Annotated in this window: 51 protein-coding genes (2 of these 51 cut by a window edge); 25 read left to right on the top strand and 26 right to left on the bottom strand. The window is 47.2% G+C overall.

Annotated features, from left to right (window positions below; translation table 11 throughout):
* Window positions 1-12, top strand: the 3' portion of a protein-coding gene (locus KO518_RS15635) for a VacJ family lipoprotein (protein ID WP_216026718.1). It extends 843 nt beyond the left edge of the window; the window shows 12 of its 855 coding nt (coding positions 844-855); the start codon falls outside the window, past its left edge; it ends in the stop codon at window positions 10-12.
* Window positions 1-2419: the 3' portion of an RND family transporter gene (locus KO518_RS15630; RefSeq protein ID WP_371742340.1), read on the top strand. The gene continues 20 nt to the left of window position 1, outside the view; the window shows 2419 of its 2439 coding nt (coding positions 21-2439); the start codon falls outside the window, past its left edge; its stop codon occupies window positions 2417-2419. The genes KO518_RS15635 and KO518_RS15630 overlap by 32 nt, the downstream gene beginning before the upstream one ends.
* A 22-nt stretch (window positions 2420-2441) precedes the next feature.
* Complete coding sequence (locus KO518_RS15625; protein ID WP_216026716.1) at window positions 2442-2993, top strand: hypothetical protein; 552 nt, start codon at window positions 2442-2444, stop codon at window positions 2991-2993.
* An 83-nt stretch (window positions 2994-3076) separates the two neighbouring features.
* Here the strand turns inward: KO518_RS15625 and KO518_RS15620 are convergent, their stop codons facing one another.
* Both KO518_RS15620 and KO518_RS15615 read right to left on the bottom strand, forming a co-directional pair.
* Window positions 3077-3271: a hypothetical protein gene (locus KO518_RS15620; RefSeq protein WP_216026715.1), complete on the bottom strand. Its 195-nt coding sequence runs from the start codon at window positions 3269-3271 to the stop codon at window positions 3077-3079.
* Between the two features lie 27 nt (window positions 3272-3298).
* On the bottom strand, window positions 3299-3475 hold the full coding sequence (locus tag KO518_RS15615) for a DUF1328 domain-containing protein (RefSeq protein WP_216026714.1): 177 nt from the start codon (window positions 3473-3475) through the stop codon (window positions 3299-3301).
* 237 nt (window positions 3476-3712) lie between these two features.
* Here KO518_RS15615 and yfbR point away from each other — a divergent pair, with 237 nt between their 5' ends.
* Window positions 3713-4363 carry a 5'-deoxynucleotidase gene (gene yfbR, locus KO518_RS15610; RefSeq protein ID WP_216026713.1) on the top strand — a complete coding sequence of 217 codons (651 nt, stop codon included), beginning with the start codon at window positions 3713-3715 and terminating at the stop codon, window positions 4361-4363.
* Between the two features lie 9 nt (window positions 4364-4372).
* Here yfbR and KO518_RS15605 read toward each other — a convergent pair whose 3' ends face one another.
* The 12 genes from KO518_RS15605 to KO518_RS15550 form a co-directional block, all read right to left on the bottom strand.
* Window positions 4373-4825: a DUF2383 domain-containing protein gene (locus KO518_RS15605; protein WP_216026712.1), complete on the bottom strand. Its 453-nt coding sequence runs from the start codon at window positions 4823-4825 to the stop codon at window positions 4373-4375.
* A 236-nt stretch (window positions 4826-5061) separates the two neighbouring features.
* Entirely contained in the window at window positions 5062-5634 is a 573-nt protein-coding gene (locus tag KO518_RS15600) for a hypothetical protein (RefSeq protein WP_216026711.1), read from the bottom strand.
* A 69-nt stretch (window positions 5635-5703) separates the two neighbouring features.
* Entirely contained in the window at window positions 5704-5961 is a 258-nt protein-coding gene (locus KO518_RS15595; RefSeq protein WP_216026710.1) for a hypothetical protein, read from the bottom strand.
* Window position 5962: 1 nt separating this feature from the next.
* Window positions 5963-6439 (bottom strand): phage holin family protein, encoded by a 477-nt coding sequence (locus KO518_RS15590; RefSeq protein WP_216026709.1) that lies wholly within the window; start codon window positions 6437-6439, stop codon window positions 5963-5965.
* Entirely contained in the window at window positions 6439-6771 is a 333-nt protein-coding gene (locus KO518_RS15585) for a DUF883 domain-containing protein (RefSeq protein ID WP_216026708.1), read from the bottom strand. Before KO518_RS15585 ends, KO518_RS15590 begins: the two co-directional genes overlap by 1 nt.
* A gap of 181 nt (window positions 6772-6952) precedes the next feature.
* Window positions 6953-8929 (bottom strand): response regulator, encoded by a 1977-nt coding sequence (locus tag KO518_RS15580; protein WP_216026707.1) that lies wholly within the window; start codon window positions 8927-8929, stop codon window positions 6953-6955.
* An 18-nt stretch (window positions 8930-8947) separates the two neighbouring features.
* Window positions 8948-9400, bottom strand: coding sequence for a response regulator (locus KO518_RS15575; protein ID WP_216026706.1), 453 nt, complete (start codon window positions 9398-9400; stop codon window positions 8948-8950).
* A complete protein-coding gene (locus KO518_RS15570; RefSeq protein WP_216026705.1) occupies window positions 9401-10900 on the bottom strand; it encodes a sensor histidine kinase in 1500 nt (499 codons plus the stop codon).
* A gap of 5 nt (window positions 10901-10905) precedes the next feature.
* Window positions 10906-11130, bottom strand: coding sequence for a histidine kinase dimerization/phospho-acceptor domain-containing protein (locus KO518_RS15565; protein ID WP_216026933.1), 225 nt, complete (start codon window positions 11128-11130; stop codon window positions 10906-10908).
* 13 nt (window positions 11131-11143) lie between these two features.
* Window positions 11144-12478, bottom strand: a complete 1335-nt coding sequence (locus KO518_RS15560; protein ID WP_216026704.1) for a sigma-54 dependent transcriptional regulator — start codon at window positions 12476-12478, stop codon at window positions 11144-11146.
* A gap of 130 nt (window positions 12479-12608) precedes the next feature.
* Entirely contained in the window at window positions 12609-14477 is a 1869-nt protein-coding gene (locus KO518_RS15555) for a bifunctional diguanylate cyclase/phosphodiesterase (protein ID WP_216026703.1), read from the bottom strand.
* A gap of 212 nt (window positions 14478-14689) precedes the next feature.
* Entirely contained in the window at window positions 14690-15604 is a 915-nt protein-coding gene (locus KO518_RS15550; RefSeq protein ID WP_216026702.1) for a LysR family transcriptional regulator, read from the bottom strand.
* A gap of 304 nt (window positions 15605-15908) precedes the next feature.
* On the opposite strand from KO518_RS15550, the gene KO518_RS15545 reads away from it, so the two are divergent.
* Window positions 15909-16220 carry a metalloregulator ArsR/SmtB family transcription factor gene (locus KO518_RS15545; protein WP_216026701.1) on the top strand — a complete coding sequence of 104 codons (312 nt, stop codon included), beginning with the start codon at window positions 15909-15911 and terminating at the stop codon, window positions 16218-16220.
* Between the two features lie 15 nt (window positions 16221-16235).
* On the opposite strand, the gene KO518_RS15540 is transcribed toward KO518_RS15545, so the two are convergent.
* Together KO518_RS15540 and maoP are read right to left on the bottom strand one after the other, a co-directional pair.
* Window positions 16236-16970, bottom strand: coding sequence for a PRC-barrel domain containing protein (locus KO518_RS15540; RefSeq protein ID WP_216026700.1), 735 nt, complete (start codon window positions 16968-16970; stop codon window positions 16236-16238).
* A gap of 163 nt (window positions 16971-17133) precedes the next feature.
* Window positions 17134-17490: a DUF413 domain-containing protein gene (gene maoP, locus KO518_RS15535; protein WP_216026699.1), complete on the bottom strand. Its 357-nt coding sequence runs from the start codon at window positions 17488-17490 to the stop codon at window positions 17134-17136.
* 316 nt (window positions 17491-17806) lie between these two features.
* Between maoP and KO518_RS15530 the strand changes: the two genes are divergently transcribed.
* The 6 genes from KO518_RS15530 to KO518_RS15500 all read left to right on the top strand — a co-directional run bounded on the left by KO518_RS15530 (window position 17807) and on the right by KO518_RS15500 (window position 27966).
* The gene (locus tag KO518_RS15530; RefSeq protein WP_216026698.1) at window positions 17807-17971 is read left to right on the top strand and encodes a hypothetical protein; all 165 of its coding nucleotides are present in this window, start codon (window positions 17807-17809) and stop codon (window positions 17969-17971) included.
* Between the two features lie 121 nt (window positions 17972-18092).
* Window positions 18093-18917, top strand: a complete 825-nt coding sequence (locus tag KO518_RS15525; RefSeq protein WP_216026697.1) for a LysR family transcriptional regulator — start codon at window positions 18093-18095, stop codon at window positions 18915-18917.
* A 219-nt stretch (window positions 18918-19136) separates the two neighbouring features.
* Window positions 19137-19499, top strand: coding sequence for a DUF2750 domain-containing protein (locus tag KO518_RS15520; RefSeq protein WP_216026696.1), 363 nt, complete (start codon window positions 19137-19139; stop codon window positions 19497-19499).
* A gap of 392 nt (window positions 19500-19891) precedes the next feature.
* Window positions 19892-22057, top strand: coding sequence for a S46 family peptidase (locus tag KO518_RS15510; RefSeq protein ID WP_216026694.1), 2166 nt, complete (start codon window positions 19892-19894; stop codon window positions 22055-22057).
* A gap of 240 nt (window positions 22058-22297) precedes the next feature.
* Complete coding sequence (locus KO518_RS15505) at window positions 22298-23584, top strand: ribonuclease J (RefSeq protein ID WP_216026693.1); 1287 nt, start codon at window positions 22298-22300, stop codon at window positions 23582-23584.
* 176 nt (window positions 23585-23760) lie between these two features.
* Window positions 23761-27966 (top strand): EAL domain-containing protein, encoded by a 4206-nt coding sequence (locus KO518_RS15500; protein ID WP_216026692.1) that lies wholly within the window; start codon window positions 23761-23763, stop codon window positions 27964-27966.
* 2 nt (window positions 27967-27968) lie between these two features.
* Here KO518_RS15500 and KO518_RS15495 read toward each other — a convergent pair whose 3' ends face one another.
* Window positions 27969-30227, bottom strand: coding sequence for a xanthine dehydrogenase family protein molybdopterin-binding subunit (locus KO518_RS15495; protein WP_216026691.1), 2259 nt, complete (start codon window positions 30225-30227; stop codon window positions 27969-27971).
* A complete protein-coding gene (locus tag KO518_RS15490; protein WP_216026690.1) occupies window positions 30224-30676 on the bottom strand; it encodes a (2Fe-2S)-binding protein in 453 nt (150 codons plus the stop codon). Before KO518_RS15490 ends, KO518_RS15495 begins: the two co-directional genes overlap by 4 nt.
* 281 nt (window positions 30677-30957) lie before the next feature.
* Between KO518_RS15490 and KO518_RS15485 the strand changes: the two genes are divergently transcribed.
* Window positions 30958-32631: an AMP-binding protein gene (locus tag KO518_RS15485; RefSeq protein ID WP_216026689.1), complete on the top strand. Its 1674-nt coding sequence runs from the start codon at window positions 30958-30960 to the stop codon at window positions 32629-32631.
* Between the two features lie 93 nt (window positions 32632-32724).
* Complete coding sequence (locus KO518_RS15480; RefSeq protein ID WP_216026688.1) at window positions 32725-33111, top strand: hypothetical protein; 387 nt, start codon at window positions 32725-32727, stop codon at window positions 33109-33111.
* 22 nt (window positions 33112-33133) lie between these two features.
* Here the strand turns inward: KO518_RS15480 and KO518_RS15475 are convergent, their stop codons facing one another.
* Window positions 33134-33787: a dUTP diphosphatase gene (locus tag KO518_RS15475; RefSeq protein WP_216026687.1), complete on the bottom strand. Its 654-nt coding sequence runs from the start codon at window positions 33785-33787 to the stop codon at window positions 33134-33136.
* A 488-nt stretch (window positions 33788-34275) separates the two neighbouring features.
* Between KO518_RS15475 and recC the strand changes: the two genes are divergently transcribed.
* From recC to recD, 3 genes are read left to right on the top strand one after another with little or no spacing between them, the layout of a single operon-like run.
* Entirely contained in the window at window positions 34276-37581 is a 3306-nt protein-coding gene (recC, locus tag KO518_RS15470; RefSeq protein WP_216026686.1) for an exodeoxyribonuclease V subunit gamma, read from the top strand.
* Window positions 37578-41162, top strand: a complete 3585-nt coding sequence (recB, locus tag KO518_RS15465; RefSeq protein WP_216026685.1) for an exodeoxyribonuclease V subunit beta — start codon at window positions 37578-37580, stop codon at window positions 41160-41162. Before recC ends, recB begins: the two co-directional genes overlap by 4 nt.
* A complete protein-coding gene (gene recD / locus KO518_RS15460) occupies window positions 41159-43042 on the top strand; it encodes an exodeoxyribonuclease V subunit alpha (RefSeq protein ID WP_216026684.1) in 1884 nt (627 codons plus the stop codon). Before recB ends, recD begins: the two co-directional genes overlap by 4 nt.
* On the opposite strand, the gene KO518_RS15455 is transcribed toward recD, so the two are convergent.
* A complete protein-coding gene (locus KO518_RS15455; protein WP_216026683.1) occupies window positions 43024-44055 on the bottom strand; it encodes a hypothetical protein in 1032 nt (343 codons plus the stop codon). The genes recD and KO518_RS15455 overlap by 19 nt on opposite strands.
* A gap of 325 nt (window positions 44056-44380) precedes the next feature.
* Between KO518_RS15455 and KO518_RS15450 the strand changes: the two genes are divergently transcribed.
* Entirely contained in the window at window positions 44381-46729 is a 2349-nt protein-coding gene (locus tag KO518_RS15450; protein WP_216026932.1) for a zinc-dependent metalloprotease, read from the top strand.
* Between the two features lie 46 nt (window positions 46730-46775).
* On the opposite strand, the gene KO518_RS15445 is transcribed toward KO518_RS15450, so the two are convergent.
* Together KO518_RS15445 and KO518_RS15440 are read right to left on the bottom strand one after the other, a co-directional pair.
* Window positions 46776-47891, bottom strand: a complete 1116-nt coding sequence (locus tag KO518_RS15445; protein ID WP_216026682.1) for a succinylglutamate desuccinylase/aspartoacylase family protein — start codon at window positions 47889-47891, stop codon at window positions 46776-46778.
* Window positions 47888-48658: a molybdopterin-synthase adenylyltransferase MoeB gene (locus KO518_RS15440; RefSeq protein WP_216026681.1), complete on the bottom strand. Its 771-nt coding sequence runs from the start codon at window positions 48656-48658 to the stop codon at window positions 47888-47890. The genes KO518_RS15445 and KO518_RS15440 overlap by 4 nt, the downstream gene beginning before the upstream one ends.
* A gap of 120 nt (window positions 48659-48778) precedes the next feature.
* On the opposite strand from KO518_RS15440, the gene moaB reads away from it, so the two are divergent.
* From moaB to KO518_RS15405, 7 genes are read left to right on the top strand one after another with little or no spacing between them, the layout of a single operon-like run.
* A complete protein-coding gene (moaB, locus tag KO518_RS15435; RefSeq protein ID WP_216026680.1) occupies window positions 48779-49288 on the top strand; it encodes a molybdenum cofactor biosynthesis protein B in 510 nt (169 codons plus the stop codon).
* Complete coding sequence (gene moaC / locus KO518_RS15430; RefSeq protein ID WP_216026679.1) at window positions 49288-49773, top strand: cyclic pyranopterin monophosphate synthase MoaC; 486 nt, start codon at window positions 49288-49290, stop codon at window positions 49771-49773. Before moaB ends, moaC begins: the two co-directional genes overlap by 1 nt.
* Window positions 49770-50018 carry a MoaD/ThiS family protein gene (locus KO518_RS15425; RefSeq protein WP_216026678.1) on the top strand — a complete coding sequence of 83 codons (249 nt, stop codon included), beginning with the start codon at window positions 49770-49772 and terminating at the stop codon, window positions 50016-50018. The genes moaC and KO518_RS15425 overlap by 4 nt, the downstream gene beginning before the upstream one ends.
* Complete coding sequence (locus KO518_RS15420) at window positions 50019-50498, top strand: molybdenum cofactor biosynthesis protein MoaE (protein WP_216026677.1); 480 nt, start codon at window positions 50019-50021, stop codon at window positions 50496-50498.
* Window positions 50499-51281, top strand: a complete 783-nt coding sequence (gene modA, locus KO518_RS15415; protein ID WP_216026676.1) for a molybdate ABC transporter substrate-binding protein — start codon at window positions 50499-50501, stop codon at window positions 51279-51281.
* Window positions 51271-51948: a molybdate ABC transporter permease subunit gene (gene modB, locus KO518_RS15410; protein WP_371742339.1), complete on the top strand. Its 678-nt coding sequence runs from the start codon at window positions 51271-51273 to the stop codon at window positions 51946-51948. Before modA ends, modB begins: the two co-directional genes overlap by 11 nt.
* Window positions 51936-52949 (top strand): ATP-binding cassette domain-containing protein, encoded by a 1014-nt coding sequence (locus KO518_RS15405; RefSeq protein ID WP_216026674.1) that lies wholly within the window; start codon window positions 51936-51938, stop codon window positions 52947-52949. The genes modB and KO518_RS15405 overlap by 13 nt, the downstream gene beginning before the upstream one ends.
* Here KO518_RS15405 and hemN read toward each other — a convergent pair whose 3' ends face one another.
* The 4 genes from hemN to KO518_RS15385 form a co-directional block, all read right to left on the bottom strand.
* A complete protein-coding gene (hemN, locus tag KO518_RS15400) occupies window positions 52950-54320 on the bottom strand; it encodes an oxygen-independent coproporphyrinogen III oxidase (RefSeq protein ID WP_216026673.1) in 1371 nt (456 codons plus the stop codon).
* 286 nt (window positions 54321-54606) lie between these two features.
* On the bottom strand, window positions 54607-54882 hold the full coding sequence (locus KO518_RS15395) for a hypothetical protein (RefSeq protein WP_216026672.1): 276 nt from the start codon (window positions 54880-54882) through the stop codon (window positions 54607-54609).
* Window positions 54883-55322: 440 nt separating this feature from the next.
* Entirely contained in the window at window positions 55323-55718 is a 396-nt protein-coding gene (locus tag KO518_RS15390) for a DUF3718 domain-containing protein (RefSeq protein WP_216026671.1), read from the bottom strand.
* A gap of 229 nt (window positions 55719-55947) precedes the next feature.
* On the bottom strand, window positions 55948-56868 hold the full coding sequence (locus KO518_RS15385) for a mechanosensitive ion channel family protein (RefSeq protein ID WP_216026670.1): 921 nt from the start codon (window positions 56866-56868) through the stop codon (window positions 55948-55950).
* A 344-nt stretch (window positions 56869-57212) separates the two neighbouring features.
* Between KO518_RS15385 and KO518_RS15380 the strand changes: the two genes are divergently transcribed.
* Window positions 57213-57512 carry a 4a-hydroxytetrahydrobiopterin dehydratase gene (locus KO518_RS15380; RefSeq protein ID WP_216026669.1) on the top strand — a complete coding sequence of 100 codons (300 nt, stop codon included), beginning with the start codon at window positions 57213-57215 and terminating at the stop codon, window positions 57510-57512.
* Window positions 57513-57671 lie beyond the last annotated feature (159 nt).

Raw genomic sequence — 57671 nt, 5'->3', positions numbered from 1 at the left:
GGTGAGCAGTAACACGCGGGTAAGGCAGATTGCTGAACTAATCGTCAGGGGGCGCTGGGTTATAGTGACGCTTTTTGCCTTAGCCGCACTGGCGCTGGGCTTTTACATTTCACAGTTCAAAATCGATGCGTCAGCAGATACGCTGCTGGTTAAAAACAACCGGCTCTATGTTGAATCTCAGGTTGCCGACCAGACATTTTCGCCGGACGAGTTTATCCTCCTCGCTTACGAGCCCAAGCAACACGCCGTTTTCAGTAAGCAAACGTTTGATGACCTTAGGCAGTTGTCCGACGCGTTAAAACAAATGCCCCGCGTACGTGCAGTTACATCAATACTTACTGTACCTTTGATAGCGGACGTCAGTGCGTTGTCTGGTGATACGGACGTGAGCCGACTCACGTGGGAGCATCAGCGATACAGCCCTGAGCAAATGCGCTCTCTCATTGTCAATCATCCCATTTTCACTGATTTGCTTATAAATAGAGACAGTACGGCGACTGCGATTCAGATTGTATTTGAATCCTCGCCCGCATTGACGGCGCTGGAAAGACAGATAACGGCTATTCAGCGCAAAGTGTTGTCTGGGGAGTCACTAACAGAAAGTGATGAGAAAGCGATAGCGCGATTACAACGGCAAGCAGATCCGATACGAAAGCAGCTTACTTTGCAACGCAAAAAGGAAATTGCACATATTACTGCCATTAGCGAGACGGTCGGCAATCGCGCTAATACTTATCTCGGTGGAGCTTATGTTGTGGGCCAGCATCTTATTGACATTATAAAATCTGATCTTTTCCGCTTTGGTCTTGCCATTGCAGCAGTCATATTACTGCTTCTTTTACTGCTATATCGATCGGTGAAATGGATGATCTTTCCCGTCATGACCTGTGTCGTTAGTGTGGGGATGACGATGGGACTTTTTGGTTTTCTGGATATGCGAACCACAGTGATATCGGCAAACTTCATCGCATTGCAATTAATCCTTACTCTGGCAGTGATGATCCACCTTATTGGACAATATCGGGATGTGGCGAGAAGTGATCCACTTTTAACCCAAAATGAAAGAATTATCATTGCACTGGAAAAAAAGCTGGCTCCGTGTTTTTACGCCACCTTAACCACATCGGTGGGCTTTGGCGCGTTGATATTTTCAGGGCTACAGCCTGTGGTTTCCTTTGGATGGATGATGCTGTCGGCCATGACCATTACCATGCTGGTGAGCTTGTTGTTATTTCCTGCGGTACTTTCTTTTTTACCTGCCCAAAAGGAGACTCAAGACTACGTTTTTGTCACCGCTGGATTAACAAGACTACGCAAACTGACATTGAGCTCACCTATGGGCGTAGCAACGCTAGTGGTGGTAGTGTTTTTGGGGTTGGCTGTTGGTATTGGGAAGCTGAATGTTGAAAATTCCTTTATCAACTATTTTGCCAAGGATACCCGCGTTTATCAGGAGTTGGCATTTATCGACAAAGACTTTGGCGGTTCGACTTCGCTGGATATTATTGTAGACGCTGAGCCCACAACCTCTTCAGAATTGGTTCTAGGGGCCAGGCAAGTCGGGCAATTACAGCTCGTTCAGGCAGCCATAAAGGCGTTTGACGCCACTGGAAGTGTTACCTCAGTAGTGAATTTCACTGAGTTGGCCAAATCATTAAACAATGACAAGCCATTAACGGAGTACGAACTTACGACCCTTTACCATATACTGGATAAGCAAGTTGCTAACCAGTTGGTGGGTGCCTATTTTTCAGCTGACAGTGGAAAATATCGCATCGCTACCCGTGTTCAGGACACGACACAAGGTCTCGACCGACAACGTTTGATGGAACAAATTAATCACGACCTCAAGGCTGTTGGCTTGTCTGAGCAACAATACACGCTGACAAACTTGTTTGTGTTATATCAAGATATTCTCAGTCGGTTATTTGATTCCCAAATAAAAACCCTCGGCTTAGTGTACTTTGTTTTAGGTGGTGTGATGCTGCTGATCTTTCGGTCTGTAACAATCGCTGCTATTGCGTTAATCCCCAATATTCTCACTACATTGGGGATCCTCGGTGTTATTGGATGGCTGGGCATCTCGCTGGATATTATGACAATTACAATTGCTGCAATAGCAATGGGCATTGCTGTTGATGATACTATTCATTTTGTGGACAGTTACATAACCGGTATAAGGGACAGCAGCGATAAGATGACCATCGCACAATCTGGCAGTCGGGCTGCTTTCAGTCACTCTGGTCTGGCTATCTTATTTACCTCTGTGATCATTTCAGCGGGCTTTTCCCTGTTTGGTTTTTCCGATTTTATTCCCAGCGTTTATTTTGGATTACTGACTGCACTTGCTATGATGATGGCTTTGTTTAACGATCTGACGTTGCTACCTGCATTACTCAACCGGTTCGTTAAAAGCTAGGTCATTTCAGGTATACAACCCTATGCAAAACGAAAGTATTGCCGGTTTGGGTAACCCTCAGGGTCCTATCCATGTTTATATTCAACACCGTCCCAGTTTTTTATTACCGGGCGGAGACGGTGAGGTTGTGGGCATAAATGGTGATATCATTCAGCAGATAAATACGGCCTGCGGTAATGGCTGGCGAAAAGTCTTTAACGTTTACGCCAAATGGGTGTTTCAGTTAGACCAACAGTTGTCAGACCAACAAATCACTGTCAGCTCCCATTCCACGCTATCCTGGCAGCAGTATCGCGATAGCAATTTGTTGACTCATACAGGAGTAACCGCGTTGCTATTTACTCCTCCGGCGTCCCGGGCGGCTATAAATATCGTGATGGGAAAGACTTATGCGAAAAGTATGGGGCTTACTGATAAAGCTCAGTGGATACGCCGCGATTTCGGTATTATTGACTATCAGCAAATGATTATCACACCGTATTTTGACTATCGGCAGTTGACCAATGATAACATTACCTTTCTCACCAACTTGGTCTCAACGCGGTGGGACAAGTGGAATAATCTGTACAAATGAACCTTCGCAGCAGTCGGCAGGTGTAACAGACAAAAGAAAACCAGGGAAATCCTGGTTTTCTTGTCGGCTGTAAAAAGGAGGAGTTAGCAATCCTTGTCTTCTGCATTCACTCCATCTTTTACATCTTCACAGGCATCCTCTACGGCGTTACCTGCATCTGTCATTACTTCGTCTAGTTCTTCACCAGCGTTTTCGGCATCACCATCGCCACAGGCGGTGAGTGTAAATGCAAATCCCGCAACCAGCAGTGATTTAAGTAACAATTTATAATACTTCATGTTCCTCTCTCCTTTTTTCCAAAAAATTTATGCTCGTGGTGACTTACCGCGAAACGCATTCGCTAACAGCGAAATAACGAGTAGCGCGACAAACACGAAAAATAAGAACTGAGCAATGCCTGTTGCTGCACCGGCAATGCCTCCGAAGCCAAAAACTGCTGCGATAATGGCGATAATGAAAAATGTAACTGCCCAACCTAGCATAACGTTTTCCTCTTGCTCATTGTAAGTTCATAAATAATTATGCGTAATGTGTGCCATGATTTAACTGTATGATATTTATTGTTTTATTTTGTTTTTGAAGTGAGGGATGTTCCCAAGCTGGCACAGAGTTACAAGGTCTATGCATAAATTACACAGCTGCCACAATACAGTAATATTCGGCTCAATCAGGTAAATCCTGATACACTCACTCACTTATCAAGCAACGACTGGCGAACTATGTCAAAGAATCACTCTGCTTTTATTGGCTTAATGCAAAGGGCGCGAAACGTAAAGCGTTGGCCCCTGATGGCTCAATTTCAGGAAGAAATGCTGTCAACACATATCTATGAAGCCGCTGTGGTGGCCCATATGCTGGGTTCTATAGCAAAAGACGTATTTAATGAAAATGTGATGCCCGACCGTGTCGCAACCATGGCAATTTTTCACGAAGGCAGTGAAATTGCTGGCATGAGTGATATTCCCAGCCCGGTGAAATATCACGACCCGGACACCACGACAGCAATAAAAAAGCTGGAACGCCGCTTTGAAGCAATGCTCTTGCAAACGCTACCAGAGCCGCTTCAGGCACGCTACCAGCCGTTGATAGAGCAAGACAAAGAAGATATCCACGTGGCCTTGGCAAAGGCAGCGGATGTACTTTGCGCTTATTTAAAATGCGATTATGAATTGTCAAAATCCAACTCGGAATTTGCCAATGCCATGCATGAAATGGAAGTGCAATTAAAGACTTATCGCGAACGTTTTCAGTGCGTAAACTATTTTTGTCAGATGTTTCTGGAAGATGCAAAAGGCACATTGGATGAACAAACCCGGGATCTGGATTGGGTTGAACGGGCGAATACGCTAAATATCATGGACGAGCGATGATCGCGCGCGTTATATCGCTTTTGCCTGTTTAAGAGATAACATCTCTTCCTTGCACTGAATCATTCGGGCGCGAATTTTTCTCACTGTCTGGGCGCATTCCTGTGACTGCTCCGTATCCAATACGGCGTCAAGATTGTCTACGATCTGACTTTCAAGTTTTACCAGATGGGTAATAAACGATAAGTCATGTTGTTCAGATAGCTGGCTGGTAAAACTGGTATAACGCCGCTCAATATCTATCAACCAATCAGACTGTTTTTGATTTGCAGCAAGGTCTGGCTTTGCATGTGGCAATAGCTCAACTACAGCTTGTTGTTTTTCTTCCAGCATTCGAGTGTACATGGCTATGACATGTTCGCTACATGTAACGCGAATACCCTCTCGGTAAAATTCAGCACCACTGTTTAAAATTCGAATGATATCGGAAATAAACACAGATCTGTGAAAAGGTGAGGTTAGCATAGGACGATCTCCATATGGTAATTGTCAATACGCTATGAGGTTGCACAGGTTAAGCCAGTTTTTCTTTTCCTGTCTTAAGGGTTCATCTGTATGATATCAAAAGAAAAAATTACTTTTCTGTTCGAATTTATGCCTGCGTTGAAGAAGAATTGCTCAAGGTTTGGCTTTTCTTACATCACACTGTGTAAAAAAGAAAAGCCCGCGTAATGCGGGCAGTTGCTTGTTCCTGTTTTTCACTACTGGTTGCCAGGGGGATGTTGTAAAATTTCAGCAACAGAAAAGGAGGCGTCTTCTTCGTGCTGGCTCATGCGCACGACAACCGAATAATACACATCTCTCATCATGCTCGTTTCGACGGTCATACCTGTGGCGGAGGCAGGAAAAGGTTGTCCAACCTGACTACATCCTGACATGGTGCATTGTTGGTCAGTAAGTATGGGGGAAACTGCTTGTTTACTTGCTTCCGCTTTTACTGCACTTTTACCAAGAGTAGTCTTTCTATCCACATCTGTTTTAGTGATGGTCAGCCATGAATAGCCTTGCGCTTTGGCAATTTCTGCAGCCCGGTACAAAGTGTATTCTTGAACTGAGGCGGCGTCTGTGGCCTGGGTTGCTTTGAACATCACCCTGTACTGACCCTCAGCGAGTTGAACAGACGAAAACCCGTATTCGCTGGCAGACTTTGCAGCTTTATATGGGGTTGGTGCGGCATCAGGTAACGATGAACAAGCTGACAGAGTTAAGCAGCAAGTAAACAGTATACTATATGTGGAACGTGAATTTTTACTACGGAATACGCGCGTGATCATAACCATTCCTAGGTGATAAAAGAGGTAGCATAGATTCCATCAGAACCGGATAGTTGTTGATGTGGCAGGTCAACTGAGCATGTTCAGTAAAGCAGTTCTAAACAGTGTAAATACTGCTTTTTTACGCTTTGATGACGGGTTTTCACTCGTCGCTCCCTGATAGACACCTGCACCGAAAAAGGTCAACAGACCAGCTGGTTTTGCCATGAGTAATCTGGTGTTTAGTTTAACATCGTTAAGGGCATACTCGGCGTTTTTTTGCGCCGCTTTATAGTTCTCCTGCGCTGTATCCCGGGCGGCTAACTCATCTTTTAGAAAACAGTTCATGCTATTCCCCTTGTTGAGAACTCAGGCCCACAGCTGAAAGCAGAATGCGACAAGCAGGCATGAGCGAAATGCGGCGGTATGTCTTTTTCGCCATTGTGAATCCCAACACGGCGAAGAGAGCGTTTATGGAAAATACAATAAGTGAAATTAAAGCAAAATGCATGTCCAGCTTGTGCAGGCCAATAGCCATGAACAGGTTGATAACCAGCCAGCAAAAACAGCTAAACACAAACGCTGTCAGCGTGGCAAGAATAGTAACCAAGGCAGATTTTTTCGCCAGTCGGACTTCGGCACTGACGAGTTCGAGAAGCGACAGATACTCTTGCTGCTTCTCCATGGCCAGCCATCTTAGCGACGATAACGTTTCATCAACTGTGGTGTTTAGGTGGCGATAAGGTGAATCATCGCCAGCAGAAGGCCCGTCAGTCTTGTCACTGGCGGGCCGATCCGTTTTTTGCTGATGGGGGGCCGTTGCCATTATTTTTTGCGCAGTAATGACGTGACTAACATCCCTGCTGCAAACGCAATCCCCGCAGCAGCAACTGGATTTTCAACGGCGTATTTGCGCACACCAGATGCTTGCCATTTTGCATCCATTTGCGCCTTACGCGAGGCCATGTTCTCTGCTGAATCCGCAGCCGTATTTCGCAAATTCTCTTCTGCTTTAGCGGCAGTTTTCGCCAGTCTGTCAACTGAACTGTGAAGGGTATCCTGTGCAATGTCAGTATAGGGATGCGAAGATGCGCCAGTTTCAGCCGTGCTATTCGTCTTTTGTTGTGCTTTGGACACATTACTCGTTGCCGTAGCCATTGTTTTCTCCTTAGTCGGTGAATTCCCAATAACTGTTGCAATTGGGGTACCAAGAAGGTGATTATTTAAGTGCTTGAAAAGAAAGTGTATTTAATAATAATCATCATGCTGCAATATATATAATTCCCGCAGAATTACAGTTGCTTTGTAATTATTGCAGGGTTGGGCCGATATAGCGTGCTTAGCTGAAAATCAGGGTAAGGTCCTGTCGACTGACTGGTTTTAATAAGGTACCGGAAATTGACACCCGTTTAAGTTCGCTGGGGTCGGGCTCCCGGCCACTTACGATATACGTTTCCAGGCCCGTTTTGGTCATCTGCAACTTGGCGGCTAGTTCTATCCCGCTGGCATCGGGTAGCGTTAAATCCAGCAAGGCGACATCAAATTGAGTATTGCGCGCTGCGGCAAGTGCTGCTTGCCCTGAGTTTGCTACAGTTACCCGATGCCCCAAATGTGATACCAAGAGTTTCATTAATTCAGCGGCATCGCTGTCGTCTTCAACAATAAGCACTGATTTTGCTGCCGCTCCTTGGGGTTCAGGCGTGTGGAGATTAACTTGGTCCGGAGGAGAAGGAAGCACAGGTGTTGGCGTGCTAATGAGGTAGCGGTCGAGAACTTGCAGTAAATCGCCTTTATCAATGGGTTTCCCCAGTACGTCGTCAAAACCTTCATTTAGCAGAGATTCTTTCAAGCCTTTCCTACTTGCAGCAGTAATGGCCACTACTGCAACGTTGCAGCGGCGGGCGCGAATTGCTTTAAGCGCATCAATGCCGTTCATTACCGGCATGTGAATATCCATGAGTACGAGATGAAAAGGTGTGTTGTCTCTTTCCGCCTCCAGCACGGCATCCACAGCTTTTGCGCCATTTTCTGCATAGGATACACTCGCGTGACATCGGCTGACTAAATGGCCAGTGAGTCTGCGCAATTCGCGAAGATCATCAACAATCAGGACTCGCCCGGTAACGTGCAAATTTCGCGTTATATAGCTTGATGCAGTGGGAGCTGCCAGACTCAGGTAGTCTTGTGATTGAGAAGAAACATCTCCAGGGTCGATAGTAAACGAAAAAACACTGCCTTTGCCAAATTCAGACTCAACTTGAATTTCTCCCCCCATCTTACTCACCAGTTCGCGGCAGATGGCCAAACCCAGACCCGCTCCACCGTGATTGGCGCGCATGACATCTTCAATTTGCTCAAAGGGATGAAAAATATCATCCAGTTTGTCTGGCGGCATACCTATTCCGGTATCCTTCACCCTGAAGCGCAACAGGCTTTTATCATTTGCAGGAGGCAGGGTTTCTACGGAAACATCCACTGACCCGGCGTCGGTAAACTTGATAGCATTACTGATCAGGTTGATCAAAATTTGTCTGAGTCGGGTCGGGTCGACGCTAATCATCTCCGGAACAGGGGAGGTTGAACTAATGGTCATAGACAAGTCTTTGTCTTTTGCTGCGAGACTCATCAGAGAGTGAACGTCGGTCATAAAGGCAGTGAGGTTGACGTCTTTGTTCGTGAGTTCCAGTTTGTTAGCCATTATCCTTGACATATCAAGTAAATCGTTGAGCAAACTGAGCAAGTGTTTGCCGTTGGTGTGAATAATGGACAATTCCTGTTTCATGTGCGGGTTGTCCTCATCGAGGAGCAACTCGGTGTAACCAAGAATAGAAGTTAACGGCGTACGAAGTTCATGGCCAAGGTGGGCCAGGAATTTATCTTTTGCCTTATTTTGCTGTTCAACCTTGTGGCGTTCGATTCTCTCATTTTCCATTTCGCGGCGGACCATGGCATAGCGCATAGTTCGCATAAAGCGGGGCGTTTCAATTTCACTCTTAGTGAGATAATCGGCAGCGCCGGCGCGCATTACCATTTCGTCTACACGGGTGTCTGACTGGCCGGTAAGGATAACGACGGGAACACTGATGCCAGCTTTCTTAAAAGTTGCCAGTACGTCCAAAGCATTTTCGGCGCCTAAGATGTAGTCCAGCAGGCAAATGTCGAAGCTGGCCGTCTGCATGGCATCAATAGCGTTTTGTCCGTTTGTTACCCAAGTAACTGCAAACGACGGGGACTCACATTGAGACAAGTAGTCTGCAGTGAGGAAATAGTCGTCCTCGTCGTCTTCAACCAACAGTACTTTGATGACTTCACTCACTGCCAAACCTTCTATGCTTTAATCGTGGGGGAGTTCTACAAACTCTATCCAGTAACGCCCTAATGCGCGCATGAGATCGACAAGACCCTCAAAATTAACCGGTTTGGTTATGTATGACGCACAGCCTAAATCGTATCCTCTTAGCATATCCTCTTCTTCTTTGGACGTGGTTAAGATAACCACTGGGATGGCTCGCAGAGAAGGATCGGCTTTAATTTCCTGTAGTGCTTCCCGGCCGTCTTTTCTCGGCATGTTCAGATCGAGAAGGATCAGGCTCGGCCGCGGTGAATCCTTCGGATCGGCATATTTGCCTTCTCTTCGCAGGTAAGCAAGCAGTTCTACGCCGTCTTCAACACAATACAAATTGTTGAGTACCCGACTTTCTTTTAACGCGTCCAGTGTGAGCAGGCGATCATCTTCGTCATCGTCTGCCATCAAAATATTTATAGGGGTCGAATTTTTCAATGTCATTTAAGATGACTCCTTGTTCGTTGTGGCGAATGGTTCGCCATTGGTCGGTATGGTGATCACAAACCGGGTACCCTTTCCTGGCTCACTAAAAGCAGATATTTGGCCGTTGTGCCTTTCGACAATTCGTCTGCAAACTGCCAGGCCAATACCCGTGCCCTTGTATTCACTTCGTCCGTGTAAGCGCTGAAAAGGCGCGAATATTTTTTCTGCGAATGACTGGTCAAAGCCTATTCCGTTATCTTCGATGGTAAGCGTAATCCAGTCGTATAAATCACGGGTTAACAACCCACTGAGTTCTTCTTCATTCGGTGGTCGCACGGTAACATCTATTACAGGAGCGAGCTCTTCTTTTCTAAATTTGAGTGCATTGGATAGCAAATTCAACATCAGTTGTTCAATTTGTGATTTGTCGCCAAGAATAACCGGGCAGGGACTGATATTAATGGTGGCAGCGGATTCTTCAACGGCGATTTCAAGGTCGCTGGTGACGTTCTCAAAAATGTCGTTTAAGTCAACTTTTGTGAAATTTTTACCGCGGGTCGTGACCCGTGAAAAAGCAAGTAGGTCACTGATCAACATAGACATTCGTTCGGCGGCATTGAGCATGCGTTTAAGGAAATCTTTACCCCGATCATCCATGACAGACTCGTAGCCAGCTTCCAGGCGATTGCCAAAGGCGCGAATTTTTCTCAGTGGCTCCTGTAAGTCGTGGGATGCGACAAAAGCAAAATCTTCCAGCTCGCGATTACTTCGGGCAAGTTCGTCAGCAAACAAGCGCAATTCCTGTGTTCGCGAGGCAATTTTGTCTTCGAGTTCATCATTGTAGGCTTCCAGCTCAGATTGATGCCGGGCGTTTTCACGCATATTGAGCTTCAACAAGACTAAAATAGCACTAATTAACAGCCCGGTGGTGATGCCGGAAACAATTAGTGTGTTCACTGAATCACTGCGCAGACGCTTGAGATTGCGCAGGTGCTTTTCTTGTACGTCGCGCTCTGCACTGTCTATTTCGCGATAGCGATTTTCAAATTCATCATACAGGTTAAGGCCTACATCAGAATTGACGATTTTCATCGCTTCACCATGCTCCCCGTTTCTACTAAGCTCAACGGTATTGATTAGCCCGTTTAATTTGGATCGACTGAGTGACAGCAGGGCATTGATATTTCCCCACTGGTCAGGTTGTTCGGAGATGAGTGCCGCTTTTTCAACCTCTTCGAGTAAGGTGTTTACTTTCGAGAGGGTGGCAGTGTAGTCGCTAAGATAGGCTTCGTCCCGGGTAAGCAGATAGCCACGCTGTCCTGATTCAGCGCGCAGGACAGCCATGTGAAGCTGGTTTGTGGCGTTGATGACTTTATTAGTGGTAAACAATCTTGATTCGAGATCGGCAAGCTCATCGAGGGTACTGACAATGTAAAATGCGTTGCCTGTTATCACGATAAGCACTATCGCGACCAGGGTCATCCAACTATAGAATGACTGAAGGATTTTATTTAACACGAACCTTACTCTCTATCGATATCAGTCATGGCAGTCACCATGTCTGTAAGCAGGGCGCTGCAGTCTTTGGTACTTACAATGATCTTGTCCAGCGCCTCAGTGGCTTTTTCCACGGGTATATCACCGGCCAATGCCATTTTCACCAGCTCGGCCTGCATCGAGATCCTGTTGAGTGGCTTGCGGGCGTCATGTACCCATTTTGCCAACTCTGCTTGATGTTGTTCACTCATTCCACCGCTGTTATTACGCATCGTCTTTACTCAAATCGCCATAGGCATGTAAACGGTTGTAGAGGGTTTTGGTGCTAATTCCCAACATGTCAGCCGCTAGTGTTTTGTTGCCATTTACTTTTTCCAAGGTTGCATAAATCAGTTCTTTCTCGACGTCTTCAATGGTACGGCCGGCTTCGAGTGCCGGAGTAGTCGATTGCTTCTGCGCGAAGGGGGATTCGATGGTTTTCGGTAGTTCAATCGCGGGTTTGTCCGGATCGCTCATAATGGCAGCACGGTGTACAAAGTGGCGTAACTCTCTGACATTGCCCGGCCAGTCGTATGCGGTTAACGTATCGAGTTGGCTGCTTTCCCAGGTAAATCGGGTATCGTTGTCACGGTTAAATTCGTCAATAAAGTGGGTGGCCAACAGCGGAATGTCCTCCTTGCGGTTGCGCAAGGGCGGTATAGTGATAGGAAACACAGCCAATCTAAAGTAAATGTCTTCCCGGAGTACTTTGCTCTGCGCTATTTCTTCCATACGACGGTTAGTCGCGGACACTACACGGCAGTTCACGGGAATCGTTTTTGTTCCTCCGACGCGAATAACGACCTTATTTTCCAGTACCCGAAGCAAGTTGGGCTGCATATCAATGGGCATTTCGGTAATTTCGTCGAGAAAAAGGGTGCCGCCTTCAGCTTGTTCAAAAACCCCTTCTTTTTTCCCTACCGCGCCGGTGAATGCGCCTTTTTCGTGGCCAAAAAGTTCACTGCCAATAAGTTCTTTTGAGAAGGCACCACAGTTGGTTGCTATGTACGGCCCTTCACTTTCTGAAGCTTCATGTATGGCTGCTGCTACTACTTCCTTACCTGCGCCGCTTTCACCCAACAACATTACGTTAGCACTGGTGCGGCTCACCCGTTCAATCAGTTTGTAGAGTTCCCGCATGGGGGCTGATTCGCCAATGAGGTGCCCAAAATATTTTTTCACCCCTTTAGTTTTTTCTGCCGCGGGGGCTTTTTTGCCAGATAAGGTGGCTTCAATGTCTTCTCGTTGGATGGGCTTTACAAGGTAATCAATGTTGGGACCGCACAGGCCTTTTATGATACCCCGGACTGAGGGATGTCCGGTGATGAGTGTTACTTTGGGGCGTTTGGCCAGCGCGTCCAGCTCCTCAAAAAGATGCACACCACTGCCATCCGGCAACATGAAGTCGAGTAGAATGTGATCAAAAGATTCCTTAGTTAACCAATCCCTGGCTTCAGATAAATCTGCCGCGGTTAATACTTCATGACCAAGAAATTCAATAATTGTACAGGCGACTTCTGTAAATTCCGGGTCATCATCTACCAATAAAACCGTTAACACTATCAGTTCCTCATTATGGTGCTTTTGTTCCAATGTACGTAGTACAAGTCATCAGAGACTTAGGATCACCTTATTGTAATAACGCTTAAAATAAATGTGTGCACTAATGCCAACAGACCGGAACGGAATTTTAATTCGTTTGAAAATACGGGACGTGCAGTGAATTTGTATTGCCAGCCATTAATGCTGTGATCTTGTCCGCCGGTACAGGTCGGCCAAAAAGGTATCCCTGAGCAATATGGCAATCGAGTTTCTTGAGAAGTTCGGCTTGTTGTTCGGTTTCCACACCTTCTGCAACTACATCTATGGCCAGATTGCGACACAGGGAAACAATGCCTTCCACAATTTTGGTGTTGCGATTGTTTCGCTCCATGTGACGAATGAAAGACTGATCAATCTTAACGGTTTGGATATCCAGTTCACGCAAATATGCGAAGGAGCTCATGCCCGTGCCGAAGTCATCGATAGATGTTTTGATCCCCATTTCTTTAAAGGCAGTTAATACCTTTTTGGTAACGGCAATATCTACCATTGTGGCGCTTTCCGTCAGTTCAAATTCAAGCAGGGAAGGGGGGATTTTTGCGTTGTCCAAACACGTTTTAACGAAAGGTATAAATGCGTTATCCATAAGATTATAAGCCGATAGGTTTACCGAAACGGGTAAGGAAAACCCTTGCTCATACCAGATTTTTATTTGCGCGACCGCTTGCTCCACTGTGTATCGGGTAAAAGCGTGGACGATGCCACTTTGCTCCACTAAGTCAATAAATAGCGCTGGGAACAAAAGGCCTTCATCCGGGTGTTGCCAGCGAACAATCGCTTCCGCGCCGGCCAACCTGCCCGATGAAATGTCTTTTTTGGGTTGGTAAAAAAGCACAAATTCCCTATTGTGTAAGGCGGAACGCAATTGACTCCGCAGGGTTACTTTCATCGTGCTGTTGTATGCCAGTTGGTCGTTATATATCTGTACACCAAGGCGTAGCTTTTTTGCTCTGTGCATGGCAATTTCGGCGTTTCTCAATAACATGTCCATGTTGTGGCCGTGGTCGGGCAGACAAGCAACGCCAATACTGCAACTCACTTCCAGTGAAGTATTGCCCACATTTAACGGCTCTCTGCAATCGTACAACAAATTGAAAGCACGTGATTGAATATCTGTATGAGCTGTATCTGGCTGCCAAATAACAAATTCGTCGCTGCGGAAACGAAATACCCGGGCTGTCTCACCGGCTAACACCCTTAGGCGCTGAGCAAAAGCGAACAAGGTTCGGTCGGCCATTTCGTGCCCTAGGGCGTCATTGATGTCTCTAAATCGGTCTAGGTCTAGGAAGAAAAGCGCGCCGGTATTCGCAGCAGGAAACTTGAGATTAAACAGTGCATTTCGGTTGGCAAGTTTGGTGAGTGAGTCTTGTAACGCAAGTTTCTCCAGCATCTTGTTGGCCTGGGCAAAACGCCGCATTACAAATGACGAAATAAGCAGTGCAGCGCCTACAGCCAGCCAAAATGTAATGAAGGCAGCAAGGGAGAGTTTGTTGATGGCCGCCGCGGTTAATACAGTGTCGTTTTTTGCTTTCCATATGAGCGTTAGGGGCTCGGTTCTGTGGGGGGACGACGTGATTTGAATGAAATAGGTATTCCCGCCTAAGGTGACAAAATGATTGACCTCATCGCGCGACATGGCTTGCCAGAATGGCGAGGTGTCCAGGTTATCGCGATTGTACAAGGTTTCCCGCGCATAAAATGCCAGTGAGAGATCCGGGGCGTGGATGAACGGGAATTCCCCAGATGCCATGTCATTATTGGCTTGCTCATAACGGACAATATGTTGCCATTGCTGGGTGAAGCTGTCTTTTTCAAATTGGCGTTCTATGTCCATCACTATGGTGTGGCCAATTGCGCTTAACAGGCAAATAATGATAAAGGATAGGGTAATGGTACCAACCAAAAGCCGAACTTTGAGATTGCTTTTACTTTGGGATATGGAGATTTTATCTGCCATGGTATTCCACCGTACTCAGCCATACAAACTGCAGAGTCGGGACGGTTACCTTTTCTGGCGTTGCTGCAAATGTGACTTGGGTATCCAGACAAGTGTAAGTCAAAACCGGGCCCCTCCTTTATTGTTATTCTTCTCGGGACTAACCATGTTATACCCTGATACTTTTCTTCAGGCAAGAAATTGCTGTTCAGGTATTTAATTCAACACCCGATTTAGTCGTGGGTGAGTATTCCATCGGCTTTAGGCATTGTCATGGTTTGGTATCTGAGTTCACCAATAAATGTTCTTGCTGCGGGTCCGAGCCTGTCACCATCTTCAAAGCACAGGTACAGAATACTTTTTCGCAAGCTATTGTTGTTTAATCGAAGCGGCTTTAAAAGCCCCTGATTTAACTGAGGTTTGATAATGGCAAGGGGAAGCCACGCAAAGCCAAGGCCCTGACAGATCATATCTATTGAGGTACGCACATGGCTAACAGTCCACCGCTGTTCCGCGCCGAGCCAGCCCGCTTCTCCCTTTCGGTCAGTAGAGGAATCACGAATTACAATTTGGCGGTGGGATTTTAAGTCTTCAGTGCTGATTTCCCGTTCTAACTGGTGTAAGGGATGGTCGGGGTGCGCTACTGCCACGAACTCAATTTCACAGAGATCTTCACTAAAGCCGTGTTTTAAGGTGAACGGCGAAATGGCTATGTCTACTTGTGCAGATTTGAGCAGGGAATTCGCGCCCGTAAGTACGGTTTCCATTAACTCTATCCGTAACAGAGGAAACGCTTGTGAGACCTTGTTGAGCACATTATACAAAAGGGGTGGGGGAAAAATAATATCCACAGCGATGCGCAATTGTGTTTCGGTACCATGTTGCAAACTCGTTGCCACGGCTTCCAGTTTTTTTGCCTCTTCCAATAAGAAATTAGCTCGACGAAGCATTAGTTCACCGGCTTCTGTGAGTTTTACTTTTCTTCCATCGTTTTCGAAAAGCACGATGCCAAGCGCATTTTCAAGTTTCATCACGGCGTGATGCACGCTCGACTGGCTCTTGTGAACGATTTGTGCGGCCTGGTTAAATCCACCGGCTTCCACGACTGCTCTGAACATACGCCATTGTTCTAACGTTGCTTTTAACATAACGTGTTCTTGGGTGTGAGTCTGCAAGGTATTCCGATACTACCTGTATCTTCGGTAAGACGAAATGTAAAATGGATAAAAAATTGTTACTGCAGGACAAACCGTAAATTTTGTGACGAGATGCGGAAAAATCGGCTAGGCTGTTAAACAACAAGCTATTTTATTGATACATTATTCCACTGCGGAGCATTCATGGATTCGTCAACTGTGTAATATATTCTTACAAAACAGCATGGTAAAAATCCTTGATATATGAGAATGGTTATCATTTAATGTGGCGTTTAATGGACATTTAATTTTTACAATGACAAGCGAACTCAATATGAAGGCGATGCTGGAGCACGCTTCCGACGCGGAAAACTACCTTAAACAGTTAGCAAATAAAACACGACTAATGGTGTTGTGTTCCTTGTTGGATAACGAGTTATCTGTATCCGACTTACTCACCCTTATACCTGTGACCCAACCGGTGCTGTCCCAACACTTGGCATTATTGCGTGAGGCTAACTTGGTTGCAACGAGAAGAGCGGGCCAGGTTATTTATTACCGCCTGGCCGATTCCCGAGTGGAAAAAACCATTGCACTGTTACACAGCTTTTTCTGCAGGGATTCGTGATTCGCTGATCACGGTTCATTTGTTGTTGTCAAAAAGTGAACTCAAATAGTGGCTGTCATCGAGTTTGTTGTCGTCAATTTCGGGTAGAGCGAGAAGTTCGTTGTGCTGCAAATGCGTATGCACTTTGTGAGACGACCAGTCGATGTCACTAATCATATCTGGCGTTATCGCTACTTTTTTCCCCCCCGGCAACCAGTTTCGGGTATCGATAATAATGAGTTTAACTGACCAGTTTTTGGTATCAACAATAAAGTCGTACACGTGCCCAGTGTTATCTCCCCCAGCCGAAATATCGTAGCCGAGAATTTCGTCACAGGAGCGCAGGTGATTCACTGGTTGACTTTTACTGGCCTCAATGTCGTCCTTAATGTGTTGTTGGTCAACCAGTTCAGTGGGGTGAGAAAAATCGCCCCACGCACCAGGACCGACCCAGTAGTAGCCGTAACCAAAATACTTAAACAAGGTTTCTTCGTATTCTCTTGACACGGGCTTGTGTTCGTCGATGGATGGACTGTCTTTTAGCGCCTGCTTACTCATGTTGACCACCAAGGATGAATCATCGCGATTAATACTCTGTAGCGCGATTGGCGAGATAACAACTTTGCGGCCCAAGGGAAGCCAGCGGTGGGTATCGGCCACGAAGTAACGGGTGACAAAATCCTGGTCGTCAAACAGTATATCTTTACAACGACCTATATCACCATCCGTAGCATGGATGCCGAAATCTGTGAGGTGTTTCAGAGAAATCATTTGCAAGCCCTCTTTTCGCGTAACATGTGATACTCATTTCGTTAATCAGGGACTCTAAGATCACATTGTCCCTGACTTTTTCGATGAATTCCTGTTTTGAGGCGCTTAACTTCACTGTTCGCCCATGGGGCAAACGGACGACAGTGATTTGGAAACAGCTTATTTACGCCACGTCAAAACTTTCGTCTGTGTAATCTTCATCAAAATCTGATTGGTTGCTTGCTGTACTGTGTAATGTATAAAAATGCCGTTTCCCCCGCGCCAGATGTACGTATTTCTGCCACACTTTTTCCAAGCTATTGCTGGCGGGCACTTTACCGGCTACGAATTCGACGAAATGCTGCTCGTCACTGCTTTGAGGTGAGTCGGTACCCGATTCAAGGTTGAGTAATGTCTTCCCGTATTTGGTTAGTAAATCGGCTTCTGCAATACTGAAATCTCCGGCTTTTCTAAAACCATATGGAAATTTGACGCGGTCGATAAACGGTTTGTCAGATAAACGAATATTATAAGACTGCATGGCTGTATCTCGTTGTGTTCGGAACACATCGACTTTTATCGAAATATAGTTAACCAGTGAAACAAATTTTTTTTTCGGTGAGGATAAAAATATTTGCACAACAGAAAGAGCGCGGAAAACCATGCTGGATTTAATTTTAATTCATTGTTAAATAATGGAATTTTATAATCTTCTGAAAAAGCTATACGAGCCTTTTTTGGTTGAAATTTAATCACTTTCATTTTTTGTCGTGACAACAATATTTTTTTGTTTTCCATTTTTTGCAGCCGGTTGATAATAAAGGTGTTGTATTTTTTGCACTAATTACGAGAAGACAATGAGTAAAGACTATCGTTACCACCGTGAAGAATGGGATTCGGTAGAAGAGGGTGATAATCACGGCAGAAAAGGCCAAGATCGTCGTCATCAGGTAAAGTCCAAGCAAAAGCGCGACGTGCAGCGACGCGAAAAGCAGCGAAGACTTCACCAGGAAACTTACTGATTACATCAGATATAGTTTTGTTCAGCGCACTGTTTCACAGTGCGTTGTAAGTATTTTTTGTTTTACATCCATGCAAAGCTGTGAGAACGTATTCAAGTGACTTCTCACTAATTTTGCCAGCATGGACATACGCTTTCTCTCCACCTTCCTAGAAGTAGTTAAAACCCGACATTTCGGCAAAGCGGCTGAAAATCTCTATTTAACCCAATCTGCCGTAAGCGCTAGAATTAAGTTATTGGAAGAGTACTTTCAGACAACTTTGTTCATTCGCCATCGCAATAGTATTCAACTTACACCGGCAGGCGAAAAGTTGTTGCCGTTTGCCCATCAGCTCACTGACACGTTACAGGACGCTAAAAGGGAGTTGCAGTTGCAATCGGCGGAATTTGTCGTCTGTGCTGCCACGCAATTAGCCAGTGAACTTGGGTTTACCAGCCTGTTGGGAAAAATTCACACAGCATATCCCGATTGGTCAGTGAAAGCGGAAGTGCTGACTCTGGATAGCTTGTCACGGCAGTTACACGAGCGAACTATTGATATCGCGCTTTCTTCTGAACCTCTTAAATCGGAGGAAATTAATACCGTCAAACTGCTGCATATTCCCCTTGCCCTGTACGCTTTTGACACGGATTTGGAAAGTCCTGACCCCACCACTTTTGTTTCCATTGAGTGGGGATTGAAAGTCAGGGAGTTCCTGCACAAAGAGTTTAGTGGGTTACGGGATGCAAGGCTGAGAACAAATTCTCTGCGTTTGGCCGCGAACAGTTTGTTGGAAGAAGGTGGCTTCGCCATACTGCCTGAATCTATGGCTGAGCGCTTGTTGCCGGCTGCTGGCTTGCGCAAACTGGAAAGGTGGAATGGGTTTTCAACCACGGTGTATTTAAACACCATGAAATCAGTAAAACGCCCGGGGTTACCGCCACTGATAGCGTTGCTGACTGCTTAGCGGCAGTGATGTGTAATATCATACGGCGAAGCGAAATAAAGGGGTTGATGGGGTAAGCACGGGGACGGAGAATGATTTGTAAATCAATTTTATTGCCAATAGCTTGCCTCAATAAACTCTGCCCCAATATACTGTTCGAACGACATCAACGTATTTAAAAACACGTAGTCCGGGTCGGTACAGTGTCGGCCCTCACTGACCATGCCTTAAGGAACTGTCATGACAGCATTACACTCTCTTTTACAAGCAAATGCAGACAAGCGAATGCAAGAAACCATTAGTATAATCGTCGAGAATGATCAGGTTTGGATCCTCAAGGATGAAGACGGGTGTGTTATGCTGACATCTGATGATGAAGATGGTGTGCCAATATGGCCGGAAAAGTCACTAGCGGCATTGTGGGCAACGGAAGATTGGTCTCACTGTCAGACAATGGGGATCACGCTTGATGATTGGATGCACAAGTGGACGCCAGGACTACTCAAAGACGGATTAGCGGTGATGGTTTGTCCGGTGCCAGGGGAAGAAGGTGAAGTGGTCGAGCCGGATGTACTGGCTGAGAAAATACTCGCCAGGAAGTGATCTGACTCACTGTCTGTGTCGTTAATTGTCAGTGGGCATAGCGCGTAACAATTCAGCCGGAGACCGCCAAATGTTAACGTCGCAACTCACGATGCAAGATCTCTTTGCCCAGGTAAGCTTCCTTCGGACCGCCTTGCTTGACGATGCGGGATGGGCGGAACTCAATGACGTGTTAAACGTCCGGCTCCATGCGCCGGGCTAATTCTTACATTTTTTAACAATTCTTATTTCTAATCGATATTCGTTCCCTTAGATCATCGGCTATTTTAACGATACACTGGGATTACACTGTTCCCTGCCCATATCACGGTGAAGTGATTATGGGTCGTTCCTAACGACACAACATTAACGAGTGGGTCCAGTGGAAAATAATGAATTAAAAAGGAATATCGATGTCTACATTTCGCGTTTTGTGTGTTTCGGCGGCATTGCTTGGCAGTACTTTTGGTGCCAGTGCAAAAGAAGGCATGTTCACCCCTGAACAACTGCCCCTTATTGCCGGGGATCTAAAGAAAACCGGGCTGAAAATTTCAGCCAGCTCAATTAATGATCTTACTGCGTTTCCCATGGGGGCCATTGTGTCTTTGGGAGGGTGCTCTGCGTCTTTTGTTTCCCAACAAGGGCTTGCCGTTACCAATCACCATTGTGCAAGAGGGTCGGTTCAATATAACAGCACGCCTGAACACAATTATTTGAAAGAGGGATTTCTCGCGCGCAAGAAACAGGAAGAGTTGCCTGCGGCGCCGGGAACGAAGATGTTTGTCACTGTGGGGTTTGCCGATGTCACGGCGCAAATCACGGGTAATATTGATAACAGTATTCAGGGCCGCGAGCGTTACGATTTAATTGAAGCAAACCGTAAAGCGGTGATTGCTGAATGTGAAGCTCAGCCGGGTTATCGTTGCTCTGTGCCATCTTTTTTCCAAGGGTTGGAGTACAAACTCATTAAGCAAATGGAAATTCGCGATGTGCGTATTGCCTATGCGCCGGCTGATGCGGTGGGCAAATATGGCGGCGATATAGATAACTGGATGTGGCCACGGCATACCGGCGACTTCTCATTCTATCGCGCGTACGTGGGCAAAGATGGGAAGCCTGCTGACTACAGTGAAGACAATGTACCATACAGGCCGAAGCACTTCCTAAAGGTGTCTGCTGCGGGGCTGGATGACGGCGACTTCGTTATGGCCGCTGGTTATCCCGGGTCTACCAATCGATACGCAAGATTAGCTCAGGTATCGTATACCTTCGACTGGCTTTATCCCACCTATCTCGATTTAGTTGATGCCTGGATCAAGACCATAGAAGGTGCCTCAGAACACGGTAGTGATGTGAGAATTAAATACGAGGATCTCTTGGCTGGTTTGAATAACTTTCACAAGAACACACTAGGTCAGTTGTCTGGCGCGAAGCGGGTTGGCCTTGTGACAAGACGGGCAGAGCGAGAAGCTGCACTGGCAGCTTGGCTTGAACAAAACGACAAAATTGATTTGATGCTGGCACTTGATCGCCTTGACGAGGTAACAGAAGCGCAAATTCGTATGAATAAACAAAACTTCTGGTATAACAACTTGTCCCGAGCGCAGTTGTTGTCATTGGCGCAGCGCTTGTACCGCAATGCTATTGAGCGGGAAAAACCCGATGCAGAGCGAGAGTCTGGTTTCCAGGAACGGGACCAGTCTCGTATCAGGGAAGCGGTTGAACGTATTGAGCGCCGCTTTGATCCAACGGTCGACCAGGCAGTTTGGCATAAAATGATAAGCCTCTATTTGGCGCAGCCAGTCGCAAACAGAGTGGCAGCCTTTGACGAAGCATTGGGCTTGACTGACAACACTGATAGTGCCCAGTTAAAACAAAAGTTAACGGCGTTTTATGCCCAGACAATGCTCACACAAGCCGATACACGTCTAAATTGGCTAAATGCAAAGCGGGAAGATTTCGAAAATAGTCAAGACCCATTTATTCGCTTGGCAGTGGCATTGTTTGACACAGAAATGGAGATTGAAGACGAAAGTAAAGCGTTGCTGGGGCAAGCCGTTGCGCTTAAACCTCAGTACATGAAGGCCATTATTGCCTGGCAAAAATCACAGGGTGGGCTGGCTTATCCCGATGCAAACAGTACGTTGCGGGTGACATACGGAACCGTTATGGGGGGAGAGCCTAAGGATGGCATTATTTATAAGCCCTTTACCCGTTTAGAAGGTATTGTTGAAAAAGACACAGGGGAATCACCCTTTGATTCCCCTGAAAAGCAGTTGAGATTGATCAAAGACAAGCAATACGGCCCGTACAGGTTAGATAGCCTTGGAAGTGTGCCGGTGAACTTCCTCACTGATCTGGATTCTACTGGCGGTAATTCTGGTTCGGCGACCTTAAATGCGAAAGCAGAACTCGTGGGGCTGCTGTTCGATGGTACCTTTGAAAGTGTAAATTCGGATTGGGATTTTGATCCTAAGACCACCCGAACAATTCACGTCGATACCCGCTATATGCTGTGGGTGATGGAATACGTGGATGGTGCGACAAATCTGATAGAAGAAATGACCATCGTCAAATAACCGCTTTGCAATGCCCGGTCGGTAACAATACCGCCCGGGCATTGTGTGATCGCATTTCCCTTTTAACAGTACGTAATACTATGTACTTAATTGTGTCATACAGGCTGTTCAGGCCGTTAATATTAGTCCATTATCCTCATTTGCAAACTAACGAGATAACAGGAGATTATTATTAGCGAACTCGTTCCTGGTCCAAAAGATCTATGGTTTCTTCCCTTGGGCGGAACTGGTGAAATAGGCATGAATCTGAATTTATATGGTCACAACGGCCATTGGCTAATGGTCGATTGTGGTGTATCGTTTAACGAGCCGCTCAATCACCATGATGAAGGACCTACCTTTGACATGGTGGCACCAGACCCGACTTTTATCGCTTCGCAGTCAAACCGATTAACCGGGTTAGTGATAACCCATGCCCATGAGGATCACGTGGGTGCAGTTCCCTTTTTGTGGCAGCGTTTCAGATGCCCTGTTTACGCTACGGCTTTTACCGCTGCGGTGTTGAGACGGAAACTCGCTGAGGTCAATATGCTGGGCAAAATTCCCCTTTACGAAATAGATCCTGGATCACTCACTCAGCTTGGTCCATTTACAGTTAAGTGGCTGCAAATAACCCATTCCATTCCCGAGCCTTTTGCTCTGCAGATCTGCACCCAGGTGGGGGATGTACTGCATACCGCTGACTGGAAAATCGATTCTCAACCTATTTCTGGTGCACCGTTTAAGCACAGGTTGTATCAACAACTGGGCGAACAGGATGTGTTGGCGTTGGTGGGTGATTCTACCAATGCATTGAAACCTGGCATGTCGGTATCTGAGCGCACTTGTTACGACGGTTTGCTAGCTACGATAAAACCGTTGAAAGGTCGGGTTGTAGTCGGCTGTTTTGCCAGTAATATTGCTCGGCTCATTAGCCTGGCGAGGGTGGCAAAGCAGACGAATAGGTACATGGGGGTTTTGGGCAGATCATTGCTTAATATGGTAGGTATTGCCAAACAACTTGGTTATTGGCCAGAAGAGCTGGAGTTAGTTGACGCCACCCACCTCGGCTATTTGCCTCCGGAAGAAGTGTTACTGGTGGCAACTGGCAGTCAGGGAGAAAACCGTGCTGCACTGGCTCGGCTGGCGAGAGATGACCACCGCGCACTTTCGCTTGAAAAAGGCGATCATGTCATTTTTTCCAGTATTGTTATTCCCGGGAACGAAGCCGGCGTCTTGCGTTTACTCAAGGGTTTTCACGCCATGGGGGTAAATACCTTACTGAGTGAAGAGAGCCCACTACCTATTCATGCCAGCGGACATCCGTGCGAAGAAGAACTGAAGCTGATGTATCATTGGGTTAAGCCTCAAATAGCCATCCCTGTTCACGGCGAGCCAGCGCATCTTGATGCCCATTGTCAGATTGCAAAAAGCAGCGGTGTGAGGAAAACTTATTCTGGGCGCAATGGTGATTTATACAAGTTAGCGCCCCAGTCAGGTATTCACCGGAAGAAAGTCAGGGTTGGACGGATTGCCATTGAGCGTTAACCCAAGCAGCATTCTTCCTTTTCTGAATATTGTGCTATGGTTCATGTAACACAGGTTTCGTGTTTATCTTTCGTCAAAAGGCGGGCATCCTCCAGAAAAAATGGAACTTTATGGTGCCTTTGTGTGAACGACTGTGGCGGCTACGCCGGTAAAGTGAAGTAATAAACAGATATAACATGCGTGTAAAATCAGTAGTACCGTGGCGTTTTTATGGCTTTTTTTCCACAATTTTTCTGAGCTTTGCTGTGTATTTCCCAGTACTGGGAGAACCTATTATTTCGCATCCCTCCTTCTTAAAGCTCGATAGCTCTGACGGGTTAGCCCAGGAAAATGTCAGAGATATTGTGAGAGATCGGGATGGATTTATCTGGATAGCCACAGAAGGCGGGCTGAGTCGTTTCGACGGTTATCGCTTTGTTACGGTCAGCGGTCCTGACAATGTCTTTGTCAACAATACGGTGACGAAACTCTTCGTTGACAGTGACAACGGCCTGTGGATATCAACGTATAACGAGGGTATCTACCGCTTTGATCTCAATAATAACCAGTTTCAGTTAATTGCCAGGGAACGCTACAAAGACCAACCAGAATGGATCCAATCCGGAGATGCTTTTTCGGAGTTACCTGACGGTGATATTTTAATTGCGCTTGAGCAGAAGATCCTTCGAGTAAAGGGTAAAACCGGCAGCGTTGAAACCCTTTATACGCTTGATGAAGAGCTTCTGGAGGACAACCAGATTGTTCGCGACATACTGCCGGTAGGCGAGCACCTGATAATCGCTACGTCTTCTGATGTCTTTCTGCGTCCGCTCAACGATAACAACGCAGCCCCATTAACACTTGATTACCTGGCCGGCGACAAAAAAAACAAACTTAACGGCAACGCCAAAGTGCTGCATTTGCTGTCCTCAAATCAGTTGCTGGTGGGCACAGTGGGTGGGCTATATCTCATCACCTTTGATCAACCACTTTCCGAAACAACAGCTATTAGCTATCGCAGTGAGCGTATTCTTGCCGATCGGAACGTGTGGACCATTCGCACAGGGAAAAACAACCACTATTGGGCCGGGACAGACCAGGGGTTGTTTTGCATTACCCGTGAACAAGGTCGCATTAAAACTGAACATATGCTGTACCCTATTCTGGAAACGATGGAGTTGGCTGACAAGAGTATCCGCACCATTCTTCCGGATATGTCGGGAAATTTGTGGTTGGGAAGCGAGGCCGGAGGTGTTTTGTATTGGTATGCTCAACCATTGGGAGTTGTCACCATTCAAAATCAGAAAGGGGAGGCCGTAAAGCCGCTGGCAAACAATGTGGTGCTGTCTTTGTATCAGTCTTCACCTGACACGCTTTGGGTGGGTACCAACGCGGGATTAACGCGTTACGATCTCATCCGTGAACAGGGTATACATTGGGGCGGGGATATGCCTGCCGGGTCTGAATCAGGTGTATCATCCGTTCACGCTATTCATCCTGCTGATGAGCGACACTTAATTGTAGAGTCTTATGAGGGCTTGCGGTTATTTAATACGACATCGGGTGAATTTACACCTTTACCCGCCAGTACGACGCTAGCCGAAAAAGTGTTTTCAGACTGGAACTACGGGAGTGCCACAGACAGTCAGGGGCGGGTGTATTTTATTGCTGATGATTTTTACCGCTACGATTACCGACAGGATTTACTGGAAGTCATTCCACTGGCGGAACTCGGGTACAGCGCACAATTTGCATCGGGATTTATCAAAAGCATTGCCCGATATCCCAATGAAATATTTCTGGCCTTACGCAACGGTTTGCTGCTGGTGAATACCGATGACTTCTCGGTACGGACTGTTTTTAAGTACTCAGAAATTCAGCGCAATTTTCAGCGTTCAGTGACCAGTGTGACGGCTGATATGACAGATACCTTGTGGCTTGGCTTTCCCAGCAACGGTTTAATGGCTTTGGACGCAAAAACGTTTTCGCCTAAGCAACATTTAACCGACAGGAACACATTGAGAAGTAATGTGGTGTATAACGTTATTCGCGATGAGGAAGGCGGTGTGTGGTATAGCTCACATGGTTATTTCTCCTACTATTCATCGTTAAATACTGAGATAAAAAACTACTATGCTGGCCAGGATATCAAAGTTTCCGAGTTCAATGATGGTGCTGCATTGCAGTTAACTGATGGTCGAATAGCATTTGGTTCCACTACGGGTCTGATGATTTTTGATCCGACAACGTTAAAAGAAGAAACTAAAAAGCGCGCAAAGAATGTATCGGAAATGGCGATTAGTGGGATATTACTTGATTCCCGCTCGCTGGATAAACCCATGCGTAACCTAAGTGGCGAACACATCAGGCTTCGGCATGATGATTATGGCATTACGATTCAGTTTGCGGCACTGTCTTCGAGTTATCGTATTGATAGTATTTTTAAGTATAAGCTTATCAGGGGGAGCGCGTTAGTCAGTGAATCGGTGACGAAAAACGGTAGCGTAACCTTCGCTTTCTTATCGCCTGGCGAGTATCACTTTGAGGTGCTCCCACTGAAGCAAACCACAGACAGTGTACTTTTGCCCGCAACGCTTTCTTTCACCATTCCTTATCCGCCTCTGCAATCGCCTCTGGCCTACTCAGTTTATGTCTTTTTGTGTCTTATCCTCATTGGCGCGTATTTGTATCACAGGCAGCGGCAGCTCAAGCGTCTGCACCAGGCACAACATCAGGTACGGCTATTTGGAGACGCCTTTCAACACACCCGGGATTGGGTAATGATTTTCGATAAGACCCTTGTCCCTGTTGCCGCTAATCCCGCTTGCTGCGCCGCTTTTGGGTTAGACCGCAGACGTCCCTTGGACAAACAACTTAATCGCTTGTTCGAAAACGCACCCGTACTAGGGAAAACGCTGAAAGATAAGCTGGTCTCGCTGCGATCTGGAGAGTTTTGGAAAAGTGAGGAGAAGCTGCGAGGAGGCGACGGGCAGCAATTTGATGTACTCCTTGAAGTATCAGCAACCGGCGCTACAGATTCTGACGCTGAACCGGACCACTACCTGTTAGTGATGTCGGATATTACCGAACAGAAAAACGCCGAGCGAAAGTTAATTAAAGTGGCAAATTACGATGCATTAACTGGTTTGGTCAACCGCAATTTGTTGTTGGAACGTCTTGAACTGGCTATAGAAACGGCCGGAGACAATTTAGTTGCCGTGTTGTTTGTTGATCTCGACCGGTTTAAAGGTATTAATGATTCACTGGGTCACGACTATGGCGATAAGCTTCTGCGAATAATCGCCAACCGCATGTTAAATATAGCTTCTGACAACGATACTGTATCCCGGCTGGGCGGCGACGAATTCGTCATTGTGATGGAGGATGTGACTTCAAAAGAGCAGGTGGGTGAGCTTGTTACTTCGCTCATTCAGTCATTGGAAACACCTATTTCTCTTGGAGAGGATGTTGTCAGAGTGTCAGCGAGCATTGGGATATCATTTTATCCTGACAATGGCGTTGAGCCCTCTGAGCTGTTGAAACAATCTGATGTGGCAATGTATACGGCGAAGAAAAATACAGTGCATGGTTTCAGTTATTACACCCAGGACATGAACGACAGGGTTCGCGAGAGGCTGATGTTGGAAAACCGTGTGAAGCTGGCCTATCAGGAAAGCCGGTTTTTTAACCACTATCAACCTATTGTAAACGCAAAAACCAATAAGACTGTTGGGGTAGAATTGCTGCTGCGCTGTAGCCTGGCCGATCCTCCGCTGTATCCGTCGGCGTTTATTCCCATTTTAGAAGAATTGAGGTATGTCATTGAAGTAACCCGTCACGCCATGCGGCGTGCGGTAGACGATCTCAAAACATGGTATAGCCAAGGGTTCGATGGCTATTTGTCTGTTAACCTGTCCGCACTTCACTTTAAAACAGAGTTCGATATTGCTGGCACAGTGGCGTTGCTGGAAAATGCTGGGTTACCGCCTTCGGCATTGCGTTTTGAATTAACCGAGAGCATTTTGATGGATGATACGGATGGTGCTTTGCGCCAGGTTGAACAATTCATTGACGCTGGATTCAAATTGGCGTTGGACGATTTTGGCACCGGTTATTCTTCTTTGAGTTATTTGAAGAAATTCCCGCTACACGTGTTAAAGATAGATAAGAGCTTTGTTGATGACATCCAGCCGGGCCATGAAAAAGATGCCTTAGTGCTGACAACCATTAGTTTGGCTGTCAGTTTGCACATGCAATGCGTGGCAGAGGGAGTAGAAACAGGCGAACAAGCCAGTTACTTACTGGACAAAGGGTGCGTATATCAGCAGGGATATTTCTATTCAAGACCTGTACCGGCCAGCCAGGTGCCTGCTCTGCTGCAGACTACCTGGCCTGCGCCCTAACGTTAGGCGTTTCTTTTCACTTGACTGGGAACCGGTAATTCCCTAATTCTCACCCCCGTGGCTGCAAACAGTGCGTTTGTGAGCGCTGGGGCGAAAGGCGGGGTAGATGGTTCCCCTACGCCCGCTGCTGGCGCTGAACTGTCGATTATCTCCACTGTCATTTTCTTCGGTGCGTGCATCATGCGAGCAACCTGATAATTGTGGAAATTACTTTGTTCAATGGCGCCGTCTTTGGCGGATATTTTTCCTAAAGCGCAGCTTAGCCCATAAATGGCACCGCCTTCACATTGCGCTTTAACGTGTTCCGGATTAACTATCGTACCTGCATCAATGGCGGTGAATACGTTGGGAATTGACCAACTTCCATCTTCTTTAACCTCAACCTCAACAACCGTGGCAACATAAGTCAAAAATGAGCGGTGAGCCGCGAGGCCCAAAAAGCGCTTTTCGCGCTTGCGGGACTCCCATCCAGCGATATCACACACCTTTTCGATGACATTGATAAGCCTGCCGGTATCAATGGGGTATTTATCAATAGGATCGCCGTAATTACCGTATTTTGCATCTTCCGCTGTGAGATCGATCACCCTGGCGGGGCCAATTAACGAGAGCAGGTAATCTTTGCTGTCTGTTTTGGCGTAATAAGCAAGTTCGTCTGCAAAACTGTGAATGGCGAAAGCGTGAAAAATATTACATACGCTACGCAACCAACCAATGCGGACGTGATTTACTGCTCGCCCTTTTTCCAACAACATATTAGGTATGGAATACGGATTGTCGGTGAAGCCCAAATCCAACTCACCTGCGCTGGGTGCAGTGATGTCCTTAGCAAAAGTGGTAGAAATTGATGGAAAAGCTGTGCCGTGATGCCAGGCGATTGTCTTGCCCGCCGTATCTTGGACTGCTCGAATGTGCTGTGCGTTTACACTGTGATAATAGCCGTGTTGAATGTCGTCCTCGCGTCGCCAAATCACTTTTACTGGTTGTCCAGCTTGTTGCGAAAGTAGTGCCGCTTCCACTGAAAAATCTGGTTTAGACTTTCTGCCAAACCCCCCGCCGAGCAGTGTTACATTAACCGTGACCTTGTCTTCTTCAACACCGAGGGCCGCAGCTACATTGCTACGGGTCGATTGGGGAGTCTGTGTACAAGCCCATATTTGCACTGTATCACTGTCTACCCAGGCCGTTGCCGCAGGAGGTTCCATAGGTGCCTGTGCCAGCAACGGTGTGAAATATGTGGCTTCAATAACGTTTTCGGCTCCGTCAATGACGGAAATAGCGTCTCCTTTTTTGCGCACAATTTCACCACCTTGTTTGGCGGCAAGGATGAGCGCTTGCTTTTCATCTTCGAACTGATACTGGTTGTGAGTATTCTGTGACCAGGTGATCGCGAGTGCTTTGGCTCCCTGCATAGCCGCCCACGTGTTTTCTGCCAGTACTGCCACGCCGCCCAAGGGTTTAAACAAGGGCGGCGCGGTGGGCACTGGCATGGAAATAATTTTTTTCACGCCCTTTATGGCTTTGGCTGCGGTATCATCCACTTTTGTGGCCTCGGTAAACAAGACCGGAGGGCGAACTATCACAGCTACCAGCATGTTGTCGAGCTGTACATCCTGTCCAAATACTGTGTTGCCGCTAACGACATCGGGTAAATCGATACTTGAGACAGGCTTGCCGACTAATTTGTAGCGAGCTTTGTCTTTTAGTGTGATGTCTGATTCGTCGGGCATGGGCAAGGTTGCTGCCACTGATACCAGTGCTTTAAAATCAATCCGCCTGCCCGAAGGCTTGTGAACAACCGTATGCTGTTCACATTCACAACTATCTGCACTTACGTTCCAGCCTTTTGCTGCAGCGGTTCTGAGCAGTGCTGCTGCCGTGGCCCCGGCCAGTTGCAAGCGGTCTATGTTTCTGCGAATACTTCGTGAACCGTCGGTATTCTGATCGCCGTACTGAGGGTCACCGGTACCTTGTTTCACAACCACCCGTTGCCAGTCGGCGTCCATCTCTTCAGCAATGATTTGAGCGATTGATGTTCGAACTTGTTGACCCATTTCAGAGCGATGACACGTTACTTCCAGTGTACCGTCAGTGTGTAAGGCAACAAAAACGCTAGGGGAGAAGGGCGCGTCATTGTGAACGTTGTCCGTGTTTGCAAAGGCATGTCGACCGGGCAATAGGGCAACCGAAAGCGTTAGTCCAGCGGTGGTAGCTGTCCGTTTGAGGAACGCCCGTCGTGATGTAGACTGAATGTGCTTCATTTTGTACCCTCTGCAGCTCGTTTGATGGCTTTGCGTATGCGTGGATAAGTGCCGCAACGGCAAATATTTCCACTCATGGTTTGCTCGATTTCAGTGTCAGACGGAGATTTGTTTTTTGCCAGCAGCGATGCCGCCTGCATAATTTGACCACTTTGACAATAACCGCACTGCGGAACGTTTTCTTCAGCCCATGCAATTTGCAGCGGATGTTCATTCTTGTCATCCAGACCTTCAATGGTGGTAATACGTTTACCCTCGGCGGCAGATACGGGATATTGACAAGAGCGAACAGCTTCACCGTCGACGTGTATTGTGCATGCTCCGCATAACGCCATGCCACACCCGTATTTGGTACCGGTCATTTTTAATTCGTCTCTGATAAACCACAGTAATGGCGTTTGAGGGTCGCCATTGAACTCACGTGTTGTTCCGTTAACGGTCAGTTTCATTGTTTTTTGCCTGTGTCTGTTTTACGCATACGAAACCAGCTTTTGCGTCAGTAATCAACTGTGCTGCGATGAAAAAGTGATAAAACTGGCTAAATGTAGCACAAATGTAACACTGATGTTGAACCGTTACGTGCTCCCAATGGGTATTTTTTGCTGACAAAAAACATAAAATGCATTTACTTTGGTGTGAAATGACTTTTAAGATGGTCTTACCAGATTTATTATGTGAAAAAAATGTAAAGTCGGGGCTTAGGCTACTGCACGAAGGGGAAATAACGCTGATGAATGCTACTGCTGTCTCAGAAAATCACGAAGTGCGCTGTTCGCCACTCGCCATGTTGTATCACTGGGAGTCTCATCGTCCGGATGATGTTTATTTAATACAGCCCGTTGAGGGGCGCTACCGCGAATACACCTTTGCAGAGGTTGCCGATCTCGCTCGTCGCGTTGCCTATCAGCTCCAGGCCATGGCGCTGCCCGCGGGGAGTCGCGTTGGTCTGTTCGCAAAAAATTGTGCAGAGTGGTTTATTGTTGATTTAGGTATTATGATGGCGGGCCATATTTCTGTGCCTGTGTTTGCTTCAGCTGGAAGTGATACTCTGAATTATGTGATACGCCACGCCGACATTCAGGTGTTGTTTGTCGGTAAACTCGACAACCCGTCGGCACAGCTGCCCGCGATTCCAGCAGATTTACCCACCGTTGCGCTGCCTTACCCGAACCTTCCCATGGAAAGGCAGTGGGATACCTTTATAGATTGTCCAGCCATTGATGCTTCCCCAGACAGAGATTTGGATGACATAATGACCATCATCTACACGTCTGGAAGTACCGGCGAACCCAAAGGAGTGGTTCACAGTTTTAAAACCGTGTGCTGGGCAGCAGCAAACTCCCTTGATTCGCTGACTTTCTCTCAAACAGACAGAATGATGAGCTATTTGCCTTTAGCGCATATCACTGAGCGGGTGTTAGTTGAACTGGCGAGTTGCTACGCCGGTGGGAAAATTTATTTTGTGGAGTCGCTGGAGACATTTCAGCGTGACGTTCAATATTGTCAGCCGACACTGTTTATATCGGTTCCCCGTTTATGGACAAAATTTCAGCATGGCATTTTGGCTAAGATGTCTCAGCGAAAACTCTCTGTATTGTTGAAAATTCCATTTGTCAGCGGAATGGTTAAGAAGAAAATTCAAGTCGGCCTTGGTCTTCGTGAAGCTCGTTTACTCGCCAGTGGCTCAGCGCCTCTCGCGCCATCCATTATTGCTTGGTTCAATGCCATAGGCGTGAATATTAGCGAGGGCTGGGGAATGACAGAAAACTGTGCCTATGGCACAGCTTGTGTGCCTTTTAGAAAAGATAAGATAGGCAAAATCGGTAAGCCGTATCCGGGGGTCGACATTCGCGTGGCGGACGACGGCGAGATCCAGGTGAAATCACCCTGTAATATGGTGTCTTATTATCTTGACCCAGGCAAAACCGCAGAGGCATTTACCAGTGACGGCTACTTGCGTACAGGCGATAAAGGTGAGAAAGATGAAGACGGATACATCGCTATTACCGGGCGATTGAAAGATATTTTCAAAACAGAGAAGGGCAAGTATGTCACACCCGCGCCTATCGAAGCGAGAATTATGGAAAACGACGCTGTTGAACAAGTTTGTGTTGTTGGCACCGGCTTACCTCAGCCTATCGCTCTGGTGGTATTAGGAGAAGAGGCGCTGAAGCAACCGAGAGCAGATTTAACCACCCGTCTGTTGAGTACGTTAGACGCATTAAATAGTTGTTTAGAAAGCCACCAAAAACTCGATAGAATTGTGGTTGTTGACGAAGAGTGGACAATTGAGAACGACATGCTAACACCAACGCTAAAAGTTAAGCGGCACGTACTGGAGAGTCGTTATAAATCGATAATACTGGCTCAGTATGACGCTAAAGTTGAGTGGGTTTCAATGTGATTGTATTGGCTTTTTTGCAAAGAAGGTGGTTAAATTGTAACCGCCTTTTGATTTAAAACACTAACAAATTTACCTAAGCAAGGAAGCCGAAAAATGAAAAAACAATTCGCAGTGGCGTGGTTATTGATCAGTCCATCAGTGTTAGCGGGGTTAAACGAATACGAAGCTGCCGCCGGCGCATTTTGCGAAAAAATGAAGATGTGTATCAACGAGGAAATGGAGAAGCAAATGAGCGGTAACATACCGCCGGAGATGCGTCAGATGGTCGATAGTATGTCAGCGCAAATGTGTCAACAGTATGTGCCGAACATGTTACCCGATGACACCATGAGCGATTACGATGAATTACTCGACGCGGGCACTGAATGCCTCCAGGAAATGATTAACATTCCTTGTGATCAGTTTGAAAGCATGAATGAGCCTGCGTCGTGTAAAAAAGCGCAGGCAATGGCTGATTCAATTTCTAAAACGCGCAATTAGGGTTTCACTTAGCTGTTGACTGTTATGCTGGATAACGTTGAGCAAGCCCTGCGTAAACCAGCTCGCTGTAGTCAGCAGCTTCAATATTCAGCGTACTGAGCACTTCTACCAGATGCTCGTTGTCTTCCTTACCAGCCCATATTTTTTCGTACGTCCCTTCTTTGTAGCCGTTATCCTGGCGGAAAAAATTCAGTACGTTTTTGCCCACATATTGCTGAAACAGCGAGTCGGACGTCATCTCACACTGGGTAACGATACGCATAAACAGCGGTACGCTGAAGCGTTTGGCAGCACAGAGCCCAGCCATTAGCTCCAGGTTGTCCAGCAGTGACTGTTTATCGGGAAAATAATCGGTACCGTCGAAGTTTACCTGTGTTTGCGATTGCGCGAGCTGTGCAGACAATGCATTTGCTGTTGCCTGTATATTGCCTTTGTAGTCAATAATGCTGGCAGAGAGGGCGAAGTGCCAGATATCCACTAATTCCATTTGCAGTTGAGGTAAATCCTTCTTTTGTGCCTTCCACCATTTCCAGCCATGATGGTCTATGGCTTCCACCGATTCAACCATCGCGGCACGCAGGTAACCGTAGCCGGCAGTGAGCCACTGAGGATTGACCTTTGTGTTCATTTTATTTTGCAACGATAGCATCGTTGCGAGTTGTTGTTGGCTGAGCATGATCTATTTTCCGTTGTACATTCAGGTGCAAATTGTATCGGACGATGAATACAAAAGAAAAGGGGCGTGCCAGATTAATCTAGGGTGGCATGATGCGTCTAACTATCGCTGAGCTGCTTATTTGTGGTGCGGTTGCACCATTATCGTCGTGCACTTTTATTGAAATTACAATTCATTATATTTAAGTTATTGAAAAATAACGTAAATAAAGTTGGCACACAGAATGAATAAGATAAAAGTGTTATTTGAGCTTTCTCTTGGCGTTAACCTATTCCGGTGCCAGGCAACGCCTGAATAGGTTGTCATGAGTGAGCCCATAACCTTACCCATACAGATTTTTCGTGTCCTGAGGTCTGTATGGGTTTTTTTCTTTTACATCAAGTACACACTGCCATTTTTTCGAAAATTTCCAGCTAAACGCAACCCTCTCTGGCAGTCGCCAGATTTATCCCTTAACATAGAAAAAAACACAATCTTTCGGGTGACCATTGTTAGCGCTTTATCCGTCAAATAAGCTTGAGCATCTCAGCTTTCTGCTATCAACGCTGTTAAAACAACAACCTGCTCCTGTTTTTCGTTCTCAGACTATCTTGGTAGAAAGTCCTGGAATGCAGCATTGGCTAAACATGGCGCTGGCCAAGGAGCAGGGCATTGCAATGAACCTGGGCTTCCCCCTGCCAGTGCGATTTATGTGGGATACGGCGAGGGAGATCCTCGGAAGGGATGAAGTACCACAACAATCGCCCTACCGGCGGGAAGTCTTGGTGTGGCGTATTGATAAAATTTTGCGCCATCCAGATTTTTGTTCAGCTCCGGACAGTGCTCCCGCGTGTAGTTACTGGCAGCAAATTGATAACACAGAAGAAGCAAGCGTTCAGCGTTTGCAACTCGCCACTGCGGTGGCGGACGTGTTTGAACAGTATTTATTGTACAGGCCGCAGTGGCTTTTTGCCTGGGAAGAGGGGGATACGGTGAATACCGGTAGCGACGATGAGCTGTGGCAGCGCCGAATTTGGCGTATGTTAGTGAGCGAGCAGCCCAACCATCCGGCGCGCTTACATCGCCGGGCAATCAATGCCCTCAATGAAGAAACCGCCGGCGCTACACTACCGGAAAATGTCATTGTTTTTGCTATTAATACCATGGCTCCTCAGCTTATTCAGTTTCTGGACGCGCTGGCTGGACATACTGACATCCATCTTTTCCATCTAAATCCAAGTGTGAGTTTCTGGGGCGATATTAAAAGCCAGAAAGAGCAGGCCAAACTCTTGCGGGAGGAGGGGATCGCAAAGTGGGCACAGGCCGCACAGGACAACCCACTGTTGGCTAACCTCGGGCAGCAGGGAAGGGACTTGTTTAATTTGTTGACGCCTCTGTCCAGCTATGAAGTGGCGGCATTTGACGTCGAAGAGCCGGAAAGTGGGCCGGAGCCCCAAACTTTACTGTCGCGGTTACAGAAAGATATATTGCATGGTGAGGCACCTCTGCCATCTCAAACAAGTATTCCCCTCGACCACAGTATTTCCGTGGTAAGTTCACACACTGAACTTCGGGAGGTTCAGGTGTTGCACGACCATTTGTTGCGTATGATGAATGCACAAAACGGGGCGTTGAAACCTGCAGATATTGTGGTGATGTGTCCAGCCATAGAGCACTATGCCCCTTTCATAGACGCTGTTTTCCAGCGCGCGGGCAGTGCGCAGGATGAGAATGAGGATACGCCCAGGCTTCCCTGCTCAATAGCCGACCGCTCGCCACTGGACGCCGACCCCCTTGTGGCCGCTTTTGTACAATTACTGACATTGCCGGACAGTCGTTTCGAAGTGTCCAAAATTATGGATTACCTGCGGTTTGAACCCATTCAACGCAAATTTGGTATAGCGTCGTCAGATTTGGAAATCATGAGCGTTTGGTTACAGAAAGCCCATGTGCACTGGGGGCGGGACAATGAGCACAAATCTGTCACACTTGAACAGCCATCATCCGATTTATACACCTGGCAGTGGGGGCTGAAAAGACTGTTGTTGGGTATGACGCTGGAAGATACCGCTATGGTGACCGATGGTCTGCTTACTGTGCCGGACGTTGAAGGCCAGAACATGGTGGTATTGGGTAAGCTCATTCATCTGTTGAAGCAATTGTCTTATTTCACGTCACAGATGCGTCAGAAACGAACGCCGGAGGCGTGGCAAGTGTTTCTCGAGCAAATGAAGAACGCGTGTTTTGAAGTACCTTCGCAAGATCAAAGTAGTTGGGATGCCCTGAGCCGTGCTTCCGCGGATTTTGTAACCCATTGTGCCGAAGCGGGGTTCGATGATGAGTTGACGTTAAATCAGGTGCGAGACGTGCTGATTAAGCAATTTAGTACACCCGATGCAGCGAATCATTTTCTCACAGGCCAAATTACCTTTTGTTCCATGTTGCCCATGCGCAGTATCCCGTTTCGCGTGGTGTGTATTTTAGGGCTGAACGACGGTGAATTCCCCCGTCAGTCCACACCTATCAGCATTGATTTGATGGCGCAGCAGCCCAGAAAGTTAGGAGACAGATCCAGGCGTTTGGAAGACCGATACTTGTTTCTTGAAGCGGTTATCTCCGCGCGCGATCATTTGTACCTTAGTTATCAGGGAAGAAACAGCAAAGATAACACGGCCAGGGAACCCAGTTTAGTATTAGCAGAGTTTATGGATGTGCTCAACCAGGGCTATGGTGTGATAAGAAACTGCACAAAACAGGCCGCATTACACCCCTTTAGTCCGGATAATTTTACCGGCGACAGGCCTGGCTTTGACAAGGGGTGGTTCCGCTTAGCTAAGGCACTGCGCGAGAAAGCTCAGTTGCAACCTGCGTCCTTTAGTCCCACCGATGACGACAGCGAATGGCAAACGCTGACGGCCCAGGTACTGGCGCGCGCGTTTGACCACCCGTTAAAAACGTTTGCTAATCAGCGCTTAGGTGTATGGCTTGAACAGCAACAGCCGTTGTTGAGTGATACTGAGCCATTTGATGATAACCCTTTACTTCGCTATCAAGCGGTAAGTTCAATGTGTGCCGCTCTGCTGGACGCTCAGGATCCGCTACGCCTGCGCCAGCACCTCGTTTTGTCCGGGGAATACCCGGACACGCCATTAACCCAGCAGCGCATGGTCGAGTGGCAAAGTGGGGCGACCTCGTTAGTCAATGCGCTGGGTATAGCTGACGGTCAGCAGAACAAAGTGGTGGTGGACACTTCTGCCGGAGCTGTTCAGGCACAAGCATGGCAAGGGGGGGATAAACTGCGTTTGTTACACTACGGCAGTCAGTCAATCAAGCGTCTTGTAGAGCAATATCTGACGTTGTTGTGTTTTAATGCCGCAGGTTACTCCCTGCCGTTAGACGTTTTTTTTCTCAAGTGGGTAAAAGGTGAGGCTCAAGTGCGTAAAGTGAGTTTTGAACCTTTGATTTCCACTATTGCTGAAGAGCGTTTGGCCCGTTTTGTGACCCTGTATGAAAAGATTCTGACGGTGCCGTTTCCTGTTTTTACCAGCTTGGGCTTTGCACTGTTAAAAAAATATACGGCAAATCACGACGCGTCTTATCCCGGTGGATTTACACAATGGCTATTAACGCCAGAAGGAACCGCTGCATGGGATGGCGAACTGTCTTCAGATTATATGAAAGACAGTCTTCAGAGCGATGTCTATATCACGTGGTTTTATCCTCAAGGCCTGCAGGTGGACGATTTTCCCGCCGATGCGATTGCAGAGATCCTCATGCCATTATTGGGCTGTGAAAAAGAAGAGAAAGTGTCATGAATAGTGCACACAAAAGCAGGCCTTTGGATGTGTTGGCCATGCCATTGAAGGGCAGACATCTAATTGAGGCCAGTGCAGGAACCGGCAAGACGTTTAATATTACCCGTCTTTTTCTGCGGTTGCTGATAGAGAAAAAGCTTTCCGTTCAGCAGATCCTCATTATGACATTTACGAAAGCTGCTACAGAGGAAATTAAAGGTAGAATCGCCGCATCCTTGCGTGAAGCATTGTCGATTTGGAAGGCGGCAATGGAAGATGAGGCCTCACTTGCGCAGTGTGATGTGGTGTTTCAAGCTCTCTATCAACTTGCGCCAGGAGAAGAAGGCGCGACCGCTTTACAGGCGGCATTACTTGAGCTGGATGAAGCGTCGGTGTTCACCATTCACGGCTTTTGTAACAAGGTCATGACAGAACTGGCGTTTAATAGCGGTACGCCTATGTCGGTAAATCTGGAAACTGACACCAGTGGGCTATGGGAGCAGGCAACTGGAGACTGGATACGCAAAATTGCTGTCGATTCTGAGCAATACGGGATGTTGCTGGAAAAAGGGTGGCATGTACCCGAATTGTTTTTGTCTACTTTTGCCCAGGCGCTGCAAAGTGGCCTCGACCCTGTCTATCAAGACATCCAGGCCATAGACACTGACTTTGAAAGAGAAATGGCGGAGTTTACCGGGTCAGTTCAAGAACAAATGGCAGACAGGTATGAGGAACTCGACGGGGCATACCCGGCTATTGCATCCTGTCTTGTTGAGCCCAAGGCACCAAAAGAACGTCAAAAGCGCGAAGGTGAATGGCGGGCGCTGATGGGCTGGCTGCGAGCTAAAGAGGTCGTTGAGCCAGAAAAGGAGGCATTGAGTTTTTGCAATGCGGCGCGTTATTCCAGACATCCGGAAAAAGCGCGGTTGGCAAAGTGGTTGAAACCCGTCGTCGAGTTGGCCAAATACATAAAAAACACGCCGGTTCGTTTGGCTGCAGCGCGGGAAAAAAAACGAAACGAAATTGCTCGTTATCGGCTACTTTGTCAAGGATTTAACTACATAAGACAACATGTCGCAAATGCCAAACGAAAACTCGGAGTAGTGGATTTTGATGATCTAATCCGTTTACTGGCTAAACAGGTATCGAGTGGAAACCGTGCACTTACTGAAACCCTTCGCCAGCGATTTCCTGTCGCGTTGATTGACGAATTTCAGGATACAGATGCTCATCAGTACAGTATTTTGTCTGGTATTTACCCAAGTCACAGTGATGACACAGCGCTGATGATGATTGGCGATCCTAAGCAAGCCATTTACGGGTTCAGGGGCGGTGACATATTCACATATCTGGAAGCCGGTAGAGAAGCGACTTACCGTTGGGTGATGGACACAAACTGGCGTTCGGTAGCAAGTATGGTGGACGCTTACAACCGGCTCTTTTTTGGCGGTCCACAGGAAGAAGGGGGAGGAGATGTCTTTGGCTTCGATATTCACTACGAACCGGTAAAGTCCACTCCTCTTGCGAAGGCCGCCAAGCAGCGATTTGTCGATCCCCAACAACGGGGGGCCTTAACTTACGTGATCCATCCTAAAGAGGAGGGCGCGTCAGTGGCATTCGAACAAGTTGCTCGGCCTCTGGCGAAGTGGATGAGTCATGAAGTTCTGCGCCTGCTGAGTGAGGCTACCCTTAATGACAAGCCACTGCTGCCAGCAGATATAGCGATCCTCGTTCGTACGGGCAAAGAAGCCGATGTGGTAAAAGACGCACTTGGCAAAGTGGGGCTAAGTGCGGTGTACCTCAGTGGTAGTACACCCCTTTTTGCATCGTCAGATGCTGCGGATTTATACCGTGTTCTGGATGGAATATGGCACAGTGAACAGGTACAACGGTTGTCAGCAGCACTCACCAGTCCACTTCTCGGTTACTCCCATGCAGAAATGGTCGCCATGCTGCACAGTCAGGATGACGTGCTTTGGGAGACCTGTATGCTGAGGGTCAACGAGTTGCGTACAATTTGGGTAACACAGGGCTGCATGGCTCTGATACTGGAACTGGTGCGCAAGTATTACACACCTGTAGATGCCGATACTGAACGGCATTTAACCAACTATCTTCATCTGGCTGAAGCTCTGGAAAAAACGGCCACCGTGACACCTCAGCCAGAGCAGCTGTTACTTTGGTTACATCGTCAGATCCACGATCCTCAAAGCTCTGATGAACTAACACAACGTTTGGAAAGCGATGCACAACTTATTCAGATAGTGACACAGCATGGCTCCAAAGGGCTTGAATATCCGGTGGTTTTTGTGCCTTTTGCCAGCAGCTATCGAAACCCCGTTAAACACGGAAATAAAGAAGCTGCGTTTTATCGTTACTACGATAACGAGGCTAAACAGCAGGTGCTTAGGCTCGATAAAACCGCTGACGGGGAAAATCGCATGCGCGAAGAAGCGGAAGCGGAATCGATGCGGTTGCTGTATGTGGCGGTTACCCGGGCTGCCTATCGTTGTTATTTAGGGATTGGTCCGTTCAACGACAGCCATCGTTCTGCTATTGCCCGCGCCGTGAACGTAAATGAGAATTACGATTGGCAAGCAAAACTTAGTCAACTGATGTCGGAAAACGGACAGTCACACACCGGATATCTCAATTCTACGCCATTGCCGGTCTCATCATCGGTGCCTCCAGAACAAGCTGAGTTGGCGGCGTTAAGCGTGGCTCGTTTTACAGCTGACGTTAAGGATGTCTGGCGTTTGTATTCCTTTAGCGCGCTCACCCGTCAACAATTATCTGTAAAGCACACGCACCGAGATGAGGAGTTTCTCGACGATATCGCTGAGCCTGTATCGCCAGCAGATCTTCCAGCGCGCTTTACCCTAGAGAAAGGCGCCAGAGCGGGCAATTTGCTGCACGACATCCTGGAATTAACCGATTTCACCGCTCCTGACTGGGAGCTTTACCGAGATATGAAAGCGCGATTGGCTCTGGATGATGACAATTACGATGCCCTTACTGACTGGCTCAGTGAAGTACTCGATACGCCACTACAACCGGGGTTGACTCTTTCTTCACTGGAAAAGCCCCGCACCTTGCGGGAAGCCGAGTTTTATTTTCCAGTGGAGCATGCCAATTGGTGGCAGTTAAAGCGATTGTTAACAGCTCATCGCGAGGCGTTATCTGGGAAAGCTGCATTGCCGGTGCCAAACATTGCCAGACCGCAGTTGCAAGGGATGATGCACGGGTTTATTGATCTCATTTTTGAGCACGACGGCAAATTTTATGTCGCCGATTACAAATCGACCCACCTTGGGAACCGTTTTGAGCGCTATCATCCGGATGCGTTAAACCGCAGTAATCAGCAACACTTATACGATTTGCAATATTTGCTTTACTCGCTGGCGTTACATCGCTATTTGCAAGTGTCTTTACCTGACTATCAGCCCGACGTGCATTTCGGCGGCGTTTACTACTTGTATCTCAGGGGTATGTCGCCAAAGAACAACAATGGGGAAGGGGTGAGCTTCGCGTCCATACGCGTTGAGGATTTGCTCACACTTGATGAGGTTTTTCGCTGCGAATACAATGAGATGCAAAAATGAAAACTGTGGAAGAAGTAAACCGGCAGTTGTCGGATGTGGAAGCCATCGACGTGTACCTGGCGCAGACATTGTGCCAACAGCATGAAGTAAAAAAGGAGATGCTGACGGATGACGTGGCGTTTTATCTTATTGTGGCTTTGTCGTGGCATTTGCGCCATGGGCATACCTGTCTCGATCTCGAGCATATTGCCGGGTCCACATGGTTTGCCAATGAAGAAAGTGACAAGGCTGGCTATACGTTTCCGTCGCTAACGGTACTTGCTGATACGGCGACGGCGTTGGCCACCGGGTCTGCGGAAGTTGAGCCTCTCATTTATGAGCCTTACAAACTATACCTGAGTCGCTATCAGGTGTTTGAAAAAGAGGTGGCGGCTGGGGTGGCTCGAAGACTTAAAACTATTGCGTTTGACGACAAACAGTATGATGTACTGCGCAGTGTGTGGCCCCACTTATTCGATTGCTCAACTCACGAGGAGCAGGACTGGCAGCAGATAGCGACGGCATGTGCCATTACCCGTCAGTTTGCGGTGATTAATGGCGGGCCAGGCACGGGGAAAACCTATACTGTGGCACGGCTCTTAATCGCTTTGCAAGCGGCCGCTTCAGCACCGCTGAATATCCGTTTGGCCGCGCCTACGGGAAAAGCTGCACAGCGGCTAACTGAGTCGGTAAGTAACAGTTTGGCGGCAATCACTGCACCGTGCGTAGATGCATATAAAACGCGTATAACGACTCAGGCTCAAACCCTTCACCGGTTGCTGGGCATGCGTCCTGTGCAGTTGCAACCAAAATACCACCAGGACAACCCTATTCACTGTGATGTGTTGATCATTGACGAAGCATCGATGGTTGATTTGGCGCTTATGGCCCGGGTGATACGGGCGTTGCCCTCCCATGCGCATTTGTATTTGGTGGGAGATGTCAATCAATTGCCCGCGGTAGAGTCTGGCAACGTCCTTGAAGCGCTAGCTGGTAGCAGCGAGGAACACTTGACAGAGATTACCGGTGCGCTGCATACACATTTGTTGCGGCTATGTCCGCACTTACCACCAATTCAGGTAAACGAGCGCAGTATTAACACTGTGTTTTCTCTTAAGATCAGCCGACGTTTTAGTGGCAAACTTGCCGAAGTGGCCGAAGCCATTCGTCAGGGGGATGTTTCTGCCATCGATAAGTCTGTTGTGCCTTGGGAAGTATCGTCGGGAAACCTGTTTGAAAATAATGCCGTGTGGTTGACTTCGGCAACGAGTTCAACGGCGCTGCGTGAATTGGCTAAACAGAGTTTTTCTCCTTTACTAAAGGCTTCGACGCCAGGGGAGGCACTGATGGCGATTGCGGAATGTAGATGGCTGACGCCCACCCGTCAGGGGGCGCATGGTGTGGAAGCGTTGAACAATTTGGTTGAAACATCCCTTTCAAATCAGCGTGTTTTCCGACAGTCACACTATCACGGCAGACCAATAATGGTGATGGAAAATGATTATACCCAGCGGCTTTTCAATGGTGATACCGGCGTAATCTGGCAGGACGATGACGGTGTATTACGGGCGTATTTTCAAACGGCAGAAACAACATTGCGTAAAGTGAGTTTGTCTCGGTTACCGCGGGTTGAGACTGTCTATGCCATGACTATCCACAAATCACAGGGGTCCGAATTTAAGCAGGTGGTCATCTGGATGCCGGAGGCATCGGGAAAAGCGAAGCGCTTATTTACCAGAGAGTTACTGTACACGGGCTTGACGCGAGCGAAAAATGGCTGTTTGTTGGTGGGGGATAAAGTGCGTATTGCCGATATTCTGGCAATTAAATCAACACGGTTTTCCGGCTTGGCTCAGCGGGTTGAGGCCTTGTGGTATTCGAATCACACAGATGAGAAGTAAAATAAGCAATCCGATTTCGCAATATCCGGATGCAACGCAAGTATATATAGTTTTAGAGGCGTGATGACTTTCAGACAATTGTCGTTGGCGCAGAAAAACTGTTCGGCCTGCTCAGTGCCCTTGTCTCCCACGACGCGAAAATGTTTAAGCTGGTCGTGGTCTACCCAACCAATGACGTCGCCGGGAGACAAAATTCGTCTGTCGAAATCCTGTAATTCACTGGTTAGCGTGCAACTCACCCCGAAGACGGGTTTGTCTGCAAAAGCCAAATCTGCACTGCGTTTTAATTCCAGTCTTTTGGGAGTGGGGATTACGGCTATGGCGTTTCCTTCCATATTTTGAGGGTAGTGCTGCCACATTGCTAGCAAGCGCTGGTAAAAAGTACTGCTTCCGGCGGGCGCAAAATTTACGGGTAGATAAACAGATATGACAGGGCAGGAAACCGGTAGGTTGGTTATTGCACCTGTGGAATACGGGCAATACATCATTTCCCGACAAAAATACGATGCAAGGCCGCGATGTTTGTCAGTATTTTTGCATGCCATTGCCAGCGGCGTGGCAGAAACGGGGTTGTCGTGAAAATTAATAACACAATCCGGGTCTACGGTTTCGATAAATTGCAAAATATCGTGAGCCCCATGATGAGGCTGATATAAAAAAGGTTCACGGAAACAACGATTCAGGTCCCGACTTCCCGGCAAATAAGGGCGGGACAGCACGGGAGACCGGCGGGCAGCGTCAACAGAGATAACGATGACCTTCATACTAAAAGCCGGTGTGATTTGATTTTGCAGTAAGGTCAACAGTGAACCTAAGGCATGGGGCTCGTTTCCCCTTATTAGGGCGGTGATCACCACGCTTGTTGATAGAATACCGTCAACGTGAAATACCGTGGGTCCTGGCAACGCCTGTACGAGATCTTGAGGGGTGTCTGGCACCTTAGTGTTTGACACATTGTAAATGTGGTATAGGCCGCCTTCTTTCACACATTTTTCTTTCAGTGATGTTTTCATCTGCTGCTATTCAGCCTGTTAGCAATGGAATGATAAACAAGCATAGTGTTTGTGATTTTGTTCGCGTTGACGCAGATCAACCGGACTTTGTATCAGCCCAAGCAAAGGGGTTTGTCGCAGGTAAGTTTCGGTTAGACGAGATAATTTGCATCGCACGGCTTAATCGGGGTAAGTTAAAACCACGTCTGCACACATAATAATAATCCTGAACAAACCGCAGATTGTCAGTATTGTTCAAAAAATAACGCTCACTCACGACACAATTTGAAGGAATCTAATTGGAGAACTCACTTTGCGTAAACCCCTAACGCTGATCCTGCTGCTCATGTGCAGCCAAGTATGGGCGGCCCAGCCGTCTGTGTCTGAATTCACTCAATCAATGTCTGCCTACGATGGCTATATCCCTTTTTATTACGACGAATCCAGCGATAAAATTTATCTGCGCATTAACAAGCTGGATACCGAAATGCTTTTACTCACCAGTTTGCCACAGGGCGTCGGCTCCAATGATATTGGCCTTGATCGCGGTCAGTTGGGAATGACCCAGGTGATTAAATTTGAACGGCATGGCAATAAAGTATTAATGAAAGCGCTAAATACCCGCTACCGTTCTGAGACAGCCAATACCTCAGAACAAGCGAGTATTGATGAAGCCTTTGCCGATTCTGTTCTGGCCGGGTTTTCAGTTAAAGCTGCGTCTGGTGATGAGGTAGTTATCGACTACACGCCGTATCTGCTCAGCGACGTACATGGAGTAGGCGACCGGCTTGCCCGCCGAAAACAAGGGAACTTTAAAGCGGATCCCGCGCGCTCGGCAGTGTTCATGGCGCGAACGAGAGCTTTCCCTAAAAATACGGAATTAGAATCCATCGTAACCTTTGCTGGTACAAAACCAGGCGAGTACGTACAGCAGGTGACACCAGCCCCAAAAAGTATCACGGTGCATTTGCACCATGCATTTATTGAACTACCCGATGACAACTATACCCCAAGGGCATATCACCCTTATTCAGGCTATTGGAAGCGAGGATATTTTGATTACGCTACGGCAATTACTGAGTCCACGGAAGTTAAGTTTATTACCCGTCATCGCTTGTATAAAAAAGACGTGAACGCGGAGAAAAGTGAACCTGTTGAGCCCATTATTTATTACTTGGACCCCGGTGTGCCCGAGCCAGTCATGAGCGCCCTGAAAGAGGGCGCACTGTGGTGGAATGATGCGTTTGAAGCTATTGGCTACGACAATGCGTTCCAGGTGAAGGTGTTGCCGGAAGGTGCAGATCCAATGGATATTCGCTATAACATGATAAACTGGGTGCATCGCGCAACTCGCGGTTGGTCTTACGGTTCTTCCGTGAAAGATCCCCGTACTGGTGAAATCATTAAAGGTAATGTAACGCTGGGTTCTTTGCGTGTTCGTCAAGATTATCTCATCGCCCTCGGGCTAACCAGTCCTTACGATGGAGAGCAAACCACAGACGCTCAGCGGGAGATGGCATTGGCCCGTATACGTCAACTTTCTGCTCACGAGGTGGGTCATACGCTGGGAATCGCACATAACTTTGCTGCCAGTGAAAACGGCCGTGAATCCGTGATGGATTATCCCCATCCCAAAATGAGTATCAAGCGCGGAAAAATCGTGTTGGATGATGCCTATGATACAGGCATGGGAGAGTGGGACATGCACACTATCGCTTACGGATACCAGGACTACGCCAGTCCAGAAGCGGAAGCAGAAGGGCTCGCAGCGCTCATTGCAGCAACCCGCGATACGGGGATTGCGTTTAAAAACGACTGGGATACCCGTGCAGCACACCATCCGTCCAGCAATGGTCACATGTGGGATAATGGCAAGGACCCGCTTGATGCTTTCGACGAAATAGTCTCTATTCGCAGTCTGGCACTCGAGAAGTTTGGGTTAACTAGTATTGCGCCTGGAGCGAGCCTCTCGTCGCTGGAAGATACCCTTGTGCCGGTTTACCTGTTACACAGGTATCAGTTAGAGGCGGTAGCGAAGCAGGTAGGCGGACTGGTGTATGAGTATGAAAGAAAGGGCGACTATCCAACGCCCAAAGGCGTGCAGCCCGTAGCCGGTGAGCAACAAAAGCGGGCGGTGAAGAAGTTACTGCAGGCTACGTCACCTGAGTTTTTGCGCTTTCCCGATGAATTACTTAAGTTAATTCCGCCCACAGCCTTTGGTGATGACGTTACCCGCGAGCAATTTAATAGCCGCATGGGGTTGGCGTTTGACCCTGTCAGTGCTGCGGAAGCAGCGGCGAATTTCAGTTTTACGTTATTGTTGCATCCGGAACGGTTAAACAGACTCATGTGGCAGTCGGCTCAGGTCCGAGGAATTCCGTCGCCAGGTGACGTGGTAGAGCGAATTTTTTCCCAACACTGGTATGAGAAAAATCAAGCGGAATACGGAGTTAACGCCAGGTTAAGGCTGGTGGCGTTAAATGCGGTCATGACAGCCGTGACTTCCAAAGAGCTGGCACCAGAAGCGAAGTTGTCAATGGACAGTGCGTTGCTTAAATTGAGTGACTGGCTGGATGACAAGGGAAAACTTCCCGGCGCCGAGGTGCTTCATCAACAGCTAGAGCTATATTTTGAAACAGGTGAATGGGTAGGCGGGTTCGAAGCCAAAGCACTGCCTCCTGGTTCACCAATTTAACAGTAAAAACGGTCGCCATTTGGGGACCGTTTTTTTTACCGTATATTTAAATTTCAGTATATTGGGTAAACACTTTGTACAACTGGGTACCACTGAGTACTGATGCAGAGGGAAAGTGCAACATGGGAATAAGATCACACGGTGCTGTGATATCAAAGCTACCGGCTTCGTTGTCTAATTCATCGATGTTCAACACGCGGGCCATGACTTGTCCCTTTTTCACTTTTTCACCGGGTTTAGCACAGTATTCCACCATGCCACCCCAGTCGGTGTACAAGGTTTTGTAATCAGACAAGTCCACGCCAATGCGCGTCATCTCTTTTGGCTGGTGGGAGCCTTCGGGCAAGCAGCCTTTGGCAGCGAGATAACAAAGTATGCTGGCTGCATCAATTTCCCCTTCAGAAAACTTAATGACTTCCTGGCTGCCCATTTCCAGGGTAAAACCCACGACGTCAAAGTGATAGGGCCGGCCAAACCTGCTCTCAAGGTGTTCTTGCAGGGTCCACCACGGACAAAATGTCGCTTCATCTAACGCACCGGCGAACACGTTGGGAATAAAGATACAGTGAGGAAAATTAAACAAGCGAGCAGCGTTTTTGGCAAATTCAGGTATGTATATATGCCTGGTAGATACGGGCCCATTGTGTAAGTCGAGTACGGCATCGGCAGACACGGCCAAGCGTTGCAACTTGAGATTGAGCTGTTGCGCTAGCCCTAATCCCCAGGGGGACGCCAGTTTTTCTTCAATACACGCTGCCCAGTACGCGCGAAACTGTTGCCTTATTTCATCAATGTTGTCTTCCGGCTGAACGGTATCGGCAAAGTCTTTTACTTTTTCAGCATCGAAGAAATAGCCACGATTCCAGTTAGTACCATTGACGGGATCGAAACGCCCCAACGTGTATTCGCCGGCTTTGATGTTTGTACCAACGGGATTGCAGTTGGGCACGAGGATTATTTCGCCTGCGATAACTTGCTTTTGCAATGCTTGGATTAAATGATAAATCACCACGTTGCCTTGAACTTCAGCACCGTGAATCGAGCTCTGAATGTAAATGGTTGGGCCGGGAATATTGCCTTTGAGTCTGTAAACAGGCACATTCATGCTTCTGCCAGAGGCGTTTTGTGCCACCACCATGTGAGATTTTGTCAGTGTTGTCATAGCTGTTCTGCTGGTTGAGTTTGGCACACCTGGCAGTGTGCGTTTGGGGGGATGGTAAAACTGTGCCATTGGAAATGCAGGCCGTCAAAAACGGTGAGCTTACCTACGGGCAACACACCAAACCCAGTCAATATCTGTAGGACTAATTGTGCCTGACTAACGCCAATTAATGATACCACTGGCGACAATATACCGGTTTCGGTACAACTGAGTTCAGTTTGGGTAAAACGTTGTTCAAGGCAGCCATAACACGGCATTTTTGTGTGAGGGATACTGACGAACAGTTGCCCTTCAAAGCGAACAGCGGCACCGCTTACCAGCGGTGTGTTGGTTTGCCAGCTCACTTCGTTATTCAGTCGTCTGGCCGCGAGATTGTCAGTACAATCAACAATTACCTGGTGTGATTCAGAGAGGGCCTGCAGAGCGGGCTTAGTTAATCGTTCATCGACGGTGTCGATAACGCATTCCCGATTGATCATGGCCAGTTTTTCTTTTGCCGCGGCTACTTTTGGCATGCCGCACTGGTTGTCTGAATACAACCACTGTCGGGGTAAATTCGTAGCATTGACAACATCATCATCAACCAGGGTGAGGTTGCCTACGCCACTGCCACAGAGACTTTGTGCAACGGCGGTACCCAAACCGCCCATGCCAATAATTAATACTTTGGCGCGGCAAATTTTTTCCTGACCATCGAGGTCTATTTGAGGCAGAACTATCTGCCGGTTATATCGCATTGCTTGAGTATGCGTTAGTGTATCTGGCATAGTATGGGACACGTAAACAGCGTAATGGCTCTAGGCGAACATATAGAGACAACAATATTACGTGTAACATATCATAAATAAAGCGATTCGCCGCGTTTGATTTAATTCTCAGGAAACACCATGCCGTCTTCAGTTGTAGCATTAAATATTGCCGTATTAACCATTTCAGACACCCGCACACTGGATGAAGATAAATCGGGAGATTATCTGGTACGTGCTCTATCCGAAAGTGGTCATACACTTGCAGACAGAACACTGGTTAAAGACGATATCTACGATCAACGGGCGATTGTATCGGCCTGGATAGCCAGGAAAGATATTCATGCAATACTCATCACCGGTGGCACCGGCTTTACCCACAGAGACTCTACTCCTGAGGCCATTTCCGTATTGTTTGACAAAACCGTAGACGGTTTTGGTGAATTGTTTCGCCATATTAGTTATCAGGAAATCGGCACCTCAACCATTCAATCCAGAGCGATAGCCGGGTTTGCGAACAACACTGCTATTTTTTGTTTGCCAGGTAGTACTGGTGCTTGTAAAACGGCTTGGGATGGTATTATTCGCTCACAACTGGATGCCAACTATCGACCTTGCAACTTTGTTAAACATCTTACGGGAGATATGTAATGACGACGCTCAGTCATTTAAACGACCAAGGAGAGGCTAACATGGTGGATGTGTCTGGTAAGCGCGATACCCTTCGCACTGCATTAGCTGAAGGTTATATAAAGGTCTCTGACGCGGTGCTTAGTGCGATATCCACTGAAACCGTAATGAAAGGGGATGTGTTTGCCGTCGCTCGAGTGGCTGGTATTCAGGGGGCTAAACGGTGTGCCGACCTAATTCCACTGTGCCATCCTTTACCCTTAACGAAAGTAGACATTCAGTTTGACGTCCAAGCAAAATCGGGGCGTATAAAGGTTACTTGTCTGTGCAAAGTAACGGGCAAAACCGGCGTCGAAATGGAAGCGCTCACCGGGGTTAATATTGCCTTGTTAACTCTGTTTGATATGTGTAAGGCCATCGATCCGGCAATGTGTATAGAAAATGTGCGCGTTGTGAGAAAAGAAGGGGGCAAAAACGGCCTGTGGCTAGCGGAGGAACAAGCATGATTACAGTGAGAGCGTTCGCACAGGTCAGAGAGGTTACCGGCGAGGATACTTTTACCTTGTCGTTGTCGACACCAACGGCTACCGTCAGCGAAATAAAGGAGCTGTTGAGTCAGCGATCGGCCCTGTGGCGTGAAGTGCTTGAATCCGGTGTGCTATGTGCTGTGGAGCAAGCTGTTTCTGATGACAATACATTAGTATCCGACGGCACCGAAGTGGCGTTTTTTCCACCGGTAACAGGAGGTTAAATGTTCGTTGATGTTTGTCAGCACACGCTTGATATTAACGGATATCAAAACCGACTACACGAACACAGCACTAACGCAGGGGCTATTGTAACCTTTTGTGGGTTGGTCAGAGATTTTAATCACGCTGGGTGTATCGACGGTATACATCTGGAGCATTATCCAGGGATGACAGAAAAAGCCCTCAACCAGTTGCTTTGTGCGGCCAACACTCGCTTCGACTTGCTGAATGCGGGCATTGTGCACCGGGTCGGTGATATTGCCAATCACGAGGTGATAGTGTGGGTCGGTACCAGTGCTTACCATCGGCAGGCCGCGTTTGATGGGGCAAGTTATATGATGGATATGCTTAAACAATCAGTTCCTTTGTGGAAAAAAGAATACCAAGGAGGCAGGGGCGTTTGGGTACACAAGAAGCACACTGACGAATTGGCTGCAATGAAGTGGTTGCAGGAAGCGTCCGGTACAAAGGAGTCGCGTTGAGTGAAGTGGAAAAACGGAGTGTACGGTTTATTGACGTGTTTTCTGCTCCTGTGTATCGGATCTGCGCAGGCTGCATCGCCACAAAATACAGTACACATTGCGGTGGCAGCCAATTTTGCTCAACCTTTAAAAGCGCTGGCAGCAGAATTTCAGAACAAAACCAACATCAAACCCGTTATAACTGTAGGTTCAAGTGGTGCGCTCTATGCGCAAATAATTCACGGTGCGCCTTTCGATGTTTTTTTATCGGCAGATACGGTGCGTCCAGAGGCTTTGGTGAAAAACGGTAAAGCAGACGGACAAAATTTAAAACCCTACGCAAGAGGAAAGCTGGCCTTCGTTTATCGCGGTGCACCGATCTCATCGGTGGCACACTTTCTTGAGCAAAATGAAAAAGCCGTTGTTGCGCTAGCGAACCCGCGCTTGGCACCCTACGGCAGTGCCGCGCAATCTGTAATTATCCAACTGGAGCCAGATAGCAATCGCCGATTTGTGAAGGGGCAAAACGTTTTGCAAGCGATGCAGTATTTTCAAACCGAGCATGTCGACGCCGCTTTTGTTTCCTTGTCTCTTGCCATGCAATCTGAAGTCAACTACGTCATTCCACCGGCGCACTGGTATGCCCCGATCGTCCAGTCTATGGTTATTGTAAAAAGGGCGGAGCACCCATATGCAGCGCGTCGATTTATGCAGTATTTACTGTCTAAAGACGTCCAGTCCAGATTAAAAAACTGGGGATATGGCGCTGCAAAAAAACAGCAGGGAGGTAGCTTTGGACGCTGATCTTTCTGCCATTTTGCTCACTGCAAAATTAGCAACGGCAACCAGTATTATTTTAATGCTAATTGCGGTTCCTCTTGCGTGGAAACTCTCTCGTTGGAAGCACAAAGCAAAGCACTGGGTATTGGCGGTGGTCGCCTTGCCGTTGGTACTTCCTCCCACTGTGCTTGGGTTTTATCTTCTCGTCGTTTTTTCCCCCAACGCTATCGGCGGGCAACTATGGCAAGCGCTGGTGGGGGAGCAGCTCGCTTTTTCTTTTGCCGGCCTAGTTGCTGGCTCTGTCGTGTATTCGCTGCCATTTGCCGTACAACCGCTTTACGCCAGTTTCATTCAGTTGGACAGTCGTTACATAGACGTAGCGAGAACGCTTGGCATGTCAAAATGGTCCTGTTTTAGACGCATCGTTATGCCCATTTGCAAGCCAGCGTTTGTGGTTGCGCTGGGACTGAGTTTTGCCCACACAGTGGGTGAATTTGGCGTGGTATTAATGATTGGTGGTAACATTCCTGGAGAGACTCAGGTATTGTCTATCGCGTTATTCGAACATGTCGAAGCCCTTGACTACAGTCGTGCTCATCTTCTGGCCTTTGGCTTACTGATATTTTCTTTTGTCATGATGGGGCTCATGTATCGCTTCAACCGCAACGGAGTATCTGCATGGAAGTCCTAGTAAAAGCAGAATTGCCGGGACTGGCATTACACGCCAGTTTATCTTTTCCCGAACAAGCAAATTTTATTGGAGTGAGCGGCCCCTCGGGGGCTGGTAAGTCTTCTTTACTTCGGTGTCTTGCCGGACTGAACAAAAAAGCCAGTGTTAGTGGGTGCTGGGGAGGCCCGCTGCCCGGCAAAGCCAGAGTTGGTCTGGTGTTTCAGGACAGCCTGCTTTTTCCTCATTTGTCTGTGGGGCAAAACCTGCTTTTGGCAGCGGATTTTGCCCGTCAACAAATCTATCACTTCGACGAGGTGGTATTGGGGTGTCAGTGCAGTCACCTGATGACGCGGATGCCAGATTCGCTATCAGGCGGAGAGGCTCAGCGAGTGGCGATTGCCAGAGCTTTGCTTAATTCACCCGATATTCTGTTACTGGACGAGCCCGTCAGTGCCATGGACAGCAAGCTAAAACACAGTGTCTTGCGGTATTTGTCTTCGTTAGCTGCCAAAGGGTTGCGCGTGCTAATGGTATCCCATGACCTTAGGGAATTGGCATTGTATTGTGAGTATATGGCCTGGTTAGAACGTGGAGCCATGATCCATCAGGGGAGGGCCGGGGAGGTAATTGCAGCCATTACCGAAGAGGCCTCGGAGTTTGAATTTCCATTTTCAGTGTTAAAAGGGCATCTATCAGCAACACTTAGTGCCCATGCTTGCTATGAAATTAGTTGTGAGCACTACCATATTTATGCTCGCCACCCTTATATTGAAGGGAACAACGCTACGTTAACTGTAGATGCCAGGGATGTCAGTATAGACCGTGAGGCCGCACTGTCGTCCTCCATAGTGAATAGTATACCCTGTTCCGTGGAACACGTTTCTGAGCCCCGGGAAGGGCAAGTCATGGTTACGCTCAAAGCCGGTCATCAACGGCTATTCGCGCTCATAAGTCAGCTCTCTCAGGACAGGTTGGGCTTTACTCCAGGAGAAGCCGTCACGGCCAGGTTTAAGCTCAGGTGATCAAATAACCCGGGAATACCGGTGTAGATTTTTCTTACTGGCTAGGTACGCATCAAATGTCATAGCGATAACCCGAATCAAAAGCCGAGCGCTAGAGGTTGCGAAAATCGCGTGAGGCGTTACGGTTAATAGTCCGTCGTCTACAAACGCCTGTAGCTCAGTCAGTTCTTCTTTGAAATAATTGGCAAAATTAATCGCAAAACGGTTTTCTACGTCGTTGACGCTGAGCGCTAAATTACACATAAGTTGTTGAATGATGTAGCGTCTTATTTGGTCATCTGAAGAGAGAAAACAGCCGTGATGCTGACTAGGTTTGCCCTCGTCCAGTTTGCTGTAATAATCATTCAGTGTTTTCGGATTTTGCAGGTAAGCCGGGCCTACTGCGCTTATGGACGATACGCCTAAGCCCAGCAAATCCAGATCGCCCATGGTTGTGTACCCCTGGAAGTTTCGGTGCAGTGTGCCACTGCGCTGTGCCTTTGCGAGTTCATCGTCAGGAAGGGCAAAATGGTCCATGCCAATGAGCTCGTAACCGGCTCCATTTAACGTTTCCATGGCCAGCTTCATCAGTGCCGTTTTACTTTGCGCTTGGGGCAGCCAAGCGTTATCAATCTTTCTTTGTGCAGCAAAGCGCGCAGGCAAGTGGGCATAACTGAACAATGACACTCGCTGTGGTCGCATGGTGAGTACGTGGCTCAGCGTTTCGGTAAAGCTCGAAAGCGTTTGGTGGGGCAAACCGTAAATTAAGTCTAGGTTTACCGATGTCATGCCAAGTTGCTTTGCGTGTTTTACCAATGTTGCAATGTGTGAAGTGTCCTGCACCCGATTTATAGCTTCCTGAACTTTTTCAGTGGTGTCCTGCACGCCAATGCTCACACGGTTAAATCCCAGTTTAGATAGGCCGCTAAGGTATTCGGTGGTAACACCTCTTGGGTCAATTTCGATACTCTTTTGTGCACCTTTCTCTACTGAGAAATGAGTGGTGAGCAGGGCGATTAATCGCGTATGTTGAGCAAGTGTAAGAAAGCTTGGCGATCCCCCTCCTAGGTGAATTTGTTTGACAGGAGGTGCTTTTGCACAAACAGGGAGTTGTCTAATTTCTTTTTCCAGGTAATCCAAATAGCGGTCGGCTTTGTCCTGGTGACGGGTAACAACTTTATTGCATCCACAGTAGTAGCACAACTGATGGCAAAAAGGGATATGGATATATAACGACAGAGCCTGTTGCTGCGATTGTACAAACGCGTCTTTGAGTGGAAGCTTTTGGGTGAGAGGTCCAAATTCCAATGCTGTGGGATAGGATGTGTAGCGTGGACCGTTTATGTTGTATTTATTTAACAGCGGTTCATTGAATAGACTTTGCACAGACATTGAATACACTCGATATTGACTAAAGAATCACGAGTGTAGGGGTATGGCGCGCCGAGTGTATTGATCTCGTTCAATGAAGATGTGTAATTATGGGCACTTTTAGGTGGTGTGTCTGTTTTGCTGAACAACGAGCTTAACTCTGCCTAAAACGGCCTGTGATTCATCAGTGAATGGCGTGTAGTTTGTTCGCAAGCAATAAAAAACGGCTCCTTACGGAGCCGTGGAGGTACAGGGGGGGCCCTGCTTACCATGATGAAAGGTCTACACCTTTTTTGTTTTGACGAAACTAGCGCTGAGGACGAGCAAGCAAGGCACTGGGTAGTGATTTTAACAGCATGGGTTTATTGTGTTGGCCGCGTGTCGCTTGCTGCTCACTACTTTGGTGAGTTGTGGATTTTACGTCGTTGTACAATGGATACAATGCAGTCTGTTTTGATTGGCGTGCTTTCTTTTGCAATGCAGTATCTACTGTCATTCCACCATCGTGTTCTGCTGGTGTCGCTAAACATCCGAATGAAATCAGTATGGGAAGTATTGCTGCTACTGTCTTTACTATTTTCATTGTTTTGGTTCCTTCAAAGAATGACGTGCGTCGGCGTAATTGCCTATATAGCTATTACAATTTAAAACCTCGATGAAGGGAAATACGAGAGTAATACCAAAGTATATAAAATAATACAGAAATTTTCTAAATTTGTTATTTTTCAAATAGTTGCGAGTTTTCGTTTGTGTAAAAAATGCGCTCCACGCAGTGAAGCGCCAAACGTGGGTAAACCCACATACCATGTTGAACGGGGTTGCCAGCAGAATTTTAATAGGAGGTACCTCAGTGGAACTGTCGTGAAAACCATATATTTGGTATTTTACGGGATACCCAAACTCTTATTTTAAGTGATTGATTTTTTTATTAATAGATAAAAGCGGCGTTACCGCCGCTTTTTGTAAACGGGTTTTCACCCGTTACCATGTTGAAATGGTTTTTGAAATATGGAGAGCAGAGTGTTAGAGGCGTTTGGCCAATTCACCTGCGATAGGGTTGTCTTGGTAACCACCTTCAGAAACCCATGCCTGAAGTGTTTTGCCATCTTTTTCAGGAGCTGTCAGGTCATTTTTTGGCATCTTTTTCACCAGCAATGTACCTGCTTCAACAGCGTTGTTCAAAATCGCTGTTCTGATTAGACTATTACCACCACATGAAATGCCAGAGTAGTAATCACGCAGCTTTAAGCGATAGTCAGACTCTACAAGTCGAATCTTTTTGCGCAGCTCACCCTTGTCATCAGCTTGTACGATTGTACAAATGTTAGCCAGTGCGTCGTTGATGTTAGCTTGCGCTACGCCAGTAAAACCTAAACCCATTGCTGCTACTGCAAAAGAAGTCTTAACAATTTTCAACATGGTTAATTCCTCGAATAGTTGTTTAAAAAGTTGTGTTGTTTGTTCGGGTTTAATTAAACAAAAAAAATAACGATGAGAAAAGAATAGCGATAATACTTTGGTATACAGACTTATACTTTGGTCGCAGGTGAACTGCAACTGAGGGGTGCTACAGATACCACGTTAGTATAGAGCAACGCTTTATCATCATGGCTTACGCCCTCAAACATGAACAATGTTCACTCATAGGTCAGGTTTTCTTCGTCGGACTGGACCTTTCCTTTTGCGACAACATATCATTGAGTTTTTCGCCCCCCTTAGCACCGAAATCGAGTGTTCTGATGGGGAAGGGGATTAATATATCCGCTTCATTCAACGCGTTTTGGATTGTTACAATGGCATCGTGACGCACCTCCATAAAATTGAATTCTCCAGGGTAGGCAATCCAAAACCACACCAGCAGTTTTACGCTGCTGTCACCAAATGATTCAGCGTATACATTAGTTTCATCTTTTTTAATGACGTATTTTTTGTCGTTCAATGCGGTAACAATTACTTCCCTGGCTTGCTCTGGACTATCGGCATAGGATATGCCAACAGGTATTTCCAAGCGACGCACACCCAGTACACTGTAATTTGTGAGAATGTTTCTGAACAAAATTTTATTGGGAATGATCTCTCGCTGACCAAAAAATGTGGTGACCAGGGTATTTCTCAGGTTGATGGCTTCCACGTTACCAAAAACACCATCAGCTTCTATTACGTCGCCAATTTCAAAAGGCTTTCTGATCCCCATGGCGATACCAGCAATAAAGTTTTCAGTGAGATCCTGGAATGCGAAACCAATAGCAAGGCCTACTATACCAGCACCAGCGAGAAGTGAAGTCACAGTGCCCTGAAGCCCGACAAAATCAAGGGCAATAAAAATACCTGCAGAAATGACCCCCGCTTTTACAATGGAGGTGAGTAATTCCGCAATCTGTTTGGATTCAAAGGTGCGAGTGAGTACCCGGCGCACTCCTTTCCCTATTACATTGGCCAGAATCCCAAAGCCAATGGCAATAATGATGGCCACCACAATATTGGGTAAATGTTTAATGCTGCTTTCCAACCACGTTTGCAGCTTTTCATTTATGAGGGCGTAAACTTTATCGATTTGGGGAAATTCCATGATGCTCCGGCCGCTAGTTACTTTTGATGGTATGGTTACATCAAAATTCGAACCAAAACGACTCGGTGTTTACTCTACTGTATTTATTGGCTTTTAAGCGAAATTTAACAATGAGAAGGGATAAAAGTGTGAAATTTTTTCACGTTTATGGAAAAAGGACATCATAGGGGCGATGGACGGTTTGGGGAAGTAAGCCGCTATCAGTCCTGCACTGGGTTTCGGCGTGTCAGTTGATCCGTAAACTTCTCCGTCCGCGGTGCAGACGCAAGTGTTTCGTGAATACTTGAGTAAAGATGCATTTGAATTCAAAGTAATCAAAAGGCAAGAAAAGGTAGAGAATAACGATGGCTAGATATACCCAAGCTGAGTGCCAAGCGGCGCTTGATTCACTTAATACTGACCTACCGGAAGATGACAAGTGGACACTAGTAGACGACACCTTGTGTAAAACATTTCGCTTTAAGCATTTTGTTGATGCTTTTGGCTGGATGACTAAAGTTGCGATTTGGGCGGAGAAGTTAAACCATCATCCCGAATGGTTTAACGTTTATAACAAGGTGGATGTTGTCCTCACTACCCATGATGCAGGAGGGATATCGGAAAAAGACATAAAACTAGCGAAGAAAATGGATAGCTTTCACTGACGGGTGCTGGTTATTTCTGCGTTTTGTTGGTTTATTGTTCATGTGGTCAAAAAAATGCAATATTGTGCTAGTCAGGCCTTGCTAAGACAAAGCGCCTATGTATAATACGCACCTCTCAAGCGCAAGCTGAGAAGTAATACGGACGCGGGATGGAGCAGT

The organism is Aestuariibacter sp. A3R04, assembly GCF_018860805.1.
In the GTDB taxonomy this organism is placed as follows: Bacteria; Pseudomonadota; Gammaproteobacteria; order Enterobacterales; family Alteromonadaceae; genus Alteromonas.
This window is presented reverse-complemented; position numbering and strand designations above follow the sequence as displayed.

Excerpts from the sequence above, each read along its gene's own strand:
- KO518_RS15595 (WP_216026710.1), bottom strand. The coding sequence starts at position 5,961 with ATGAACTGTTTTCTAAAAGATGAGTTAGCCGCCCGGGATACAGCGCAG.
- KO518_RS15485 (WP_216026689.1), top strand. The coding sequence starts at position 30,958 with ATGAATGCTACTGCTGTCTCAGAAAATCACGAAGTGCGCTGTTCGCCA.
- KO518_RS15405 (WP_216026674.1), top strand. The coding sequence starts at position 51,936 with ATGGAAGTCCTAGTAAAAGCAGAATTGCCGGGACTGGCATTACACGCC.
- KO518_RS15555 (WP_216026703.1), bottom strand. The coding sequence starts at position 14,477 with ATGGCAGATAAAATCTCCATATCCCAAAGTAAAAGCAATCTCAAAGTT.
- KO518_RS15395 (WP_216026672.1), bottom strand. The coding sequence starts at position 54,882 with ATGAAAATAGTAAAGACAGTAGCAGCAATACTTCCCATACTGATTTCA.
- KO518_RS15455 (WP_216026683.1), bottom strand. The coding sequence starts at position 44,055 with ATGAAAACATCACTGAAAGAAAAATGTGTGAAAGAAGGCGGCCTATAC.
- KO518_RS15420 (WP_216026677.1), top strand. The coding sequence starts at position 50,019 with ATGTTCGTTGATGTTTGTCAGCACACGCTTGATATTAACGGATATCAA.
- moaB (WP_216026680.1), top strand. The coding sequence starts at position 48,779 with ATGCCGTCTTCAGTTGTAGCATTAAATATTGCCGTATTAACCATTTCA.
- KO518_RS15575 (WP_216026706.1), bottom strand. The coding sequence starts at position 9,400 with ATGACATTGAAAAATTCGACCCCTATAAATATTTTGATGGCAGACGAT.
- KO518_RS15495 (WP_216026691.1), bottom strand. The coding sequence starts at position 30,227 with ATGAAGCACATTCAGTCTACATCACGACGGGCGTTCCTCAAACGGACA.
- hemN (WP_216026673.1), bottom strand. The coding sequence starts at position 54,320 with ATGTCTGTGCAAAGTCTATTCAATGAACCGCTGTTAAATAAATACAAC.
- KO518_RS15510 (WP_216026694.1), top strand. The coding sequence starts at position 19,892 with ATGTCTACATTTCGCGTTTTGTGTGTTTCGGCGGCATTGCTTGGCAGT.
- KO518_RS15480 (WP_216026688.1), top strand. The coding sequence starts at position 32,725 with ATGAAAAAACAATTCGCAGTGGCGTGGTTATTGATCAGTCCATCAGTG.
- recD (WP_216026684.1), top strand. The coding sequence starts at position 41,159 with ATGAAAACTGTGGAAGAAGTAAACCGGCAGTTGTCGGATGTGGAAGCC.
- KO518_RS15540 (WP_216026700.1), bottom strand. The coding sequence starts at position 16,970 with ATGATTTCTCTGAAACACCTCACAGATTTCGGCATCCATGCTACGGAT.
- KO518_RS15545 (WP_216026701.1), top strand. The coding sequence starts at position 15,909 with ATGACAAGCGAACTCAATATGAAGGCGATGCTGGAGCACGCTTCCGAC.
- KO518_RS15450 (WP_216026932.1), top strand. The coding sequence starts at position 44,381 with ATGTGCAGCCAAGTATGGGCGGCCCAGCCGTCTGTGTCTGAATTCACT.
- KO518_RS15605 (WP_216026712.1), bottom strand. The coding sequence starts at position 4,825 with ATGCTAACCTCACCTTTTCACAGATCTGTGTTTATTTCCGATATCATT.
- KO518_RS15615 (WP_216026714.1), bottom strand. The coding sequence starts at position 3,475 with ATGCTAGGTTGGGCAGTTACATTTTTCATTATCGCCATTATCGCAGCA.
- KO518_RS15380 (WP_216026669.1), top strand. The coding sequence starts at position 57,213 with ATGGCTAGATATACCCAAGCTGAGTGCCAAGCGGCGCTTGATTCACTT.
- KO518_RS15530 (WP_216026698.1), top strand. The coding sequence starts at position 17,807 with ATGAGTAAAGACTATCGTTACCACCGTGAAGAATGGGATTCGGTAGAA.
- KO518_RS15500 (WP_216026692.1), top strand. The coding sequence starts at position 23,761 with ATGCGTGTAAAATCAGTAGTACCGTGGCGTTTTTATGGCTTTTTTTCC.
- KO518_RS15440 (WP_216026681.1), bottom strand. The coding sequence starts at position 48,658 with ATGCCAGATACACTAACGCATACTCAAGCAATGCGATATAACCGGCAG.
- KO518_RS15490 (WP_216026690.1), bottom strand. The coding sequence starts at position 30,676 with ATGAAACTGACCGTTAACGGAACAACACGTGAGTTCAATGGCGACCCT.
- KO518_RS15525 (WP_216026697.1), top strand. The coding sequence starts at position 18,093 with ATGGACATACGCTTTCTCTCCACCTTCCTAGAAGTAGTTAAAACCCGA.
- KO518_RS15565 (WP_216026933.1), bottom strand. The coding sequence starts at position 11,130 with ATGAGTGAACAACATCAAGCAGAGTTGGCAAAATGGGTACATGACGCC.
- KO518_RS15550 (WP_216026702.1), bottom strand. The coding sequence starts at position 15,604 with ATGTTAAAAGCAACGTTAGAACAATGGCGTATGTTCAGAGCAGTCGTG.
- recB (WP_216026685.1), top strand. The coding sequence starts at position 37,578 with ATGAATAGTGCACACAAAAGCAGGCCTTTGGATGTGTTGGCCATGCCA.
- KO518_RS15385 (WP_216026670.1), bottom strand. The coding sequence starts at position 56,868 with ATGGAATTTCCCCAAATCGATAAAGTTTACGCCCTCATAAATGAAAAG.
- KO518_RS15620 (WP_216026715.1), bottom strand. The coding sequence starts at position 3,271 with ATGAAGTATTATAAATTGTTACTTAAATCACTGCTGGTTGCGGGATTT.
- moaC (WP_216026679.1), top strand. The coding sequence starts at position 49,288 with ATGACGACGCTCAGTCATTTAAACGACCAAGGAGAGGCTAACATGGTG.
- KO518_RS15425 (WP_216026678.1), top strand. The coding sequence starts at position 49,770 with ATGATTACAGTGAGAGCGTTCGCACAGGTCAGAGAGGTTACCGGCGAG.
- KO518_RS15475 (WP_216026687.1), bottom strand. The coding sequence starts at position 33,787 with ATGCTCAGCCAACAACAACTCGCAACGATGCTATCGTTGCAAAATAAA.
- KO518_RS15445 (WP_216026682.1), bottom strand. The coding sequence starts at position 47,891 with ATGACAACACTGACAAAATCTCACATGGTGGTGGCACAAAACGCCTCT.
- KO518_RS15590 (WP_216026709.1), bottom strand. The coding sequence starts at position 6,439 with ATGGCAACGGCCCCCCATCAGCAAAAAACGGATCGGCCCGCCAGTGAC.
- KO518_RS15625 (WP_216026716.1), top strand. The coding sequence starts at position 2,442 with ATGCAAAACGAAAGTATTGCCGGTTTGGGTAACCCTCAGGGTCCTATC.
- KO518_RS15390 (WP_216026671.1), bottom strand. The coding sequence starts at position 55,718 with ATGTTGAAAATTGTTAAGACTTCTTTTGCAGTAGCAGCAATGGGTTTA.
- yfbR (WP_216026713.1), top strand. The coding sequence starts at position 3,713 with ATGTCAAAGAATCACTCTGCTTTTATTGGCTTAATGCAAAGGGCGCGA.
- KO518_RS15505 (WP_216026693.1), top strand. The coding sequence starts at position 22,298 with ATGAATCTGAATTTATATGGTCACAACGGCCATTGGCTAATGGTCGAT.
- maoP (WP_216026699.1), bottom strand. The coding sequence starts at position 17,490 with ATGCAGTCTTATAATATTCGTTTATCTGACAAACCGTTTATCGACCGC.
- KO518_RS15520 (WP_216026696.1), top strand. The coding sequence starts at position 19,137 with ATGACAGCATTACACTCTCTTTTACAAGCAAATGCAGACAAGCGAATG.
- KO518_RS15600 (WP_216026711.1), bottom strand. The coding sequence starts at position 5,634 with ATGATCACGCGCGTATTCCGTAGTAAAAATTCACGTTCCACATATAGT.
- KO518_RS15585 (WP_216026708.1), bottom strand. The coding sequence starts at position 6,771 with ATGGCTACGGCAACGAGTAATGTGTCCAAAGCACAACAAAAGACGAAT.